The following is a 55,551-nucleotide window of genomic DNA, read 5'->3' on the forward strand; positions in this document are numbered from 1 at the left end:
GCCCGACCGGGAAGGTCATGCTGATGGGCCAGTCGCCGGTCTCGCTCGCGGCGACCCACGGCACGACCTGGCGCTCGCCCCGGTCGTACTCGCCGACCCAGGCGAACTTGTAGCGCCCGCCCAGGGTGAGCTGGTCGCAGACGGCCTCCTCGATGTCCATCGGGGAGGACGCGTCGACGAGCGAGCGTTTCACGTCGCGGACGACGTCTTCGGGGCGGTTGCCACCCGGTGGAGCGGCGGTGCCGTGGTTCCTGACGACGGAGTTCGCGACCCAGCCGGCGAACGCGTCGTCCGAGCCCGGCGTCCCGATGGAGTCGAGGAAGTCGACGACCTCCATGACGGCGACACCGTCGCCCCGCTCGGCGTTGTACTCCGAGAGGACGAGCAGCGGGAGGTCGGGATGGCGCTCGCGGGTCGCCTGGAAGATGGCCGGGGAGTCGAGGGCGGTCGCATCGTCGGCGACGATGCAGTCGAGGGAGCCGTCGTCGAGATGGTCGATGATACCGTCGAACCCCGCCGCGGTCAGCACGTCGACGTTCGGGTAGGACCACTCCAGGGGTGCCGCCAGCCGTTCGCGTAGCTCGGCGTCGTTGCTGATGACGAGTACGGTGCTGGTGGCGCTCATTCGGAGAGGTACACCTCGGTGTCGACCAACGACAGTTCAGCCCGGCCCCACGCGAACATCGAGTCTGTTATCGATGCTGTTCGCCGGTTCCGATAAAGACGCTTGTGGTTACCTAGCCACACACCGTGGGTGTGGGTCGGTCTGTCGCCAGCGACATTTGAACGTTCGCGGCTCAGGCTTGCCGGTAGACGAGGTTGCGCTGGATGGCGTTCGCGCCCTCGTAGATGACCGGGATGCGCACGTCGCGGTAGACCCGGGCGATGCGGCGCTCGTCGAGCACGGACCGACCGCCGTGGAGTTGCATGCCCTTCTCGGCGTTGTGGGTGGCAGTCTCGGTGGCCTTCGTCTTGGCCATGGCCGCCCAGTAGCCGGCGTTCTGTCCCGACGCGACCTTCTCGCAGGCCCGCCAGGTGAGCGACCGGGCAGACTCGAACTCGATGAGCATGTCGGCGAGGTCGTGCTGGACCGACTGGAAGTCGCTGACCTTGCGGCCGAACTCCTCGCGGTCGTGGACGAAGTCCCAGGCCTCCTCGATGGCGGCGGCAGCCAGACCGAGGCCGTGGCCGGCGACCACGACGCGACCGTGGTTGAAGAACTCCGCGAGCATCATGAAGCCGTTGCCCTCGTAGCCGATGATGTTCTCCTCGGGGATGCGGCAGTCGTCGAAGGTGATGTGGGCCTGCTTCGACGCCCGGAAGCCCATCTTCTCGGGGATGTGCTCGGCCTCGTACCCCTCGGTGTCGGTCGGAACGATGAACATCGAGTGGTTCCCGTACCGGTTGTCCGGGTTGTCGCCCGTTCTCGCGTAGACGGTCACCCAGTCGGCCTCGACGCCGTTGCCGATCCAGTACTTCTCGCCGTTGAGGACGTACTCGTCGCCGTCCTTCTCGGCGGTTGTTTGCATGCCGGCGAGGTCGCTCCCCGTCTCGGGTTCCGAGACCGCCAGCCCGGAGAGCTGCTCGCCCTCCGCGACCGGTCGGAGGTACTTCTCCTTCTGCTCCTCGTTTCCGTACTCGTACGTTATCTCGCAGCCGAAGCTGGCGAGCTGGAGGGTGAGCGCGATGCCGGCGTCGGCGCGGTAGAACTCCTCCGTGATGGCCAGTATCTCCGGGAGCGAGAGGCCGCGACCGCCGTACTCCTCGGGAATGTCCTGTGCGACGAGGCCCACCTCCTGCCCGGCTTCCAGGATGTCGGTCGGGTAGTCGCCGGAGCTGTAGTACTCCTGGGCGTTGGGTTCGATGTGCTCTGCCGCGAACTCGCGGGCTTCTGCTTTGATATCCAGGGCTTCCTCCGGGACGATGGAGTCCTCGAGAAGTTCCATAGGCCGGGGTTCGGACCGTGGGCCTATATAGCGTTTGGCACGGTGAATGTGTCGCCGCTTCCTCGCGCTTCCCGCGTCCGATTCTGCTGCCCCATCTCCGGGCCTCAGAGGCCACGTCGGGTTCGGCGCACCTGGTACGCCTGCCCCTCGAAGACGAACCGTCGAGTGCGGACCTGTTCGAGGCCGACCGCCCCGAGTGCGCGCCCGATGACCCGGGGTGACGTGTGGAGGTAGACTGCAGCCACCGAGTCGTCTCCGCGCAGGTACGAGAGCGTGTTCCGGAGCCCGTCGAGCTGCATCACCTGTTCGAACAGGAGCGTCTCGGCCGCGTCGTCGACCCGGATACATTCGAGGAACGGGTCGCCGCGCTGGCGGCGCGTGGACCTGACGACGACCGTCTCGTCGTGCTGTTCGGTCGCTTCGACGTGGCTCGTCGGTGCGAGCGAGACCGTCTCGCCCGACAGTTCCAGCAGGGCCGCGACACACGACGACCGAACCTCGTGGTCGACCGAGCCGAACCGAACCGCGTAGCGCCCCGTCCTGAGCCCCGGAATCGCGACCGTTCGGGCCGCCTCGTCGATATCCTCCGCCTCCTGCCCGAGTGCGAGCGAGCGCGTCACGGTCTGGCCGGGACCGAGTGCGGGGTAGCTTCGCTGAATCCGGGCGGGTGGCCGGAGTGGAACCCAGCGGCCGACGTGCCAGCGGTAGAGCTGGACCCGCGTCGGCGCGACCGGGTACGAGCCGTAGTTCGAGAGCGTCACCGATATCGACCCGGGCAGCCGCACCCGTTCCTGGGACGGCGTCAGGTACGCGGTCATCCCGGTGTCTCGGGCATTGTGGAACCACTCGGGCGAACAGTCCGGTAGGCTCGGGACGGGCCCGCCCGCGAACGGGTCCTCGTCGCCTGCGAAGACGGACTCCGCCGCCCGGACCGCCGTCGGGTCCCACACGGACAGCCCGAAAGTGAGGTTCGGGACCGCCGACTCGAAGCGATAGACACCGCGCTGAAGGCAGGTGTCGCTGCCCGGGTCTGTCAGGACCAGATACTCCCTGCCGACGGTCTCGTCGCTCTCGATGGTCACGGTGGTTCCCTCGACGTCGACCGGAATCGAGTTTGCGGCGCTCCAGCACCCCTCCGACGGCTCCGTCGGGCGAACCGACGAGAACCGTTCGTCCATCACGGGGACCAGCACCAGTTGCGGTCGCTCGACCATGGTGTCTGCATCGGAGAGGTCGTCACCCGCGGTCCGCCCGACCAGCCCCCCGAACGGGACGACCCCGGGGAAGGAGAACTCGCCCGCGCTCGGGAACGTGTTGGTCGCGCCGATCCACAGCCGTGGCGGCGTGTTCGTCGAGCCGTCGGCCGTGAACCCGACGCGCACGTCGAGGCTGTCCGGCCCGCCGTCCACATCGACGACCGCCAGCCGACGGTGGTGCTCCCCCAGATGCGAGACCGCAGTCCTCGTCGGGTCGGTCGGCGGGGCTGACGCGAACGTCGGCGCGGGGCGCTGGGTCGCCGTCCCGTCGACCTGGAACGGCTCACGGGTCTGTCGCCCGGCCACGTCGCCGAGCCCGTTGCAGCCAGCGAGCGCCGAGAGACCGCCGGTGAGCCCGGCGAGGAGGGAGCGTCGCTTCACGGTTCGTCCATCCTTCGCTGCGCGTAGACTACTGTCTTCGGGAGGCGGGTGTCGACTACGCCTCGGCGGCCGCCGGTTGAGGGCCCGTTCTCACTCCGGTACCGGGGCGGTCGCCCGGTAGACCGTGCCGTCGAACTGGAAGGTGAACGTCCGTTCCGTGTTCGGCACGGTCTCGTCGTCGGTGGCATCGTCCCCACTGTCACCGTCTCCACTGGCATCGTCGTCGGTGGCATCGTCGGTGGCCGCATCGTCGGTCGGGCCCAGGGCGGGCCCGAGGACCTGCGCCACCGCGTCGGCCGTCGTGGTGAGCCTGACGCTGTCGACGGTCTCGTCCCCGTGGAGGAACGCCAGCGTGTCCCGGAGTGCCTGGCGCTGGAACACCTGTTCGAGGACGAACGTCACCTGCGGGTCGCGCCCGGGTGCCCGGGACAGTTCGACCGTGGCGCGGTCGTTTTCGGGGAGTGACTCACTGCCCGCCGGTGTCGCCGCAACCACGAGCGTCCCGGTCTCCGGGTCCCGGGACGGCGTGCCGACGAACGGGGAGGGCGAAAGCCGCACGCGAGACCCCGCGGTCACGTCGAACAGGGCCGCGACGCAGTTCACCGTCTCCAGGTCGCGGAACGCCCCGAAGAAGACCGCGTACCGACCGGACCGGAGCCCGGGCAGGGCCGACCGGTCGACGATGGACCGGGGTTCGCTGCCGACCCGGAGCGTCCGCGTTTCGGTCTCTCCCGGGAACAGCGCGGCCGGGAGCTCGCCGGCTGGCGTCGGCAGCAGTGAGCGCCACTCGCCGTCGCGCAGTTTGAACACCCGGACCGCCGTCGGGACGACGCGCTGGTCGCTCAGGTCGTGCAGCGTGAACCGGACCGGGACGGGGGTCGTGACCGACTCGCTGGTCGGTTCGAGGAATATCTCGCCGTCGGTCTCGTGGAACCACCGGGTCGCACAGGCCGGGAGGTCCGGGACGGTCTCGCCGCTGAACCGTGACGCTGGCTTCCGGGTCGACTCCCAGACAGAGACGGTGAACGTGGTGCCACGGTCGTCGCGAAAGCGGTACACACCTGGGAGCAGGCAGTCGCCATCGTCCGGGGTGACGATGTCGTACTCCCGTTCCACCTCCTCACCCGGGTCCAGGTCGACCGACTCGGTTATGTCCGGGGGTCGGAAGGCCTTCGGGAACCGCCAGCAGCCTTCGGTCTCCCACGACCACGCCACGTCGAATCGCTCGTCGTTCGTCGGCACGAGCAGCAGTCGCGGCGGCTCGCTCGCGTTCCGAGCCGCGTCTGGACCGGTCGTCCGCGCCTCGTACGTGCCGACGTAGGACCCGAAGGGCTCGACGCCGTCGAACTGGAACGTGGCGGGGGTCTCGCCCGTGTTCGTCGCCGCTATCGACAGTCTAGGCGGGTGCTTCGGTGTCCCGTCCTCGGTGAAGCCGACGCGGTACCCGAGCCGGTCCGCCGCCGTTCCGACGTCTGCAACCGCGAGTTCGACGGGCGTGTCACCGAGGGTGGAGACCGCCCGCGAACGGAGCCCCGAGGCGTCCGATTCGGTGGTGCCACTCCGGGTCGTCGGCACCGAGAACGGTTCACGCGTCCCTGTCCCGGCGCTCGAACCATCCCCGAGTCCGTTACACCCGGCGAGGGCCGTCAGGCAGCCAGTGACGCTCGCGAGCAGGCTCCGTCGTCGCACGATAGACGTGCATTGGGCGCAGAGGAAATCGTTCTTCGGGTCGCGGTCACAGGTCGCGCTCGAACTCGTACGGCTGTCCCTCGTAGGTGAACCGCGCACTGGGTTCCTGCCCGAGCAGGCCGAACAGTGCGAGCCACCGCCCTGTCCACTCGACTTGCGTCGAGGATGTCGTGAGCACGACCCTGGAAACCGTCTCGTCGTCGTGGATGAACGAAAGTGTGTCACGGAGGGTCGGCACCTGCATCGCCTGCTCGCGGAGGAGGACCGCTTCGGTCTCTGTGCCGTCGAGCCGTGTCAGCACGAGCCGTTCATCCGGCGCACCCTCCTGCCGGACGGTCAGTTCGTCGCCCTCGCCGCCAGTCGCGGTGGCAGCCGCGGTCGGCACGAGTGGTGCAGGCTCACCGACGAGTTCCACGAGTGCGGCCATCGACGTGAGTCTCCCCGATTCCTCCCCGTCGACACCGTCGACGCGACCGTGTTCGACCGCGTAGACCCCCGGGCCGAGCCCCCCAGCAGCGAACGTCTCGGCCCCCTCGGTGCTGGTCTCGTCGACTGCGGCGGGGCTGGCTGTCAGTCGCCCCTGAATCACGTGTGACTCGCCAGGTCGGACGGAGCGGACGGCCTCCGGGAGCTCCCGCGGCGCGACGAATCGCCAGGTCCCATCGTGGAGTTTGTACAGACGCCAGCCGTCGGTGTGGATGGTGAACGCCCTGGCCGCGTAGTTGACGAACTCGAGGGAGAGCGTCCCGTCGGCAAGCTGGACCAGTTCGGCGCTCGGTCGTGTGTACACCCCGTCGCCTGCCCGTGTCTCGTGGTACCAGCTCGTGGCGGGGATCAGTGGCAGGTCCGGGACCACCCGCCCAGCGAACCGTGACTCGATGACCTCGAACGCCTCTACCGTGTCGAACACCGAGACGGTGAACGCTCCGAAGTCGTCGACCACGAACCGGTACTGGCCCGGAACGAGACAGCCGGGCTGCTCGGCCGGGGTGACGAGTGCGTACTCCTGCCCGAGCGTGTCGCCGGGTCCGAGGTCCCGTGTGGCTCCTTGCTGGGCGGTCGGTCGGTCGAAGTCGTCGGTCGTCCGCCAGCAGGTACCGTCGAGTACGGCGTACTCCGTCGGGTCCCCGTGCGGAACCGGACGAAGGGCGAGTCGCGCGCCGGTGTCCGGGTCGACACCCTCGAGCGAACTGATGGGTGGCTGGTCGCCGACTCGCAACCCGCGAGAGGACGACCCCTCGTTCGTGAGACCGACCCACAGCCGAACCGGCGATGCGGCCGACGACTGCCCCGTGAACCCGACGGTCAGCGAGAGTCGGTCGTCGCTCTCCGGTTCGAGCGCGACCAGACTCCGGAGGGCACCGAAATCCTTGCGTGTCGTCGGCTGTTCGCGCGCCAGTGCTGCTGGGCTCTGCGGACCCTGGTCGCTCGTCTCGGTCCGACTCCGGGGCGCGACGTCGAACGGTTCCCGGGTCTGGCTGCTATCGGTACCGAACCCGTTACAGCCGGCCAGCACGCTCGTGGCGAGGGCTCCCAGAATGGCGCGCCGGCGCATACGTCGGCCAGGGCCGGACACGACAAGTAGCTTTCAGTTGCTGCAATCCCACCAGCCGCAAAAAATTCGAGTTCCCGGAGTCAGTCGTCGTCGCCTTCGGGCGCGGCCTCCTCGGGAGCCTTCCCCTCCACGAGGTCGGTGTCCTCGCCGTACTGGTCGCGCAGGACCTTCTTGTTGAACTTCCCGGTCGCGGTCTTCGGCACCTCCTCGATGTAGACCACGTCGTCGGGCACCCACCACTTGGGGTACTCGGACTTGATGGCGTCGAGCAGGTCTTCCCGGAGCGTCTCCGTGTCGGCTCCACCGGCGGGGACGACGAAGGCGACGGGCCGCTCCTGCCAGCGCTCGTGCGGGATGCCGATGACGGTCGCCTCGGCCACGTCGTCGTTGGCCATCAGCGCGTTCTCGAGCTCGACGCTGGAGATCCACTCGCCACCGGACTTGATGACGTCCTTGGCGCGGTCGACGATCTGGACGTAGCCGTCCTCGTCGACGTTCACCACGTCTCCGGTCTTCAGCCACGTGCCGTCGTCGTCCTCGACGAAGTCCTCCTCGTTGGCCTCGGGGCGCTCGAAGTACTCGGTCGTCACCCACGGCCCACGGACCCAGAGTTCACCGAAGTCCTCGCCGTTGTGTGGGACCTCCTCGCCGTTCTCGTCGATGACCTTCATCTCGAGGCCAGGGACCAGCAGCCCCTGCTTGGCCTGCTTCTCGTAGCGCTTCTCCGCGGGCCAGTCCTGCATCTCGGGTTTGAGGTGGGCGACGGTGCCGATGGGTGCCATCTCGGTCATCCCCCAGGCGTGGACGACCTCGACGTCGTACTGCTGGTCGAACGTCTTGATGAGCGACTTCGGTGCCGCGGAGCCGCCGATGATGATGCGTTCGAGCGAGGAGAGGTCGACCTCGTTCTCCTTGGCGTACTCCAGGAGACCCAGCCAGACCGTCGGGACGCCTGCGGTGAGGGTCACGCCCTCTTCGGCGATGAGGTTCGCGAGGTCGGCGGGCTCCGGGGACGGGCCCGGATAGACGTGTTTCGCACCTGCCGCGGTGGTCGAGAACGGCATGCCCCAGGCGTTGACGTGGAACATCGGAACGACCGGCATGACGACCTCGTCCGAGCCGATACCGATGCCGGACTCGGGAAGCGTCGCCATCGTGTGCGCCCACAGCATCTGCTGGGTGTACTCGACGCCCTTCGGGTCACCCGTCGTCCCGGAGGTGTAGCACATCCCGGCGGGAGCCTCCTCGTCCACGTCGGGCCAGTCGTACTCCGTGGAATGGTCCTCGATGAACGATTCGTAGTCTACGACGGGATCCAGCGAGGTCTCCGGTACCTCACTGCCCATGACCACGAACTGTTTCACGCCGTCGAAGGCGTCGGACTGTGCCGGTCCCTCGAGTTTGGGGAGGAGCGACTGGTCGACGAAGAGGACCCGGTCGTCGGCGTTCTCGACGATGTACTCGATGTGATGGTCGGGGAGGAGCGGGTTGATGGTGTGCAGTTGCGCACCCATGTTCGGAATCCCGAAGTACGTCTCGAAGTGCCGGTGATGGTTCCAGCAGAAGGTGCCGACGCGGTCGCCCTCCTCGACCCCGACCTCGTCGAGAGCGCTGGCAAGCTGTGCGACACGGTCGGCGTACTCCTCGTAGTCGTACCGGACGATTCCCTCGTGGGTTCTGGAGACGATCTCCCGGTCCGAGAACAGTTGTTCTGCACGCCACAGGAACGGTCGAAGCGTCTGGGCTGTTGCGCCAGGCATACCCCACACTTTGGAGGGAATGATAATGATATTTGCTCACAGGCAACATCACCCGGTTGGCAGCCTGCCGGACGAAGGTATTTTATCCCGGCGTGCTTACGTGTCGAAAATAGATGGTACCGGAGGGTGGGCACAATTCGGCCGGTTCACCGACCTGTGACGACTGTGGAGCGACGGTCGGTCGTGACGACAACTTCTGTACGACCTGTGGAGCCGCACTCGGGGGTGCGGATAGCGACGAGGCCGCCAGCGAGTGGCAATGGGGGCTGGGCTCCGAGTCCGACCAGTCTGTACGACAAGGAGACACCGACGCCGCCAACCCCACCGCGCCCGCGGCCCCCGCCGACCCGGCACCGCCCAGCGACGACGATCTCCCGGACTGGCAGAAACGCTGTCCGGCCTGCGAGGCGGTGCTGGTCGCGCAGGCCGTCCGGTGTACGAACTGTGGTGCCACCCAGCCCGACGCGTCCGGACCGGCGGGGACGACAGGTGACCCGGATATCAGCGTCCCCGGAGCCGGCGTTCGAGACGGTTCTCGACCGGATGCGGAGGCATCGACCGAGAGCTGGCCTCACGCCGACTCGCGTGCCGACCCGACCCGAACCACGACCGACGCGGGCAAGGGCGAGGTCCAGTACGAGCGCGAACGAGCACGAGACAGGACCGTCGAACACCGGCGTCCCGGGCGACCCGGGGACGACCCACCACGTGCTCCCGGGGCCGACCACGAGGTCTCGGCCGCTCCCGAAGCCACGCGTCGGCGTCGGCGAACCCAGCGTTCCGCCCACTGGATTGAGGACATCGGCCGGGAGCCCCCCGAAGGAGGCTGGGGCGGCAAGTTCGCGGAACCGAAGACGCGTGGGAAGACGGTCGAGCCGGGGGCACGACCCTTCGACCCGGAGCCACCCAACGAGAACTGGTGGCTCGGCGTCCTGCTCCCCGCGGGGCTCACCCTGCTGGGGGCGTTCGTGGGTGTCTCGCAGCAGCCGGACCTGCTCGCACAGGGATTCCTGCCCTGGACCGGGGACGCCTACGGCGTGTTCGAGGTCGCGGCTGCGCTCACGCCGACGCTCGCGCCCCTCGCGCTCTACCTGGACCGCAAGTTCGTCCACCAGACGTCGGGGTGGCTGCCCTCGAAGGCGTTCTTCCTCGTCGTGGTGCCGTACCTCAACATCCTCGTGACGGCGCTCTACCTCTGGAAACGGGACCAGTACGTCGACACGCTCTGAGTGCGCTCCCGTCCAGTCGACCGGTGTCCGAACCGTTACGTCGCCGGGTCCCGCAGGTCCGCGCATGTACCTCGCAGACCAGACGTGGCCGGACCTCGGTGACTACGTCGCGGAGGAGTCGGTGGCCATCGTCCCGCTCGGTTCGACCGAACAGCACGGCCCACACCTCCCGTTGAGTACCGACCACAAGATTGCAGAAGCGCTCGCCCGCGAGGCCGCCGATAGGACGGGCTTCCTCTGTACGCCCACCGTCGATATCGGCGTGAGCACCCACCACATGCAGTTCCACGGGACGATGTCGGTCGACCCGCCCGCGTTCCGTGACTACGTCGAGAGCTTCTCGCGGAACCTCACCCGCCACGGTATCGACCGCATCGTCTACGTCAACGCCCACGGCGGGAACATGCAACACCTGCGCGAGGTCGGTCGTCGGCTCCGCGAGGACCGCGCCGCCTACGCCGTCGAGTGGATGTGGGACGAGTCCATCCCGGACCTCATCGACGAGTTCTTCCCGAACAAGGGCCCCCACGGCGGGCCGAAGGAGACCTCGATGCTGCTCCACATCGACCCCGAGAACGTGAAGACGGACAAACTCGAAGCGGCCAGGGATGGCGGCCGCGTGAACCTCGAAGACGGGAACCCGACGATCCACGGCGCGCGGAACTACTACGACGCCATCGACAACTCGCCCAACGGGGTCTTCGGCGACCAGACCGAAGCCAGCGCCGAGAAGGGGGCGAAACTGCTCGACGCCGCGAGCGAGCAACTCGCCTTCCTGCTGGAGTGGCTCGACGACAAACCGTTCGACGACCTCATGGCCAAACCACACGTCGACCCACAGCCCGGCAGTCGGCGCGAGTGAGTCCGGTAAATTTCGCCACTGTTTCGAAACGAATATTGGGCTGTTGTCGTATCCATGGCTATGGACGAACGAGTGCGCGAGCACGCACGAATCCTGGTCGAACAGTGTACCGACATCCAGAAGGGGGACTGCGTCGCCATCAGCGCGCCGGCAGAAGCAGAGGACCTCGCCGTTGCCATCGCTGAGCAGCTCGGTGAGAAGGGGGCCCACCCGACGACGAACGTGGGGCTCCCCCGCGTGAACCGGGCGTACATGCTCGCCATGGACCCCGAGGACTTCGAGACGCCCGCCCACATCAAGGCGATGGCGGAGAACACGGACGCGTTCATCTCGGTGAAGGGCTCGGAGAACATGTTCGAGACGAGTGACGTGCCGCCGGAGAAGAACCAGGCTCGCGCCAAGCACTTCAAGCCCATCCAGGAGGCCTACATGGACTCGAAGTGGTGTGTCACGCAGTACCCCTGCGCCGGTGACGCCCAGAAGGCCGAGATGAGTACGCCCGCCTACGAGGAGTTCGTCTGGGGAGCCATCAACAAGGACTGGGACGAACAGCGCGAATTCCAGGAGAACATGGTCGAGATCCTCGACCCCGCTGACGAGGTCCGCATCGTCTCCGGCGAGACGACCGACATCACCATGTCCATCTCCGGGAACATCGCCATCAACGACACCGCCGAGCACAACCTGCCCGGTGGCGAGGTGTTCACCGCACCGGTCCCCGATTCGGTCGAGGGCGAGGTGCTGTTCGACAAGCCACTGATGGCCCAGGGCCGCGAGGTCACTGGTGTCTGGCTGAAGTTCGAAGAGGGCGAAGTCGTCGACCACTCCGCAGAGAAGAACGAGGAGGTCCTGACGGCACAGCTCAACACCGACGAGGGCTCGAAGCGCCTCGGCGAGCTCGGCATCGGGATGAACCGCGACATCGACCGGTTCACGTACAACATGCTGTTCGACGAGAAGATGGGCGACACCGTCCACATGGCCATCGGGCGCGCCTACGAGGAGAACGTCGGCGAGGACAACGAGCAGAACCAGTCCGTCGTCCACACCGACATGATCGTCGATATGAGCGAGGACTCGTTCATCGAGGTCGACGGCGAGGTCGTCCAGCGCAACGGGACCTTCAGGTTCGAAGACGGGTTCGAACAGTAAGCCCCGCGTCTACAGGTCGTTTCTTACTCCCGCCGGTAGCTCACCGCGATGCCCTCCCCGACCGGCAACACGACCGTCTCGAACGCCGCATCGTTTCTGACCGCCTCCAGGTAGTCGTAGATGCCCTGCGTGTGCTCGTTGACCTCGCCGGGGTCGTCGCCCTCGACCAGTTCGAGCAGCTTGTCGAACTCGATGGGGCCGGCGGTCATCGCGTTGTCCGCGACGACGACGGCCCCGGGCGCGAGCTTGGGTTTCACGGCCTCGAACGCCTCTTTGTACCGGTGTTTCTGGTGGTCGATGAGGACGCAGTCGAAGGGGCCGTCGTACTCCTCGATGGCGTCGAGGGCGTCGCCGTGTTCGTAGCTGGCGAGGTGGTCGACGCCCCCGCGCGAGAGAAACTCGCGCGCCTGGTCGAGTTCGTCCGCGTCGAACTCCGTGAGGACGACCTGCCCGTCCCCGGGGAGCGCCTGTGCCCACCAGTACGCCGAGTAGCCGAAGCCGGAGCCGAACTCGAAGACGCGCTCGGCGTCGACCATCCGGGCGAGCATCCGCAGGAGGCCGCCGACCTCGGGGCCGACGTGCGGGAAGTCGTGGGATCGGGCGTACTCGTCCATCTCGCGGGCGAGGTCGTCCGGTTCCGGCGCGGTGGCGGCGACGAATCGGGCGATATCGTCGGCAGGGATGTCCATACCGGACGTGCGGTCGAGAGCCTGTTAAAACTGCGCGGCGACCCTACCGGAACCGGCCGACCGGGTAGCCGACCTTCTCGGGCTCGGCGTGGAACCGGGTGACGATCTCGTCGTAGAGCTCGTTCCGGGTCGCCTGCATCCGCTTGGGGTGGACGAGGTACCGGAGCCGGAGGACGACCCACGTCTGCTCCATCCGGACGTTCACCGTCGGGCGGTCGCTGACGTCCAGTTCGACCGGGGTCTCGTCGAGCTTGCGCCGGTAGCGTTCGGTCCGGGCGGCCATCTCGTCGCCGAGGTACTCGTCGGCGACCTCGCGCATGGTCTCCTTCGCGAAGTCGAGGTCGGTCTCGTAGGACACCTGGACCTCCAGTTCGTTCCAGACGAACGGGAAGTCGTCGATGGCGTAGTTGAACACCTGCGCGGAGAGCACCATGCTGTTCGGGACGGTGACGGCCCGCCCGGAGGGCTGGTGCGAGGAGACGAGGTCGCCGTCGACCTCCCAGAGCGTCGTGACGAGGAAGTCCACATCGATGACGTCCCCGCGAGCGTCCTCGATACGGATGCGGTCGCCGACCTGGTACGGCCGTTTGGCCATGATATACACCCAGCCCAGGAGCGAGGAGAGCGGTTGCTGGAGGGCGAAGGTGATGGCGAAGCCGACGATACCCAGCGAGAACAGCACTCCCACCCACTGGCCGGTGAACACGCCCGCGACGGCGATGGCGGCCGCGACGATGAACGCGAGCCGGAGCACGTTCCGAACGTCGTGGCGGCGGCGTTTGTCGCGGACGATGCGGGCGAGGCCGATGCTCGCGAGCAGGTAGATACCGTACGCTGCACCGGCGATGGTGACCGAGAGCAGCCCCTTCCGGACCCACGGCTTCAGGGCCGCTGGTTCGACACCCAGAACGCTTCCCTGCCCGCCCACGACCAGATTCCAGAGCGGGTCGAAGAACGTCACGCTGACGAACGAAAGCGCGGCGATGGCGAGCACCGTGTAACCGAGACGACGTTTCACGCCGAAGCAATCGGAACCCCGTGGGAAAACCGTTGTGCCACGTCGCCTTTTTTTGAGTGGGCCTCCAAGTCGGCGGTATGCCACAGGACATCGTCGAGCGTGTGGACGGACTCGTCCACCCCGAGACGCAGGTTCGTGACCACGGTATCGACCTGACGGTGAGTGCCATCCACGAGGTCGTCGGTCCCGGTCGCATCGACTTCGGCGAGGACGAACTGCAGGAGGCCGAGTTCGAGCCACACGAGCTGACGACCCGGAACCCGGGCGACGAGTACCAGTGGTGGGAACTCGACGCGGGCCAGTACGTCGTCCAGTACAACGAGTTCATGGTCGGCGAGGGTGCGGCACGCCTGCTCCTCCAGCCCCGCAACAAGCTCATGGCGCGGGGGGCGTCTCACCCCACCGTCACGGTCGGCGATCACCTTCCCCTGATGCCGCTCTCGGTCGGCGGCGCTGGCCTGAACGTCAAGGAGAACGCCCGCATCTCGACGCTGGTTCCGGTTCACGCCGGTCCCGACGCTGTCGACGACGGCCCGCTCGACAGCGAGACGACCGTCGTCGAGGACTGAGAGCCGACCGACCGCGTTCTTTTTTCGACCCCCATTGGGAAGTGGTACCAACCATTAAGCCCTCCTCGGCCGAACTATCACGTGGGTGTTACTCCCAATGAGCGAAAAGAAAATCCTGCTGCTGGCCGGTGACTTCGTCGAAGACTACGAGATAATGGTGCCGTTCCAGGCGCTCCAGGCGGTGGGCCACGAGGTCCACGCGGTCTGTCCGGAGAAGGAGACAGGCGAGACGGTCAAGACCGCCGTCCACGACTTCCGGGGGGACCAGACGTACCTGGAGACACGCGGACACGACTTCGCCCTGAACGCGACGTTCGCCGACATCGACCCCGCGGACTACGATGCGCTGGTCGTCCCCGGCGGCCGCGCCCCCGAGTACCTCCGCAACTACGACGAGGTCATCTCGGCGGTGCAACACTTCTTCGAGGCCGACAAGCCGGTCGCGTGTATCTGCCACGGCGCGCAGATTCTGGCGGCCGCGGGGGTCATCGACGGGTACGGCTGCACCGCCTATCCCGCACTGAAGTACGACGTGGAGGCGGCTGGTGGTGAATGGCACGACAGCGTCACGACCGACGGGAACCTCGTGACCGCACAGGCGTGGCCCGACCACCCCGAATGGCTCGCACAGTTCCTCGACGTACTGGGAACCGAGATCGCCCACGAAGAACCTGTCACTGCAGACGACTGAGACGCGGCGTACTGATATATTCGCCCGGCGTACTTGTCTCATGAAGACGGGTCCCCGGGCTCCTGCTGTCGGCGTCCTCAGTCTGCACAGCAGCAAGGAGACGAAAGCCATCTGCAACGCCCTCGTGGCGCTCGGCGCGCACGCCGAGTGGCTGCGCGAGGAGAACACGACCATCCGGATACGCGACGGCGAGGTCGAACTCGACCCGCCGGTCGACGTCGTGGTGAACCGATTGTTGCTCTCGAAGGCGGACGCACCACTCGAAGAGCTGTGTCTCGCGAACCGGTTCGCGGCCCTCCGACCGACGCTGAACCACCCCGAACACGTGCTGACCGCGCTCGACAAGTACGCGACCGCCATCGCCCTCGTCGAGAACGATATCCCGGTGCCCGACGCCGTACTGGCGCTCGATTATCACCAGTTCAACGAGGAACTCCAGACGTTCGGCGAGAAAGCCGTGTACAAGACGGCCATCGGCACGAACGGGGCCGGAACCTGGCTGGTCGAGACGGACGAACAGAAGACGCCGAGCGTCGGGATGAAACAGGCGTTCCTCCAGGAGTACGTCGAGACCGAGGGGGACCGCCACCGTGACATGCGGGTGTACGTGGTCGGCAACGAGGTCATCGGCTCGATGTTCCGGTACGCGCCGCCGGGGGACTGGCGGACCAACGTCGCACTGGGCGGCGAAGTCGAAGACGCGGGCGACGCACTGACCGACGAGGTAGCCGACCTCGCGCTGCGGGCGACCGAGGTGCTCCAGCTGGACTACGCGGGCGTCGACGTGGTCGAGGGACCCGACGGGTGGTGCGTCCTCGAAGTCAACCCCACGGCCGGATTCAAGGGGCTGTACGAGGCGACCGGGGTCTCTCCCGCGCCGTACATCGCGAAACTCGCCATCGAGCGCGCCGGTGGGGCTGTCGACATGGCGCGCGTCACCGAACTCGCCGCAAGGCTCGACGACTCCATCCCGGCGTGTGCGCCGCTGGCGGTCACCGACGGTGCTGACCCGGCGACCGTCGGCTACATCGAGGAGGTGACGGTCATCGGGACCAGCGGGGCCAAGACGGTGTTCGCGAAGTCCGACACCGGTGCGGGTCGGACCAGCATCGACACGCGGCTGGCGGCCGCCATCGGTGCCGGGCCCGTCACGAACAGCATCAGGATCAAGTCCGGCAGCCTGAAAGGTGGCCGGGTGCGGCCGATGGTCGACGTGGTCGTCGACCTCGGCGGCGAGCGCCACACCGTCCAGGCGAGCGTCGAGGACCGCAGCCACATGGAACACCCCGTGTTGCTCGGGCGCGACGTGCTCCAGTACTATCACGTGAACATCAACACCCGGGCCGACGGGAGCGCGTGAGTGGCGGTTTCTGCCAGGTTCCCCCCTGCGGGCAGGTGATTACGGTACCAACATATCGTTACCTGGTGGTGACGACGTGACAGAGTGTTGTTTTCGTCACCCCGGACCGCGCAAGCTATACCATGTCACGGCCTATCTAGGAGCATGGATACCGGCGGGAGGGACGACATGGATCCCTTCTTCGAAGAGTTCGAGAGGTTGTTCAGCGACGCACTGGGGGGTCGCTTCGATAGCAGCGGTTGGCTATCAGACAGGATTCTCTGGAGCGTATACCAGGAGCAGGACGAGGTGTTCGTCGTCGCGGACGTCCCAGGCGGGGTCGACCGAGAGGACATCGCGATCCGCTGTACGGGTCGAACCGCGTCGTTGCGGGTGAGCCACCCGTACGCAGGGGAGTGGTCGGTGTCGCTCCCGACGACCGTCGAGACGAGCCCGGCCAGTACCCGGTACACCAACGGCGTGCTGGAGCTCGTCTTCGAGAGGGCACCGACCGTCACGGTCGAGTAGCCGCTGTTCCCCCGTTCTGCAGGGTCACACGCCTAGCCGGCGCTGTGCCCGTTTTTCGACAGACGGTATCGATTCCACCGAGATATCGACTCCACCGAGAGACCGTCTCGCGCAGTTAGCGCCGCCGGTCGGCCGCAGCCACGAGGTCGCCGACGCGCCCGGCGTCGACCGGGTTCGTGGTCTCTCCCTCGGTCTTGAGCGCGGTCCCGACGATGACACCGTCGGCCAGTTCGAGCGTCTGTGCGACGCTGGTCTGGGTGACGCCACTCCCCACGAACAGCGGGGTCTGGGGGAATCGCTCGTCGAGCAGGACCCGCGCGTCTTCGAGCACGTCGTGCGAGGTCGGGTCCCCGGTCCCGCTCCCGGAGACGATGATGCCGTCGGCGAGGCCGCGCTCGCAGGCGTCGGCGAGTTCGGCCTTCAGCGACCGGTCACCGAGCGGTGCGGCGTGTTTGACGCCAACGTCGACGAGGACGGCTACGTCGGCGTCGAGGCGGTCACGCAGGCGCATCGTCTCGTGGGCCTGGCCCTGGAGGAGCCCCTGGTCGGTGACGGTCGCGCCGACGTGGACGTTGACCCGGACGTAGTCCGCATCGACCGCGGCCGCGATGGAGAGGGCGGCCTCGGCGTCGTTCCGCAGGACGTTCACGCCGACGGGGACCTCGACGCTGTCGACGAGGTCCTGGCAGAACGCGGTCATGGATGCGACCACGTGTTTGGGCACGTCGTCGGGGTAGAACGGGGCGTCACCGAAGTTCTCGACCATGATGCCGTCGACGCCGCCGGCTTCGAGTGCCCGGGCGTCGGCCAGCATGCGCTCGCGGATGGCCTCGCGGTCGCCCTCGAACCGGGGTGCACCCGGCAGGGGCGGAAGGTGGACCATCCCGATGACCGGCTTCGCGGTGCCGAAGAGGGTCTCGCAGTTCATACTGCCGCGTTGCTCGGCCAGCGCGATAAACGACCCCTTCTGGGCTGGCGGGCGGTGACGGCTACCGGCAAAGCCGACAGCCTCCGGCACGGGTTTCAAACCCGGTAGCCAACCCCGACCCATGAGCGACCTCTTCAGTTCTCTCACCATACGCGAGACCACGCTCTCGAACCGGGTGATGGTCTCCCCGATGTGCCAGTACTCCTGCGAGTTCGACGGGCTGGCGACGGCCTGGCACCAGCAACACCTCGGTAGCCGCGCCGTCGGCGGAGCCGGCCTCGTCATGTCCGAGGCCACCGCGGTCACCCCCGAGGGCCGTATCTCGCCGCGAGACCTCGGTATCTGGAGCCAGGAGCACGCCGACGCCCTCGCGCCGGTCACCCAGTTCATCCGGACGCAGGGGTCGGTCCCGGCCATCCAGCTCGCCCACGCGGGCCACAAGGGGACGAAGTCGCCCCCGTGGGACGGCTCCGAACCTGTCTCGCCCGACGAGGGCGGCTGGGTCGCCCCCTCGCCGTCGGCCGAGGCGTACCCCTACGACGACGACAAGCAGGTCGAGACGATGTCGACCGAGGATGTCGAACAACTCGTCGACGACTTCGCACAGGCCGCCAGCTACGCGCTGGACGCCGGCTTCGAGGTCGCCGAGGTCCACGCGGCTCACGGCTACCTGCTCCACGAGTTCCTGTCGCCGGTGACCAACAGGCGCGAGGACCGCTACGGCGGCGACTTCGAGGCGAGAACGAGGATCGTCCGCGAGGTCACCGAGGCGGTCCGACAGGTGTGGCCCGACGAGAAGCCGGTGTTCGTGCGCGTGTCGGCCACGGACTGGCTCCCGGACCGCGAGTCGTGGGACCTCGACCAGACGGCCCGGCTCGCGGGCGACCTCACCGACCTCGGCGTCGACCTCGTCGACGTGTCTGCGGGTGGGCTACACCCGGACCAGCAGCTGCCCGACACCGGCCCGAACTACCAGGTCCCGTTCGCCGAGCGCGTCGCCGCGGAGACCGAGGCACTCGTCGGGGCTGTCGGTGGCATCACGACCGGCCAGCAGGCCGACGCCCTCATCCGGAACGGGCGCGCGGACCTCGCCATCGTCGGCCGGGAACACCTCCGGGACCCCTACTTCACGCTCCACGCCGCCGAGGAACTCGGCCGTGAAGACGCGGTGGAGTGGCCGGTCCAGTACCGGCGCGCGGTGTAGGGCGGGCTGGCAGTGTCGGCACATAGTTCGCGGGGGACGTTCCGGACCCGTGATAATCCGGGTCAACTATCATTACCTTCTCGGGAGAAGTTCGAGAACGCATGCCTGCACACGGTCACAACCTCACGGACTACGAGGCACTGCGCGAGAACTTCTCCTGGGACGATATCTACGCCGAGGCCGACTGGGACGCCCCGGACCGGCTGAACATCGGCCACGAGGTGTGCGACCGCCACGCCGAGGACCGCTCCCGGGTCGCACTCTACTACGTGGGGACCGACGGCGAGACGGAGACGGTCCCGTTCTGGGAGCTGCGGGACCGCTCGAACCGGTTCGCGAACGTCCTCGACGACCTCGTCGACGAGGGTGACCGCGTCTTCTCGTACATGCCGCGAGTGCCCGAACACTACGTCGCGCTCGTCGGGACACTCAAGACCGGCGCAGTGTGGGGCTCGGTGAACGAGCGCTTCGGTCCCGACGGCATCTCTTACCGGCTCGACGACTGCGACGCGAAGGTGGTCGTCACGACCGCGAAGAACCGCGACACCATCGACCGGGCGCTCGAAGACGCTCCTTCCGTCGAGCACGTCATCGTCCTCTCGCGGGACGGCCGTGGCATCCGCCAGGGCGACATCAGCTTCCGGGCGGCCGTGGAAGACGCGAGCCGCGAGTACGAGCCTGCCGAGACCGGCGGCGAAGACGACGCGCTGCTCTACTACACCAGCGGGACGACCGGGTTGGCCAAAGGTGTCCAGCACAAGCATCGCTGGGTCGCGGGCGTCGCGGCCACCCAGCGATTCGCGGTCGACCTCCAGCCGGAGGACTGCTACTGGTCGACGGGCGACCTCGGCTGGCTCACCGGCCCCATCAACACCCTCGGGGCGTGGTTCTGGGGGGCGACCCTGTTCACCTACGAGGGCGAGTTCGACCCCGAGACCTGGGCCGACCTGCTCGACGAGTACCCCATCTCCGTCCTCTTCTCGGTCCCGACCGCCTATCGCATGCTCCGCGCGAACGAGGAGGTCCTCGACGGGAAATCGCTTGACCTGCGCCACGCGCTCTCCATCGGTGAACCGCTCTCGGGCGGCGTCGTGGAGTGGGCAGAGGACCGCCTCGGCGTGACCGTCCACGACACCTACGGCCAGACCGAGACGGGCAACATGATAATCAACAACTACCCGACGATGGATGTCAAGCCCGGCAGCATGGGCCGGCCCCTCCCCGGTATCGAGGCGGCAGTCGTGGACCCCGAGACCGGCGAGGAGCTGGAGCCGGGCGAGACCGGAGAGATCGCCCAGCGCGGGGACTACCCCTGCTTCTTCGCGGGCTACTGGCAGAAGCCAGAGAAGACCGAGGACTGCTTTGTCAATGATTGGTACCTCTCGGGCGACCTCGCACACGTGGACGAGGACGGCTACTTCTGGTTCGAGGGCCGGGCCGACGACGTCATCCTCTCCTCGGGCTACCGCATCGGTCCGTTCGAGGTCGAGTCCTCGCTGGGTGAACACCCCGCCGTCGCCGAGGCCGCCGTGGTTCCTAAGCCCCACGAAGAACGCGGCAACATCGTGAAGGCGTACGTCGTCTGCACCGACGAGTACGAGGGGTCGGATGCCCTCGTGACCGAACTGCAGAACCACGTCAAGGACGAGCTCTCGGCCCACGAGTACCCGCGCGAGATAGAGTTCGTCGAGGAGCTCCCGAAGACCGTCACCGGGAAGATCCGGCGCACCGAGTTGCGGGACCGGACCGACGACCCGACAGCCTGAGGGCTAGGCCACGAAATCCGGAAAACAGCGACTCGACGTTCTCTCCGATTCTATTCTTCCGTGCGTTCGATGTGGTCGACCTGTTTCTTCTGGACCGTCATCGCGCCGACCGTCCCGCCGAGGACGAACAGCAACAGGGCTGCCAGGAGCGCGAGTGGCGGGAACAGCACCATCACGAGAATCACCGACCCGAAGCCGACGAGAATCACTGCCTGGACGAGCCTCGATGTCCTCGCGCGGGCGAGATACAGCGGGAACAGCAGGATCCCTACGATAACCGAACCGAACTCGGCGAGCCCCCCAAGAACTCGTCGTACGCCTATGGTGCGCGACCCCCCAAATTGTCGCATACATTAAGCTAAGCCAGCCCAGTTTATCTCGTTTTCCCGGGGATGTGCGGGTAGTTTCCCGGTAAGTGAGTGATGGGGAGGAGAGTACCGCTCGGTAACCTGGAAATTCAACCAGGGCGGTATAAATCGGGTCCCGTACGACGGTTTAGTCGTCCTTCCACTTGATGGAACAGCCCTGCGACGGCTGCCACTCCAGGTCGACTTCCTCACCGGCCAGCAATGCGTCGATGGCCTCGCGGATGTGGAACCGCGTCGGCTCGGCGTCGGGGTTCATCGCGTCGTCGAGGCGGCCCTGGTAGACGAGTTCGAACTCGCCGGCATCCCGCTCGAACAGGAACGGGTCCGGGGTGCAGACCGCACCGTAGGCACGGGCGACCTCCTGGCTCTCGTCGCGGAGATAGGCGTCGTACTGGATGCGCCCGTCCTCGGCCCACTCCTGCATGGCCTCGAAGGAGTCGTCGGGGTACTCCTCGGCGTCGTTCGGGTTGATGCCGACGACGGCCACGTCGTCGTACTCGTCGGCGAGCTCGTTCAGGAGGTCGAACTTGGCCTGCGCGTACGGGCAGTGGTTGCAGGTGAACACGACCAGCAGCCCCTCGTAGTCGCTGAAATCGTCGAGGGAGTAGGTGTTCCCGTCGACGCCGGGGAGTTCGAAGTCCGGTGCGGCGTCGCCTTTCTGCATGTCGGTGTCGGAGTCGAGCAGAACCATGTGCGGGAGTAGTCGCGCGCGGTGTTAGTGGTTTTCGCTCGGGGACACCGGGGAAAGGGTTTTGCCCGGTCGCTCTGCACGAGGTCACAGAGGGTAGAACACATGGCACTCTCACCCACCGCACTCGGCGCGGGTCTGGTCTGCTTCCTCGTCGCGGCCATCGCGGTCAGGAACCCCAGGGTCAATGGTCTCCGGGGCGACCTCCCAGACGAGGCGACGACCGTCGAACGGCTCGCCGCCTACTTCGTCGCAGGCATCCTGTTCCTGTTCGGACTCGTGCTGTTCTATCTCGGCCTCGGGCTCTGAGGGCTGGGGTCGGGCGCGGGTGACTCACCGCACGGTCCCGCACAGCCTCGCACCTGCCCGCACCTCCGGTTGCTGAAACGACGGGTCCACCACCATATCAGGAGAAAGATACTTCGTGCCGAGGGACACGTGTTAGTGTATGACAGTGCGCGCGTCGTGGTTCTCGCCGAAGCGGTTCGCCGTCGCCCTGGTCACGGTCGGCATCGGGGCGGTGGCCGGGATGGAGTACGTCCCGCTGGTCGGCACGTACGTCGGCACCCTTCTCGGCGCGTTCGTCGTCGGCCTCGCGTTCGACGAGAAGCCGACGCTGGAGGCCGGGGTCGCCGCGGTCATCGCGGTCTTCGGCGTCAGTCTGGTGGCGAAGGTCATCGGCGACGGCCTCATCGCGGCCATCATCGGCCTCATCACGCTGAACCCACAGGCGCTCGCCATCTCGGCCGGGCTGAGCTTCGCGACTGGCACCTTCGGGGCCCACTTCGGCAACGACCTTCGCGACGGGCTCACCAGACCCGTCGACGAGTCTGGCCGGCTGCCCGACGACCGGTAGGTGCTTACCCGACATGACACACCACTCCGAAACAGCACGCGACCGGAACACTTCACGACCATGAACGAGAGAGACACCGAGGGATGGTCACGCCGCGACCTGCTCAAGAGCGCCGCGACGGGTGGCGTCCTCGTCGGACTGGGTGCCGTCGTCCTCGACCGGATGGACCGCTACATCGTCGGGGCGCGGGAGGCCGACGCTGCCACTGCCGCCGCGTCTGTCTCGGACGTGCACCACGAGCGCATCGAACTCGGTGGGGACTCCCCGCTGACGCTCATCGTGGGAGCCTACTCGGAGACCAGCAGCCAGTCACTGCGCACCCGCGAGGACGTGGCGTTCGTCCAGCGCGACCGCAGGCTGACGCTCTACTCGACACCCGGCGACGCCACCAGCGACCGCGCCACGGCTGGCGACCAGATTCTCCCGTGGGGCATCGACCGCGTCGACGCCGACGTGGCCCACGACGAGGGCGCGAAGGGTGAGGGGGTCCACGTGGGTATCATCGACAGCGGCATCGACGCGAGCCATCCCGACATCGAGGCGAACCTCGCGGACCCCTCGGACGATGGGAACCACCGTGCGTGGGCGGAGTGCCGGGGTGAGGACTGCACCCACCCGTGGTCGGACGATGGTGGCCACGGAACCCACGTCGCGGGCACCGTCGCTGCCCGGGCCGGTGACGGCGGTATCGTCGGCGTCGCCCCGGACGCGACCCTGCACGCGCTGAAGGTGTGCGGGGCCGGTGGTGGCTGCCGAACCTCCGACATCGTCGCGGCTATCCGATACGCGGCCGACCAGGGCTGGGACGTGGTGAACCTGAGTCTCGGGTCGGCACAGCCGTCGCCGGCGCTGCAGGCCGCCGGGCAGTACGCCCGTGGCGCAGGGACTCTCCTCGTCGCGGCCGCCGGCAACCGGGGCCAGCCGGACTCGGTGGGCTACCCCGCGGCCTACGACGAGTTCGTCGCCGTCTCCGCGACCGACATCGACGACGAGATCGCCTCGTTCTCCTCGACCGGTCCGGAGGTGGACATCGCGGCTCCCGGCAAGGGCGTCTGCTCGGCCCTCGTGGACGGGTACGGCGTCCGCGACGGCACGTCGATGGCGTCGCCCCATGTGACCGGGGCTGTCGCACAGCTCCTTGCCGCCGGGTACTCCCCGGAAGCGGCCCTCGAGGAGCTCGCCGCGACAGCCGAGGACCTCGGACTGACGAGCGACGAACAGGGAGCCGGCCTCCTCGACGTGGCGGCGTCGCTGGGCTACGACTCCGGCGACGACGGCACCGGCGACGGGACGAGCTGTCCACCCGGGGCGTGAGCCCGGCCTGCCGTCGCTGGAGGTCCACGCTTATTACCCACCATCCCGAGGGTTCGCCTATGCCCGAACTCACCATCTCTCCGGAACAGCAGGAGTTCCTCGAATCGGTCCGAAGCGAGATACAGGCCGAGGTTCGGTACGGCCACGTCAGACCCCAGGACGCGCTCCAGTACCTCATCGACCACTACGACGGCGACGACATCGACCTCGAGGTCGACGGTGCCGCGGCGTCGCCCGCCCAGACCGAGGCGGTCGACTGGTCGAGTGACGAAGTAGACGCCGACGAGGAGCAGGAGGCCGCCGAAGCGGTCTCGGCCGCGGACTCTGACGAGGACGCGACCGCCGAAGCCGACGGCGGCGCGACCACCGACTCGACCCCTGACAGTGGCGAGGACCGCCTCAACGCCATGATGAACCTCATGGACACCCACGAGGACAAGTGGCGCGAGGCGAGCAAGGAGGACGCCCGGTACGAGGTGGACATGCCCGACGGGACGACCGAGTACGTCCAGACGAAAGACGACGTGCGAGCACACCTGTTCAAGAACTACTGAGGCCGTCTTGGCCTGACCGACAGGGTCGACACACCGGCGAAGCGCGACGGTGAAGAAACGCTTTTGAGGCACCCACGTGGTGTTGGGTAGTATGAGCGCACGGGACGACCTGCTCGAACTGCTGCTGGAGAACGCTCGTCACACGACGGCGGACCTCGCCCGGATGACCGACATGACCGAGGAGGAGGTAGCAGCAGCGGTCGCGGCGCTCGAAGACGAGGGCGTCGTCCGTGGCTACCAGGCCATCGTCGACTGGGACGAGACCGACCGCGAACTCGTTCGCGCGACGGTCGAACTCAACGTCACGCTCGACCGCGAGACGAGCTACCAGGACATCGCAGAGCGCATCGCGCGCTTCCCGCAGGTGAAGACCCTGCGGCTCGTCAGCGGCGACTACGACTTCCTGATGGAGGTCGAAGACGAGTCGATGCACGACGTCTCCATCTTCATCTCGGAGAAGGTCGCACCCGTGCCAGAGGTCACCCAGACGGTCACCCACTACGTCATGACGACGTACAAGGACCGGGGTGTCACCTTCGGTGACGGCGACGACGACGACCGCCTCTCCGTCTCACCGTGACAATGAAGGTCTCAGACAGGGTGTCCTCGGTCCCGCCGTCGGGCATCCGCAAGTTCTTCGAACTCGCCGAGGAGCGCGACGACGTCATCTCGCTGGGTGTCGGTGAACCCGACTTCTCCGCGCCGTGGGCGGCCCGCGACGCGGCCATCGACGCCCTCGAACGCGGGAAGACGAGCTACACCGCCAACCGGGGCAAGCGCGAGCTCCGCGAGGAGATCTCCCGACACGTCGACGACCTGTACGACCAGCAGTACGACCCGGACGAGGAGATTCTCGTCACCACGGGCGTCAGCGAGGGCGTCGACGTGGCCCTGCGGGCGCTGGTCGACCCCGGTGACACGGTCGCGGTCGTCGAACCGGCGTACATCTCGTACGTCCCCGGTGTCATCTTCGCCGGCGGGGAACCACTCCGCATCCAGACCAAAGAGGAGGACGAGTTCAAGCTGACCCGCGAGGCGCTGGAGTCGGCAGGAGCCGCCGACGCGGACCTGCTGATGCTGTGCTACCCGAACAACCCGACCGGGGCCGTGATGACCGAGTCCGACCTCGAACCAATCGCCGACTTCGCCCGGGAGCACGATTTGACGGTCATCTCCGACGAGATATACGCCGACCTCCAGTACGAGAACGACCACACCTCCATCGCGACCCTGGAGGGCATGCGCGAGCGCACCGTCGTCTTCAACGGCTTCTCGAAGGCCTACGCGATGACCGGGCTCCGGCTCGGCTACGCGATGGCCCCGCCCGAGGCCATCGCGGCGATGAACCGGATTCACCAGTACATCATGCTGTCCGCACCGACGACCGCCCAGCACGCCGCGCTGGAAGCACTCCGGAGCTGTGACGACGAGGTGGAGTACATGGTGAGCCAGTACGACCGCCGCCGGCGGTTCGTCCTCTCCCGCTTCGAGGAGATGGGCATCGACTGCTTCCGGGCTCGCGGGGCGTTCTACGTCTTCCCGGAGGTGCCCGGCGGCTACACGTCCGAGGAGTTCGCCGAGGCCCTGCTGAAGGAGCAGGGCGTCGCTGCGGTCCCGGGTAGCGCCTTCGGCGAGAGCGGTGAGGGCCACCTGCGCGTCTCCTACGCGACCGGCCTCGACGAGTTGCGCGAGGCGATGGACCGCATCGAGACGTTCGTCTCGGAGTGAGGCCGCGGCGGGGGTCCGGGTTCTCCGGCCCCCATGACACCTCCTGTCACACTCCGGGAACGTTCTTCACGCTGGGGAGCGACTTCTCTCTCATGTCCGACTACCGCCCACTCCCCGACGAGGACCGGGAGACGTTCCACGCGTACACGAGCTACGCGTTCAGTCCCCACCAGGAGCCGGACGAGTTCGACCCCGAGGCGGACCACTGGAAGCTCGGGGCGGACCGCGGCCTCTACGACGGCGACGACGTACTCTGTGTCTGCCGACACTACTGGTTCGAGACGACCTGGCGCGGCGTCCCCATCGAGATGCCGGGCCTCTCGGCGGTCGCCTCCCCGCCGGAACACCGCCACGGTGGGAACGTCCGCGAGATGCTGCTGGCGTCCCTGAAGGAGTACCGCGAGCGGGGCGCACCGCTCTCCGCGCTGTGGCCGTTCAAGTACAGCTTCTACCGAAAGTACGGCTGGGACACGACCAACCACCGGGGCGAGCTGGAGTTCGACCCAGAGGTGCTCGCGGACGTCGTCGCCGACGTCGGTGACGAGGGTCGGTTCCGCAAACTCGACGGCGACGACTGGGAAGCCGTCGACGCGGTCTACCGCGAGCAGACCGCAGGTGAGGACCTCTCCATCGACCGCACCGAGGACTGGTGGCGTCACCACTGGTTCGAGGGCTGGGACTCGGACCCCTACGTCTACGGCTGGGAGCGCGACGGCGAGGTCGCGGGCTACGTCAACTACAAGATCGAATCCGACGACGGCGACAAGACGTTCGCCGGCTGGGAACTCGGCGCGGTCGACCACCAGGCCTTCCTGCACTGTCTTCGCTTCATCTACTCCCACGACTCGCAGGTCTCCACGGTGACCCTGCACACCGGCCCCGACCCGGTCTTCCTCGACCTGGTCGACGACCCGCAGAACGTCACTTTGAGACGCAAGACTGGCCCGATGGTTCGCGTCGTGGACGTGGTCGACGCACTGGAGACCATCCCGTACCCGTCGGGCATCGAGACGAGCCTCGTCTTCGACGTCGACGACCCGCTCGCGGACTGGAACGACGGCCGGTTCGAACTCGTCGTCGAGGATGGCACGGGAACCTGCACCTCGACGGATGCAGCCCCCGACGTGACCCTCGACATCGCGGCACTCTCACAGCTCGTCATCGGGTACAGGCCCGTCTCTCGACTGGTGAAGACGGCCGATATCGAGGCTGCCCGCCCTGCCCGCGAAGACCTCGGCGCACTGTTCCCGCCACGGAACGTCTTCTGCCGGGACTCCTTCTGAGGCGGCCGCGTCAAAGACGCACTTTGCCGCGTCACTGACGCGCTATGCCACGTTCTGCTCGTCGTGCAACTCGCCAGCGTCGAACCGGTCGCTCGACAGGGGTTCGATGTCGACCAGCGAGGCGTCCCCATCGAGAACGAGTTCGGTGACTATCTGGCCGACTGCGGGGGCGTGCTGGAAGCCGTGGCCCGAGAAGCCGATGGCGTTGACGAACCCCGGTATCGTCTCCTCGACGATGGGATGGTGGTCGGGCGTGACGGCGTACAGGCCCGCCCAGCCGCGCTTGATTCTGGTCTCCGGGCCGAAGTAGCCGGCGTAGTCCGCGGCGTGTTCGACCGCGTCGATCATCCAGTCGAGGTCGGCATTCCCGTCGAAGCCATCGGGGTCCACGTCGGGGTCCTCCGCCGCGAAGTGCCCGCCGACGATGGCACTCCCCTCGCGTTCGGGCCGGAAGTACGAGCCCGTGTCGAGGTCGATGGTGAGCGGCACGTCGTCCGGGACCGGCGTCTCCGGGTCGACGACCGCGACCTGCCGCCGCCGTGGGGCAACGGGGAGGTCGAGGCCGGCCATCTCGGCCACGCGCCCCGCCCACGGCCCGGCCGCGTTCACGACGAAGTCCGCATCGAGACTATCTTCTTCCGTCTCCACGCCGACCACCTCGCCGTCTTCCGTGTTGATGGCCGTGACCGCCGTCTTGGTGCGTATCTCCGCGCCTGCCTCGGTCGCGGCCTGTGAGAACCCCTGGAGGGCGAGGTGCGGGTCCGCGAAGCCGTCCGTGGGGCAGTACGTCGCGGCGCAGAACTTCTCGGCGTCGAGCTCCGGGCAGACCGCCGCGGCGTCCTCTGGCGAGAGGAGTCGGCTGTCGACGCCCTCCTCGTTCTGCATCTCGACGTTCGTCTCGAATGCATCGGCCGTCGCCTCCTCGCGTGCGAGCAGGAGGTACCCCGCGCGCCGGTAGGCGATGTCGATGCCGAACTCCTCCTCGAACGACTCCCAGACGCGGACGCTCTCGCGGGAGAGCTGGACGTTGACCCGCGTCGAGAACTGGTGTCTGATACCGCCTGCCGAGCGTTCGGTGCTGCCCGAGCCGATACTGCCCTTCTCGCAGACGACCACGTCGGTGCCACGGTCGGCGAGCGAGTAGGCGGTGGCGAGGCCCACGATTCCGCCGCCGATGACGACTACGTTCATAACCCACCCACGAGGTGTCGGGTGTTAACCGTTCCCGCCTGCCCGTCGTCCGCGCGACTGCCCAGTCGGGGGCGACGAGGGTGCAACGGACGCCTCGCTCTGCATCGGGGGCATGTGACATCGGCCACGAAAGGTAAATAGGGTTATTGCGTAGTACGGCACAGTCGCTCAGCCATGCATTCGCCACCATCGACAGGTTGCTCTCTATTTTCGGCACCGTGGGTGATTGCATGAGCGAGCAAAGCGAGTTCCTGCGAGGCCGCCGGACGGCGGGTCCGGAGGTCGGTACATGAACGACCGGACACGGACCACGGAGCGCTCGCTTCCCATCCTCGACCGCGTCGGTGACGCGTTCTTCGCACTCGACACCGGGTGGCGGTTCACCTACATCAACGACCGCGCCGAGTCGATGCTGAAGCGCTCTCGCAACGACCTCATCGGCCGGGTCATGTGGGACGAGTTCCCCGAGACGGTCGAGACGCAGTTCCCCGAGGGGTTCCACCAGGCCATGGAGACGCAAGAGCCGGTCTCCTTCGAGGTGTACCACCACCCGCTCGACACCTGGTTCGAGGCGCGGGCGTATCCCGCGCCGTCCGGACTCTCCGTCTACCTCCGGGACATCACCGACCGCAAGGACCGCGAGAACGAACTCGCCCAGCACGCCCGGGTCGTCGAGGCGGTCCACGACGGCGTCATCACGGTCGACGACGAGAACCGCATCGCCAGCGTGAACGAGGCCATCGAGACCACGATGGGCGCGACCCGGGACGAGCTGGTGGGCGAACCCATCCGCCGCCTCCCCGAACTCGCCTCCATCAACGCGGAGGGCGCGATGGCCATGGGCGAAGCTATCGGGAAGATACAGTCCGGCAACGCCCGGCACTCACGGTTCGAACTCGAGTTCACCAACGCCGACGGCGAGCAACGCGTCGGTGAGATGCGGATGGTCGCCCTCGGTGAGGGGCAAGCCAGCGTCGCCGGCGTCATCCGGGACGTGACCGAGCAGCGCGAGTACGAGCGCATGGTCGGGTCGCTCCACGAGGTCACGCGCTGGCTGTTCCAGGCCGAGGACGCCGCCGAGATCTGTTCCGTGGCGGTCCACGCCGCCGGCGAGATGCTCGACCTGCCAATCAGCGGGGTCTGGCTCATCAACGACGAACAGGGCGTCCTCGACCCCATGGCGGCCACGATGGACGCCCACACCGAACTCGGCGGTCTCCCGCAGTTCTACGAGGGCGAAGGGCTGGTGTGGGACGTCTACCGCGAGGGCGAGGCCCGGGTGTTCGACGACCTCTCCACGGTCGACGGGGTCTACAATCCCAATACGCCACTCAACAGCGAGATAATCGTCCCTATCGGGCCACACGGGGTCATGATGACCGGGTCGACCCAGGTCGACGGCTTCGACGAGACCGACCTCGAACTCATGTCGCTGCTGGCCTCGAACACCGAGGCTGCCCTCGACCGCTCCGAACGCGAGAAACTGCTCCAGGACAGGAAGCAGAGCCTCGCCCGGCAGTCCGAACGTCTGCGGGCGGTCGCGAACATCCTCTCCGACGACCTGCAATCGCACCTCGACACGGTGGCGAGCGAGTTCCAGGGCGAGGAAGAGGCCGACGCGGCCGAGACGCTGACCCGCGCCGAGGAGCTGGTCGACGACATCCTCGAGTTCGCCCGCGACCAGACCTCCATCGGCTCGCGCTCCTCGGTCGACTTCGAGAGCGCCCTCGCCGACGCCCTCGACGCCTCCATCGCAGAGGACATGACGGTCTACCTCGAGTTCGAGGGTCGCCTGCGGGCCGAGCGCGACCGGTTCGTCCACATGCTCGAGACCGTCTTCAACGACATCTGCGCCCGGGCCGGCGACGAGACGGCGACGGTCCGCATCGGCCCCATCGAGGACGACGCGACGGGCCGACCGACCGGGTTCTACATCCTCGACGACGCCGAGAAGATCCCCGAGACGGAGTTCGACAGGGTGTTCGAACCCGCGACGACAGCGGAGTCCGACGACGTGGGGCTCGGGCTGGCCGTCGCCCGCGAGATCGCCGAGGCCCACGGCTGGGAGGTCGACGTCTCGACCGGTCAGGCCGGCGGCACGCAGTTCTCTCTGACTGGGCTGGTGACGTTCGAAGTCACGCGGCAGTGATTGTGTGTTCACATATTCTTGGATCTAAATCACTCTGAGTCTGTACATCTTAAATGAAAAACTACAGTAGAAGGGGATTGAAATACCAATGGAGCAGCCGAACATTGGAACAGGTATGATGTTGGCCTTCGATTACGTATATCAATATTAGACTTCGTTCCCGTCGTCATCAATCCATACAATCTCATGCGTCCTTTCAACTGCGTCCTTCGGGTCTAGTCTATCAGGTAAATTGAACTCATCTATACCTTTGAGATCGCCAAAATCAAAATTTTGAGGGACATGAATCTCTGAAATATCATACCTCTCGTACACAACAGCGTAATGTTCAAAATTTGATTTAATACTTTTTACAGCATCCCACTCATTGGCTCCTTTGATTAATTGTTCGATTTTGATGCATTCTTCTGGTCCTTCCATCGAAACGATTCTTTCAGGAGTGTTCTTTGAACGGAAGACAACGTCGAATTTTATTGGTTGTTTTGAAATTTCCCACCGACGAATCCGTTCGTAATCTCCTGGTGGATACTGAGATTCGTCGTTGTCCTCGGAGATGTCTGGGGTTGGTAATTCAATGTCTTCATTTTCTAAATCAATCCACATTAGATGAACAGTCTGACGTTCTCCTGGGGCAATATCTCGATAAACTTCATTTTCATCAGCCCATCGAGTATAGTATTGAGAATTTTCAAGACTTCCCATTCTGGTTCGAATTGTTGCTTCTTCTGCTGTCTCACGGCCTTGATTGCATATTACTGCATGGATACAGACCGCATTCTCTGCTTCAACCATGTCTATCGGGTCTAGAATATGAAACCTATCTGGATATTTTACAATGTGGTTGCTTGTAATCGTGAGGTACGGGCGCTGGAAGTGCCTGTTGGCCTCAAATATAACGATTGGAAACGCGCCGATGAGAGAACCGATAAGAATGGGTTGCAATTCGAAAGATTCAATAATTAAAGCAATTATAAGCATATATAAAACACCAGTCAGTAATACAATAATTTGCTGATATCGGGCATGGGTTCCACCTAGGAATTCAACGGTACGCCAGAGAAATTTCGCAGGGCTTGTCACATCCGATTCGGAGTAGGGAGACCGTTTGGCCAATCGATTAGTTTGGGTTGGAATTGTGAGCATTAATCCATTAAGGACTAAAGCTGTAGAAAAAATAACTGAATCAAATCCTTTGACCACAATATGTCACCATAGAATCCCCCTCCAATTGAAACTTTGTGAGACTGGGCTCTTACGACGCAACGTTTATTCTAATGTTAGCCGTACCCCCAAGCAGTGTCAAACGCTGATCCCTTGTACAAGCAGGTTGGCGAATTTATTGAGGATTACCTAAGGGAGGAGCTGAGCGTTTCTGGAATGCAGCGACTGCATGAAGAGTACTTTTCTGAGACTGTGGACTTTTTAAAGTGGAAGGACGTGATTCAAGAGTACACTCTCAAAAAAGAGTGGTCAAATAAGGAATTCCAGAGGTTTGTCCAGTACGCAAAACAATTTGTAGCGCAAGATCAACGGACGGTTTCAGAAGTATATTTAACATCTCCTGAGGTTGGCGGAGTGTTACACGCAAATCCGGATAGATTGGCTGACCAGCATCCATATTCTCCGGATGATGATGATGATGATGGAAGCGGTTTCGTACCTCTGCATAACTCCAATAGGCAGAATCGGGGCTTATACATTCATGTCCAAAATCAGATTTCAGTTCGATACTCAGGAGATATCGAGCGATATACTCAAGAATCGGTAATCCCATTCAAATATGATTCAAAACTTGACATTTTAATTGCTGAAAGTACATATCCCCCTGACGTTCAACGATTGAAGTCCGCTTTCGACAGAAATACTCAGTATGGTGTTGAAACGTTCTGTGCGAATCTAAGAAAGCCTCAATTCGGCCCAGTAGAGGTTTGTCAACGTATGAATGACATCTCAATAGTATCTGATGTCGAATTGACTCATATTGACGTTGAATTTATTGGTCAGACAGTTATTCAGGAGTTCTCTTCAGACTATAATCCACCAAATTCGCCCGAACTCCTACGTGAGAGCGATTTCTCAACAGAAAATTTCGGCGGCAAAACAAAAATCCGGTCAGCCGAAGCCAAAGTTATCATTGAGGACGAAGTATACGATTTTAAAATTTCTTCAGGTGACCGTATGTTTTACACTCAATTCATGAACCCTCCAAAGCGGAAAACTGCAAAACAACTACTAAATCAGATTCGATATGAAGTTATACAAATATTTGAAGAGGGCAGAAAATAAAATTGTCTTTGCTGCGTCTACATCCCCTAGTGTGAAACAGATTCGATTTGGTAGAGTGATGCGTGCTTTCAATTATCAGTCCGCGCCAGATCCTGACACACGCGCCGGTAGGCGTCGTGGTCCGACAGTTCGGTGATAGTCTCGTCTATCTGGGCGCGCATCACGTGCAATCGGTCCTCCAGTCGCGAGTACTTCTCCGACGCCCGGAGCTCGGCTTCGGTCTTCTGGGAGTCGAGCAGCGCCTTCTTCGAGGCGAGCGCGAAGAACTCCTGAATCTGCTCGTCGTAGGTCGAGCGCAACAACAGTTGGTCGATGATCTCGAGCAAGTCGTCCTTCGAGACGGGTTTGACGAGGTAGTCGTCGAAGCCCATCTGGATGATGTCGAAGTCGGGTTCGACCGCCGTGACCATCGCGATGCGGGTGTCGAGTTCGCGGTCGCGGATGGTCGAGAGGACCTCGTCGCCGGAGAGGCCGGGCATCCGCCGGTCGAGCAGGACGATGTCGACCTCTTCCGAGATGGCTTCGAGCGCCTGCTGGCCGTTGTACGCCGTCTTGACGGTACACGCGTCTCTCAGCCACGCCGCGTACAGGTTGGCGAGGTCGGGTTCGTCCTCGACGATGAGTGCGACTGGACCCTCAGCCATCGCCCAGACCACCCACGTAGGTCTGCATGATAGGGTCATTGATACTTGGTGTATAAGTAGATGACGGGGGTGCAATCGGTGATAACCACACGAATCTGACCTGACAGGCAACGTGCCCGTCGTGGCGAGAAACAGCCGCGGGGGCGGACCTACGCGAGTTCGTTCTCGATGACAGCGCGGAGGGTCGCGATCTCGTCTGCGTCGTACCTGAGGTCGGTCCACGAGACGGAGAGTTCGAGGGCTCCGTCGCGAATGCCCGACCCGATGTGTTCGACCGGGGCGACGCCGTCGAAGGTCTCGCGGACCGCGTCGGGTTCGGTCGTCTGGACGAGGGCGCGGCCGGGCTGTTCGTGGAACAGCAGGCCGGTCTGCTCGTCACGCGGCGTGAGCCCACCGTTCTCCGGAAGCTCGACCGAGAGCCCGGCGTCGGCGTGGACCATCTCCGCCAGCGCGACGGCGAGGCCGCCGTGGCTCACGTCGTGGACCGCCTCGACGTGCTCGGCGTCGGCCACGTCCGCGAGTGCGGCGACGAAGTCCGCGGGGTTCTCCGGGAGTTCCGGGAACTGGTCGCTGCCGCCAGCCTGTGCGAGGTACTCGGAGCCGCCGAGACGGAACTCGTCGCCCTCCGAGAGCGTCCGGTCGCCGACGAGCAGCAGTTCACCCTCGGGGGCAGCGTGCATCGGCGGCGCGTCGTAGCCCTCCTTGGTGCCGACCATCATGAGCGTCGGCGTCGGCGGGATGGGCCCGGACGGCGAGTCGTTGTAGAGGGAGACGTTCCCGCCGACCACGGGCACGGAGAGGTCGGCACACATCTCCGCGAGTCCGTCGACGATTCCCTTGAAGCCGCCGTACACGTCGGGCTTCTCCGGGTTGCCGCCGTTGAGACAGTCGACCGCGGCGAGCGGGGTCGCGCCCTTCGCCGCGATATTGGTTGCGTTCTCCAGGGCGACCGCGCGAGCCCCGTCGAAGGGTGCACACTCGGTCCACAGCGGGTCCGAGCCAGCCGACAGGGCGAGACCCTGACCGGCCTCGCGGACCGCGACCAGCGCCGAATCGTCGCCCGGCAGCACGCTGGTCCGGTTACCGACCTCGTGGTCGTACTGGCGGTACACCCAGCGCTTGGACGCCGTGGTCGGGCTGCCGACGACTGCCTCGAACGCCTCGGGCAGGTCGACGTCGGGCAGGTCGGTCTCGGGGACCGGCGGCTCCTCGTGGGGCAGGTCGTTCATCGGCGCACCGTCGCCGAGGTACTCGGCATCGACCGAGACGACCTCCTCGCCGTCGAAGGTGCAGACGTAGTCGCCGTCGGTCACCTCGCCGATGACCGAGCAGCCGAGGTCGAACCGTTCTGCGACCTCGCGCACGCGCTCGACGTTCTCTTCCGTGACCTCGTACACCATCCGCTCCTGGGACTCCGCCAGGAGGATCTCCAGCGCGTTCATGTTCGGCTCGCGCTGGTGGACGCGTTCGAGCTCGATTCGTGCCCCGAGCCCGCCCTTGGCGACGAGTTCGCTGGAGGCACCGCCGAGGCCGGCCGCGCCGAGGTCGCGAGCCGATTCGACGAGATGCTCCTCGACGAGGACCTCGTTGGCCTCGATGAGCAGTTTCTCGGTGTAGGGGTCACCGACCTGGACCGCAGGGCGGTCCTCGGTCTCGGCGTCCTCGCTCAGGTCCTCGCTCGCGAAGGAGGCACCTCCGAGGCCGTCGCGACCCGTCCCGTTCCCGACGAGGACGAGTTTGTTGCCCGGCTCCTGTGCCTCGGCCGTGATGAGGCGGTCCGCGTCGAGCAGGCCGACGCAGGCCACGTTCACCAGCGGGTTGCCCTCGTAGTCGGGGTGGAAGTCGACGCTTCCGCCCACCGTCGGGACCCCGATACAGTTCCCGTAGTGACTGATGCCCTCGACGACGCCCTCGAACAGGTAGCGCGAGTGCTCGCGGTCGAAGTCGCCGAAGTACAGCGAGTCGGTCAGTGCGATGGGGTACGCGCCCATCGACAGCGTGTCGCGGACGATGCCGCCGACGCCGGTCGCCGCGCCGTCGAACGGGTCGACGTAGGAGGGGTGGTTGTGGGACTCGATACCCATCGTGATGTACGTCGAGTCGTCCAGTGCGACGACGGCAGCGTCGTCGCCCGGCCCGACGACGACCTGGTCGCCCTCGCTCTCGAAGGCGGACAGCAGTGGTCGAGAGGACCGGTACGCGCAGTGCTCACTCCAGAGGTTCTCGAAGAGCGTGGCCTCCGCCGGTGTCAGGGCACGCCCGAGTTCGTCCTCGATGAGTTCGCGGTCGGAATCGGCGAGGCTCATTCATCCTCATGTCGATACCCACCCGACTAATGCGTTTCCATGTGCACGTTTGTGGATACTCTCGGGTGGTGCCGTCTCGCCGTGGCTTTCGTCCGTCACCCTCGACGGTCGTCGTGGCTCTCGCGCGTATGACACCCGCCGAAGCGTCGCGACGAACGTTCCCAGCTACGGAGAATGACACATCGAATCACGCGGGTTGGTAGCATGGTCTCTGTCTCAGTAGGTCGACGCTATCTATTGATTATTGCCAAATTTGGGCTCCGTTTCTCAGTTCTGTAGAACCGAGAATTACGCTCTCTTTATATGTTGTCATCGGTCGTCTCTTGAGATGTAAGAGGACGATTACGATGGCAACCAACGATTACACGACCGGAAGCAACACCTTCGAGAGCAAACTGGGCGGCATCACCGTCACGGGGAAGGCGCACAGCCTGAGCGCGTGGTTCGTGCTCTCGCTGCGCCTCATGATGGGGTATGCGTTCCTGCACGCTGGCTGGGATAAAGTCTTCGCCGCTGAAGGGTTCAACTCGAGCGGCTACCTCGTGCACGCTGCTGGGGCGAACGGGAACCCGCTGCAGGGGATGTTCCTGTGGATGGGCCAGACTGCCTGGTTCGTCGAGTTCGCGAACATCGCCGTGCCGTGGGGTGAGCTGTTCATCGGTCTTGGACTGCTCGTCGGCGCGATGGTCCGCCTCGCAGCGTTCTTCGGAGCGCTCATGATGGCGATGTTCTACTTCGGGAACTGGAGCATCGAACACGGCATCATCAACGGCGACTTCGCGTACATGCTCGTGTTCCTGGCCGTCGCCGCCTTCGGTGCAGGGCGCATCCTCGGCCTGGACACCCTCATCGAGAACTACGAGATCGGTGGCGAGAAACTCATCGAGAAGTACCCCCGCCTCGACTACATCCTCGGCTGAAACCAGGGGAAGCGGTTCTCCTGTCTTTTCCTGTCGTCTGTTTCCTGTTCTGACACTCGCTGTTCGGGCGTTACTGTGCCCGGATGTCCCGAGAAGCGAGGATACCGAGTTGCTTTTGACCCACCCACCATTACCACCACCCGTGCTATCGGTCGAGTTGCACTGCCACTCTGCGCTCTCGTACGACGGTCACGACCCTGTAGACCTGCTCTTGCAGCAGGCCGCAGCGGTCGGCCTCGACGCACTGGCAGTGACCGACCACGACGAGATCGACGCGAGCCTGGAGGCTGTTCGGAAGGCCCCGGAGTACGGGCTCATCGGGATTCCCGGGATGGAGGTGACGACTGGCGCAGGGCACGTACTCGCCCTGGGTGTCGAGGAGAAGGTGCCGATGGGCATGCCCTTCGACGAGTCGCTCGACTACATCCGTGAGCGAGGGGGCATCGCGGTGGTCCCCCATCCGTTCCAGGAGTCACGGAGTGGGGTCATGGAGAACATCACTCGCGAGGAGCTGGCGACCGCCGACGCCATCGAGGTGTACAACTCGCGGTTGCTGACCGGCCGGTCGAACCGGCAGGCGAAACGATTCGCCGAGGATTACGGGCTCCCGATGACGGCCGGGAGCGACGCCCACATCAGCGAGATGGTGGGCCAGGCGGTGACCCGGGTGGGCGCGAACGAGGAGAGTTCTGACGCCATCCTCGAGGCGATTCGTGACGGGCGCACGTCCGTCGAAGGCAAGCGGACGCCGTGGCGCATCAGCTTCCAGCAGGCGGCAAGCGGCGCGAAACGGCGCGTGAAGAACCGGCTGCAGGAGTTCCTCCTGTGACGCTCCAGGGGGCGGACCCCACGGTCGTCCGCCGCGCCATCGAGACTCGTGACCCACTCCCCGGGACCGCCGGGTTCGCCGGTGCCGTCGACGGCGAGTTCGTACGGGACGTGCTCGGGCGGTATCCGCTGTTCTCCGATTCCGAGACGGATGACTTGGCGTTCGACCCGGGCGAACTGGCCTCGCCAGAGCGGGTCGAGCCAGGGGTCCATGTGACAGCAGACGGCGAGCAACGGCGGTGGACGCTCCCTACTCCTGCTCCGGTGACAGACAGACGTACAGCCGTCGCCGGGGTCCGGGATGCGGTTGCAGAGAGTGCCGAGACACTCCCGGACGACGGTCGGACGGCGGTCGCCTTCTCCGGTGGTGTCGACTCCGCGTTGGTCGCCACACTGGTCGACGGACCGTGTTACGTGGTTGGCTTCCCGGAGAGCCACGACGTGACCCAGGCGCGACGCGCCGCGGCTGCGATGGACGTCGACCTGACCGTCGTCGAGGTGACGCCCGAGCGGCTGGAAGCGGCAGTTCCGACCGTCGCCCGGGCGATCGGCCGGACGAACGCGATGGACGTCGGCATCGCCCTGCCGCTGTATCTGGTCGCCGAGCGCGTCGCTGCCGACGGGTTCGACCGACTGGCGGTCGGGCAGGGCGCGGACGAACTGTTCGGCGGGTACGCGAAGGTCGCCAGGGCACCGGACGACCCACGGGTCGACGCGACGACCGTCCGTGGGGCGGCCCGCGAGATGATGGGAACGCTGCCGACCCAGCTCGAACGCGACGTGCTCGGGCTGCGAGCCGCGGGCGTCGAACCGGTCGCACCGCTGTTGCACGACTCGGTGGTGTCGGCCGCGCTCGCCCTGCCTGGTGAGTTGCTCGTCGACGACCGGGGCGAGCGCAAGAAGGCGCTTCGGCTGGCGGCGCGGGAATGGCTTCCGGATACGGTCGCGTTCCAGGAGAAGAAGGCCGTGCAGTACGGGAGCCTCGTGGCGCGAGAACTCGACCGGCTCGCCAGACAGGCCGGGTTCAAGCGCCGGATGGACGACCACGTGACGAAGTACGTCGAATCGCGGGTGTGAGGGCGAGACGGGGACGAGCACGGGTGTGCCCGAGTTTCACGTCGAAATCACGTTACGTCGAGCAACTCGGTGGTGTACGAGTTACGACCCGCCAGCGCGGCGTTTTGCTCGCTCGACGGCTACGTTTACGTAGAGAGGAGAAACCATGCTAGCAGCCCACCAGAAACTGACCCGTCGGCTACTGCTCCGGGCGCTCGGGGTCGGACTCGCCGGGAGTTCGGTCGGTGTCGGCACCGTCGCCGCACAGGACGACCCGACGTGGCCGTACCCCGGTAGGGGCCGGGATTCGGACGACGAAACGCCGATTCGGTACCCGTATCCGACCGGTGGTGAGTACCCGATTCCGTACCCCCGGCCGCGGCCGTCGCCACGGCCCGACCCGTCTCCGTGGCCCGGCAGGCCGGTAGAGTACCCGTTCCCCCGGCCGGAGAGACCCGTCTGGGGACGGAAGAAGTACGGCTGGAAGTACTACCGGTGCCTCGACGCGAATCGGGGCAAGCACATGCACCGCCGGCGGGGACGCGGCAGGTACCCCTGGGATTACCTGTCACATACCCACGAACCCGGGTGCGAGAAACACACCCACTGAGGCAGGGTCCGGAGATAGGATGCGGAGGTGGTCCTCGCATCCCTCACAGTGCACCCCCTGTATGCCCTTCTGTACCAGGTTCAGGTCCACTGGTCGAGACAGTCCGCAGAGCAGAACGCGAGTTCGACTGTCTGCCTGTCGTCCGCGTGCGCTTTCAGCGTGAATGCAGCCGGTGCGTCGGTCGAACAGTTATCACACCGCATGGTTATTGGTTGGATAGACGACTAGTAAGCTGAACCGGCTATGTGCCTAGGTAACACAGCCTTCGGAGGTTGGTCAAGGTTCGGTTTGGCGTTCCCCGACCGTCTCGATGGCTCGCTGGCCAATCTCGACCACGTCGGGTTCCAGCCAGTCGGACGCCTCGTGGAGTCGCGCCGGCGTGAACCACTCCCAGGCGTCGACAGCGGTCTCGCCGGGTGCCGGGTCGAGCTCTCGTGACGGGGCCGCGCCGTAGTAGATGTGGTCGACGTGCTGGTGGCCGACCTGCCCGTCACAGACGTTGATATCTTCGAGGAGCAGGTGCTGTGGGCGGGGAATCGACCGGACGGTGTCGGATTCGATGTCGCCCTCGGGGGCCACGAGGTCCACGTCGAGCCCGGTCTCTTCGCGGGTCTCTCGCAGCGCGGCCTCGTGGGGCGTCTCGGCCCGGTCGACGTGGCCACCCGGCGGGAGCCACATATCGAGTTTCTCGTGTTCGTGGAGCAGCGTCGCGCCGTCGTGGACCACGTAGACGGTCGCGACGAAGTGGCGGGTCGTCTCCATGGCGGAACGGTCCGACCGGGTGGACATGTAGGCGTCGGTCCCGGGTCCCGGTGTCCCGTGACGGAACGCCTTTATCGCCGTAGCCCGGCGATTCGAACGTGCGATTTCGGTACCTCTACGCGGTCGGGGCGGCAGTCCTCCTCCTCGGTGTGGTCATCGTCGGGGTCGGGCTGACGACGCCCGAGGAGTGCGACGTGGACTACGCTATCGACGTCAACCGGAGCGTCGCCGACGACCGGCCCGTCGTCGAAGCCGGGAACCTGTCCGGGCCGGTCCAGCAGGCAGTCCGGACGGTCGTCGAAGAGAACCGGACCGCGTTCGTCGAACCCGAGCAGTACCGGGAGGAGCTGGCGAACCGAACCGTGCAGTACGAGGGCGAACTGTACCCCATCGACGGAACGCCGGTCGAGAACTGCGCCGGGGGGCGCGACGACCTGTTCATCCTCGTGGGGTTCTGGGTCGCGGTGTTCGGGACGGTAGTGCTGTCGCTGGTCGGGTTGTACGATTACGGAAAAGACCGGCTCCGGACTGACGCCGACTACCGGTGACAACCGTCCGTTCGAGTTAGACGGGCTGTTCGGCCTCGAGCAGTTCGTGGTACCGGTTGCGGATGGTGACCTCGGAGATGTTCGCCACGTCGCTGACCTCGTTCTGTGTGACCTTCTCGTTGGCCAGCAGCGAGGCCGCGTACACTGCGGCGGCGGCGAGCCCGACGGGTGACTTGCCCGAGTGCAGCCCCTGCTGTTTCGCCGTCTCGAGGAGCTGGCGGGCCCGCCGCTCAGCCTCGTCGGAGATACCGAGTTCGCTGGCGAAGCGCGGTACGTAGCTCACGGGGTCTGCGGGCTGTATCTCCAGGTTGAGCTCGCGAACGACGTAGCGGTAGGTCCGGGCGATCTCGTCGCGTTCGACGCGGGAGACGTTGGTCACCTCGTCGAGCGAGCGCGGGGTGCCGGCCTGGCGGGCGGCCGCGTACAGCGAAGCCGTGGAGACGCCCTCGATGGAGCGGCCGGGGAGGAGGTCCTCGGCGAGGGCGCGACGGTAGATGACCGAGGCGGTCTCGCGGACGTTCTTCGGAAGGCCCAGCGCACTGGCCATGCGGTCGATCTCGCCGAGGGCCTGCTTCAGGTTGCGTTCCTTGGAATCACGGGTTCGGAACCGCTCGTTCCAGGTGCGAAGCCGCTGCATCTTCTGGCGCTGGCTGGAGCTGAGCTGGCGGCCGTAAGCGTCCTTGTTCTGCCAGCCGATGTTGGTCGAGAGGCCCTGGTCGTGCATCATGTTGGTCGTCGGGGCACCGACCCGGGACTTCTCGTCTTTCTCCTTCGAATCGAATGCCCGCCACTCCGGGCCGCGGTCGACGTTGTCCTCTTCGACGACCAGCCCGCAGTCGGTACAGACGGTCTCGCCGTGTTCACTGTCGGCGACGAGGTTCCCGCTGCACTCCGGGCAGACCGTTCCGGTCTCCTCCGTCTCTGTCGTCTCTGTTCGGCTCGCTCGGCTCTCGTCTGTCTGTTGGCGTCGGATACTCGTGTCAGTCATGGTGGGGGATGTCAGCGAATGGGGTCGAGAACGGGCGCTTGTAATATCTGTTGTGTGCTCGGCGACTTAAGTTCTTGGGCCAAAACAGTTAGGGGAAATGCACTATTTTTCTGCGAATTAGAAACCAAGATTCGCGAAAGCGGTAACCACGGGGGGATTTCATGGAATGGGGAACTGGTTGTTTGTTCTTTCCGGGGTCGCTCGTGGCGGCCGAACCGTCGTCTCCGCCCCCGTATCGAAACCCTTACTCGGGCGAACCCAGTCTGGTCGACCATGAGCGACACGTCCGCCAGTCCAGAGGATGTCCGGCACGTCGCGGACCTGGCACGCGTCGACCTCGAAGCCGACGAGGTCGACGAGTTCGCCGAGCAGTTCGCGGACATCCTCGAGTACTTCGACGCACTCGACGAGGTACCCGAGGTCGAGCACGAGGCCGACCTGGTCAACGTCATGCGTCCCGACGAGGAACGCGAGTGCCTCAGCCGCGAGGACGCGCTTCGTAACGCCGAGGAGACCGAAGACGGCTTCTTCAAAGGACCCAACGTCTCATGAGCCAGATCTTCATCACCGAGGAGACCATCGAGGGCGCGGACGAGGGCCCCCTCGCCGACCGTACCGTCGCCGTCAAGGACAACATCTCGACCGAGGGCGTCCGGACCACCTGTGGCTCCGCGATGCTCGACGACTACGTCCCGCCGTACGACGCGACCGTCGTCTCCCGACTGAAGGAGTCGGGCGCGACCATCGTCGGGAAGGCCAACATGGACGAGTTCGGGATGGGCACGACCACGGAGACCTCCGCGTTCGGCCCGACCGAGAACCCCGCCGCCGAGGGCCACGTCCCCGGCGGTTCCTCGGGTGGTTCCGCGGCCGCCGTCGCCGCCGGCGAAGCCGACCTCGCACTCGGTTCCGACACCGGCGGTTCAATCCGCTGTCCCGCCGCGTTCTGTGGCGTCGTCGGTATCAAGCCCACCTACGGGCTGGTCTCGCGCTACGGCCTCGTCGCCTACGCGAACTCCCTGGAACAGATCGGTCCCATCGCCCCCGACGTGGAATCCGCCGCCGAACTCCTCGACGTCATCTCGGGTCCCGACGACCGCGACGCGACGACCCGTGACGAGGGCGCGGACTCGGACTACGCCGCCGCGGCCGACGGCGACGTCGACGGCCTCCGCATCGGCGTCCCGACCGAACTCGTCGAGGGTGCCGACGAGGGCGTCAAAGCGCAGTTCTACGCCGCCCTCGACGAACTCGAAGCTCAGGGAGCCAAGTACCACGAGGTCTCCCTGGAGTCCGTCGAGTACGCCGTGCAGGCGTACTACGTCATCGCGATGTCCGAGGCGTCCTCGAACCTCGCCCGGTTCGACGGCGTCCGCTACGGGCATTCGGGTGGCTACGACGGCAACTGGAACGAGGTCTTCGGGAAGGCCCGCGAGGAGGGCTTCGGCCCGGAGGTCAAGCGCCGTATCCTGCTGGGCACGTACGCCCTCTCGGCCGGCTACCACGACAAGTACTACAAGAAGGCACAGGACGCGCGTGCCTGGGTCGAACAGGACTTCGACGCGGCGTTCGAGGACGCCGACGTGCTCGCCTCGCCCACGATGCCCGTCCCGCCGATGAAACTCGGCGAGTCCCTCTCGGACCCGCTGAAGATGTACCTCGCCGACGCCAACACGGTGCCGGTGAACCTCGCCAACCTGCCCGCCATCTCCGTCCCGGCGGGCGAGACCGACGGCCTCCCCGTCGGCCTCCAGCTCGTCGGCAAGCAGTTCGACGAAGAGACCATCATCCGGGCCGGCAGCGCGCTGGCCTGAGTCGGTCTCGACTCACGTTCGACAGGTGGTGAGGCCGAGTACTTCGAGGCCCGACCCCGATGCGGTTCACGTTCTTCCATTCCTGCCTGGATACGAAAGTAACCACAACAGTTATGCGGATATTTGCCATACAATCGATAACTACTGGTCGACGACGGGTGACCGGGGGAATCTATCGATGCGAATAGCCAAAGACACCGAGGTCGAGTTCGACGAGTTCTCCAGAGCCTGTGACCTCGTTGAGGACTACTACGGCGACCTCATCGACGAGGTGGCCCTACACGCGCCGATCTCGCGCCGCCAACTGGTCGCGGTCCTCGCACGGGCACAGTTATCGGGGCGCGGGCTCGGCCCGGACACACTCACCGAACAGGGAGAAGAAGTGTTCCAGTCGAACGACGAGACGCTGTTCTGGCTCGACGGGTCGTTCTGGCGACGGCTCCGCGAGAACCACAATCTCAGCCCCGACGAGGGTCGGGCCGCACGCGAGGTCCACCGCCGAATAATCGAAGCGATCGACGGTGACGTCGGGTACTACAACCGGGAACGCGACCCGTTCGTACTCATCGAACGAGCGCACCCGACTGGCTGACGGAACGGGAATCGGAAAACTGGTTCTGCTGTCTTCGCTACTGGTAGGCGAGGTTCATTATCCACTGCGTGAAGGCGTCGCTCTGCGGGTCAGCCTCCTCCTCACCGATGAACGGCGAGAGCATGTCACCGGCCATGAGCAGTGAGAACTCGAGGTCCGCGGCGACCGGCTGGATGAAGTACGTGTTGTGACCGTTGTAGACGGTCTCCTCACGGTCGACGAGCTCCTTCGCGACGAGGGATTCGACGATGCGCGATCCCTTGCGCGAGGAGACGTCGAGCTGTTTCCAGAAGTCGCTCTGGTGGATACCGCCGGTCTCGCGGACGAGTTCGAGGCCAGCCAGCTCCTCCTCTGTGAGGTCCTCCTCGGCGACGCTCACTGCGAACACCCCCGTGTCGTCGTAGGCATGGCTATCACGTCCGTAACACGTGTGTCTACTCGCTTAAAACTGCCCTTCGAGGTCCACGGGTTCGTGTGCCGTTTCGCACGGGGGGCCGTCGGCCCAGCGGTAGTCGATGGTGTCGCCGAGCACGATGAGCGAGGACGAGCGAGTGCCGAACCGGCCGTCGGGGTCGTGGACGCAGACACCGAAGTCGTGGTCGCCGAGGACGGCCGCGGCACGCTCGCGCCACTCGAACGCCGTCTCGCCGTCGCGGGGGTGGAGTTCCGCACGGACGGCCCGGGCGTTGTCTGCCTGCTGGCGTGCGATATCGGCCCGGTGCGTCGGAATCTCGAAGCTGTCGTCGGCACCGGTGTTGACGACGACGTGGACACCGGGGTCCAGCGCCGTGGTGGTAAGCTCGCCATCCCACTCGAACAGGAAGGCGTCGTCGGGGTCAGCGACGACGAGGTTGAAGCCCTGGTACTCGTGGTCGGCGACGGCGGCCTCGACGAGGTCCCTGACGGCGGTGGCACCCGGTTGGCGAAGGGCGTCACGGACGAGTAGCCCGCGAGAGCGCTCACCGGCGAGGTCGGCGTCGACCCAGCGATTCGTCACGCCGACGAACAGGTCCTGGTCGGTGCAGCCGATCCAGGTACCACCGGCCTGCTCGTCGCGGGGAGCGACGACGACGGGGTCCGTCTCGACGACGCTCGGGGGGCGTGCCGGCCGGGACAGCAGTTCGTCACGGTTCGCCGCCACGACGACGGGTTCGTCGAACACACGCCAGGCGATAGTGAGGGTACACACGGCCCCTGCTACGGCGGGAGACGACAAAAACGCCCGGTAGCTGTATGTCGTTGCACTCCCTACAGAACGTGTTATGCGAGTTGCCGTCGCGGGTACGTTCGGACCGGTTCACGATGGCCACCGACGACTCTTCGAGACCGCACTCGAACTGGGGACCGATGGCGTCGTGGTCGGACTGACGAGTGACGCGTTCGCGTCGGAGTCCCGGGACCGGGACGTCCCGTCGTTCGAGACACGCGAGCGAGTGCTCAAGCGAGAACTCACCGATATGAACCTGTGGGGCCGCCCGATAGAGATACGGAAGATCGCGTCCGAGGACGCCTTCGCCGCGACCGAACAGGACCTCGATGCCCTGGTCGTGTCGCCGGAGACGTACCCCGAGACCGAGGAGATAAACGAGACTCGCCGCGAGAACGACCTGAACCAGCTCCTCGTGGTCGTCTCCCCGTTCGTCCGCGACGCCGACGGTGAACGGCTCTCGTCGACCAGAATCGTCGAAGGCGAGGTCGACGAACACGGCGCAGCCGCGCCATCATAGGGCCCGTTTCTGGAGGCCCGTTTCTGGAGCGCGTCAGTCACCGAGGAGCTCGCGGACCGCGTCGCGGTCGACGGTTCCGGACGCGGTTCGCGGCAGCTCGTCGGCGAAGCCCACCGTTTTCGGCACCTCGTGGGGCGCGAGTCGGCCCTTGCAGTGTGCGTCGATGTCCTCGCTGGTTACGGTCTCGGCCGCACCCGTGACGACCAGCGCGGCGACCCGTTCGCCCCACTCCTCGTCGGGGAGCCCGACGACAGCGACGGCGGTGACGCCGGGATGGGACCGAATCGCCTCCGCGACAACCGAGGGGTCGACGTTCTCGCCCCCGGTGACGATGCGGTCGTCGACGCGCCCGGTGACCCACAGGCGTCCCGCGTCGTCCTTGTAGCCCACGTCGCCGGTGTGGAAGCCGTGCTGGGAGAACGCCGCATCGGTCTGTTCGTCGTCGAGGTAGCCCGGCGTCACGGTCGGGCCGTCGACCACGATCTCGCCCACCTCGCCCGTCATCACGGAATCACCCGCGTCGTCGAGGACACTGACGGTGGTCGTGACGAGCGGTTGGCCGACGGTACCCGGGTGCTCGCGGGCCTGCTCGGGGGTGGCAGTCGCTATCTGCGAGGCGGCTTCCGTCATGCCGTAGGTGGGGTATACCGGCACGTCGTGGTCGGCACACCGGTCGAGCAGGGCCTGGGAGGCAGCCGCCCCGCCGAGCAGCACGAACCTGAGGTGTGCCGGCGGCGACCAGCCGTCGTCGAGCAGTCGCCGGAGCATCGTCGGGACGAGCGAGACGCCCGTCACGTCGTGTGTCTCGATGATCGCGGCGGTCTTCGCGGGGTCGAACTCGCGCTGGAGGACGGTGCCCGTGCCATAGAGCGTCGCCCGGACGAACGGGGCGAGCCCGCCCATGTGGTACGTCGGGAGACAGACCAGCCAGCGGTCGCTCCGGTCGATGCCCAGTCGGAAGGCCGACCCGACGGCGCTGTCGACCAGGTTCCCGACCGTCAGGCGGACGCCCTTCGGCCGGCCGGTCGTCCCCGACGTGAACAGGAGCGCCTGCTCGTTCGTCTTCGAGAGCGGATAGGGAATCGCGACGGCCGAACTCCCGTCGTCGAGGGGGTCGACCGCCGCCAGCGTCGGCTCGTCCACGCTAACAGTCGGGACGTCGTCTGTCGATTTCGCGACGGTCTCGAAGGCCTGTCGCTCCGTCTCGCGCCCACAGACGAGTACCCGGCAGTCGGCGCGTTCGAGTTGCGCCGCGAGTTCGTCAGCCGGCCGATTCGGGTCGAACAACACCACGGAACTCGCCCGGCGCATCGCCGCGAAGAACACCAGCGGAACCGCGACGCGGCGGTCGAGCAGGAGACCGACCCGACCGTCGCCGGGGTAGTCGTCGAGCCGGGCGGCCAGGTCGTGAACGCGGTGATGCATCTCGCGGAACGTCCACGACTCGCCCGTGTCTGCGTCGACCAGGGCGGTCCGTTCGGGTGTGGTGCCGGCGCGTACCGTCAGCAGGTCCTGTGTCGGCCAGTCGACCGGGACGCCACTCACTCGTCCCACACCCCGCGGACGCCGAGGCCCGGGCCGTCGGGCACCCGGATGGTGCCGTACTCGACCGGACAGGGGTCCGGCCCGAGGTCGGTCGAGAGCCACTCCGCGGTCGCCAGCCCGCTCGGGAGGACACCGGGGAGCGAGGCCGCGAGATGAACCGCGGCGGTGCGTGCCACGACCGCGTCGATGGTGGTCGTGACGACCGTCGCGACCTGTGCCTCCTGCGCGGCGAGTGCGGCCTGTCTGGCCTGTTCGACGCCGCCGAGGGCCATCGGTTTGAGGACGACCACGTCGGTCGCGTCGGCGTCGAGGACGGCCTCGACGGAGTGGCTCGCGAGGGATTCGTCGAGTGCCACCCCGACCGACCCGGGTCGGTCCCGCAACGCGGCGTGCCCGGCGAGGTCGTCGGGGTCGAGGGGCTGTTCCACGAACTGGACACCGGCGTCGGCGAAGGCGTCGAAGGCGTCCTCGGCCTGCTCGCGGGACCACGCCCCGTTCGCGTCGGCACGGATGGTTACCGCCTGTCCCACAGCGTCGCGGACCGCCTCGACGCGCTCGATGTCGGTCGCGAGGTCCCGTGCGCCGACCTTGAGCTTCACGCAGTCGAAGCCCTGGTCGGTGGCCGATTCGGCCGCAGCGGCGGTATCCTCGGGCGCGGCGTCACCGACCGTCGCGTTCACGGGCACCACGTCGCGGGTCGCACGCCGGCCCAGAATCTTGTACAGCGGGCGGTCGTGCTGTTTCGCCCGGAGGTCGGCCAGGGCGAGCGAGATGCCGTGTCTGGCGGCCGGGTTCGCGGCGAGGTCCTCGCGAAGGGCGGCCTCCTCGTTGCGGATGCGTTCCGTGGCGTCGGCCAGGGCGGCGCGACACTCCGCCAGCGACTCGGTCCAGCCCGGCAGGGGCATCGCCTCGCCCAGTCCGACGTGGTCGCCATCGCTCACCCGGACGAGGATGCCCTCGCGCTCGGTCATCTCGCCGTTCGCGGTGGCGAGGGGGCGCGACAGCGAGACCGAGAACTCGCGCGTGTCTGCCTCCATCAGACCACCCCTCCGAGGAGGCCGGGCAGTGCGAAGCCGATTCCGAACAGGAGGGCGTAGAGCGCGAGGAGCTGGCCGACCTGTTCGAGCGCCGGGTTCAGGGTCGCGCCGTCGGTCCGGGTGAGGACGGTCTGGGTGACCGTGGCCGCGAGCGGGAGCGAGAGGAGCGGCGCGAGCACCGTCGCGGGCGTGTCGAACCCGAGGACGAGGACGACGGGCGTGAGGTACGCGATGGCCAGCATCGCGAGGAACTCGGCGCGGGCGAACCGGTAGCCGAAGGCGACCGCGAGCGTCGTCTTCCCCGTTCTCGAATCCTCCTCCCTGTCGCGGACGTTGTTCACGACGAGGATGTTCGTCGAGATGGCCGCGATGGGGAGGCTGGCGAGGAGTGCGAGATTCAGGTCGGGCAGGGGCGGGAGCCCGGTCGCCAGCGGCCCGTAGCCGGGGGTCGCGGCCGCGGCCTGCACGTAGTAGGTCCCCGTGACGGCGACCAGCCCGAAAAAGACGAACACGAACAGGTCACCGAGGCCGTTGTACCCCAGCGGGTACGGCCCGCCGGTGTAGGCGACGCCCGAGGCCACGCTCACGAGGCCGACGACGAGGATGGGAATCCCGCCGACCCACACCAGGTAACTGCCGGTGACGATGGCGACCGCGAAGGTCACGGCCATCGCCCGTTTCACCTCGTCGGCGTCGATGAGCCCCGACTGGGTGACCCGGGTGAACCCCTGTCTTTCCTCGGTGTCCGCCCCCTGTTTCGCGTCGTAGTAGTCGTTTGCGAAGTTCGTCCCCACCTGGATGAGCGCCGCACCCACGAACGCCATCACCGCCGGGAGGGCCGCGAACACGCCGCTGTAGTAGGCGACGGCCGTGCCGACGATGACGGGGGCTGCAGCCGCCGGCAGCGTCTGGGGCCGGGCGGCCATCACCCACGCCTTCGTCTTCGAGATGTCCGCAGTCGCCGTGTCAGTCATTACCGGCAGTTAGGGCGACGATGAAAAAGCCGCTGTGGTTCGGGAGGGCGGGGTTCGGGGGTCGGTCGCGGGGCCAGTCCGGGAGGGCGGTTCAGGCCCCGGTCTTCGTGCCGTCGTCGTCCGCGGGCTGGCCGACGGGGAAGTCGAACCGAACCCAGTCGGTCCAGACGAGGTCGCCGTCCTCGTTCTGGCAGGGGCGGTCGATGTCGGGGTCGTACTCGCCGTTCTCGTTCGTGTCCAGCACGGCGACGACCGCGACCTCGTGCTCGCCGGAGCGGTCACCGATGGGGACGGCGGCTCCGTCTGCCGTGACGGCGCTGCCCTCGAACCGGACGTGGTCCGCCCCGAGGACGGTCCCCTCCTCGAAGGCGACGAAGAGCATGCTCGTGTCCGCGGGGACCGTCCAGCCGACGTGGACGTTCCCCTGCGTCCAGAGTTCGGCTTTGTTACTGGTCCCCCAGTAGCTCACCCAGACCTGCTCGCAGGTGGTCGGCTCCGCGAGCGTCTGGTTCAGGGTCGGGCCGTCACCGGGTCCGGTGGTGTCGGTCGTCGTCGTCGGGTCTGTGGCGGGTGGGTCGGTCGTGTCGCCGGGGGCGCCAGTACTCCCGAGCTGGCCGACGCAGCCGGCGGAGAGCACGAGCAGACAGCAACACAGGGCGGCGAGTCGCGTCTTCATGCCAGGTAGACAGACGCGCCACCTCCCGAAAAGAACACGTCAAGGTGAAAGAACGATTGCAGCGAGGTGCGGGGCCAGGGCCGTCGTCAGACGGCGTCCTCGAGTGCGGCGTAGACGCCTCCGAGGACGAGGCCGTAGACGACGTGCCAGAGCAGCGACGGGATGGCGAAGTTGGGCAGCGGCGGGTTCGCGGGCGAACCGACCGCGTCGAGCCAGACCGGCATGAGCAGCGCGGCCAGGCCGACCCAGGTCACGACGCCCCAGCCGAGGCCGAGCCCGAGGCGCTGCCCGAGCGACTCGGCGTCCAGGACGCCTGCGAGGCCAGCGAACGCGACCCCGAGAACCGCCCCATGTGAGATGTGGACGACGAGGCCGAGTCCCGGACTCGCGGGCGGGGCCAGGGTGTACATCGAGGGGATGGCGACCGCGAGCGTCGCCGTGTTCATCGCGAGCACGAGCGCGCCCATGACGACGCTACCGACGATACCGCCGAGGACGCCAGCCTTCCAGTTTCCGTTCGCGACACCGGTCGAATACGAGGTTTCTGTCGTTGTCGACATGCAGTCGGCTCTGCTCGGTGTGGGATAAAGCGAATTTGGGGCCCGTGTATCGCGAACACACCCCGCCCAAACCATTATATTCGAGCCGCGAATCGTGGTCGGGGTCGTCGCGAGACAGGGGGAACCGAACTGGCGTCGACCGGCCGGGTCAGCGAGAGACGCTGGTCCGGTTCCAGCCCGGGTCCTGCCCGGTCTGCTCGATGAGGTCGGCCCGGCAGGCCGGGCAGTAGTCGGGGGTCCCAGATTCGGTTCTGGGGACGTAGACCGCGCCGCCACACTCAACGCACGCATCCGTGACGATGGTTACACAGTCAGCGCAGAGGTTGAAATCGTCGACTGTGAGGTCGCGCAGGGGTTCGAGTTGTTTATCGAGGATGTACTCGTCGATGACCGCCTGACAGCTGTGGCACGGTTTCATAGCGATGCAGGCTGTGCAATGTGACCGTGTCACAAATACTTGTCCCCCGTGACAACGGGTCGTGGTACCTCGACCCTCGCAAGTGTTATCCGCGTCTCGCTACTGTGTGTGCTTACAATGGCAAAAGGTAAGGTTGATTTCTTCAACGACACAGGCGGCTACGGTTTCATTTCGACTGACGACGACGCTGTCGACGACGACGAGGACGTCTTCTTCCACATGGAGGACGTCGGCGGTCCGGACCTCGAAGAGGGTCAGGAAGTAGAGTTCGACATCGAGTCCTCCCCCAAGGGCCCGCGCGCGTCGAACGTCACCCGACTGTAATATCGGCTCGTACCCGTCGCCTCGCGCGACGGCCCTCGACTCGATTCCGTTCTTTCGAAGCACTATACCAGCGAGCGAGCGCTCGGCCTGTCGCTACCCCGCAGTTCGGACGGCCGGGTCAGGCACTCAGTAGTGCCACTCGTAGTCGTCGAAGTCCGGGTCGCGCTTCTCGACGAACGCGTCCCGTCCTTCCTGGGCCTCGTCGGTCATGTAGCCGAGGCGCGTCGCCTCGCCCGCGAAGACCTGCTGGCCGATCATGCCGTCGTCGGTCATGTTGAACGCGTACTTGAGCATCCGCATCGCGGTCGGTGACTTGTTGTTGATGGTCTCGGCCCACTCCAGCGCCGTCTCCTCCAGCTCCTCGTGGGGAACTGCCTCGTTCACCATCCCCATGTCGGCGGCCTCCTCGGCGTCGTAGGTCTTCCCGAGGAAGAATATCTCGCGAGCCTTCTTCTGCCCGACCTGCTTCGCGAGGTAGGCCGACCCGAAGCCGGCGTCGAAGCTCGCCACGTCGGGGTCCGTCTGGAGGAACTTCGCGTGCTCCGCGGAGGCGATGGTCATGTCACAGACGACGTGGAGGGAGTGGCCACCACCGACCGCCCAGCCCGGGACCACACAGATGACCGGCTTGGGGATGTGGCGGATGAGGCGCTGGACCTCGAGGATGTGCAGGCGGCCCGACTTCGAGGCGGACTCCTTCTCGGCGTCGTCGCCCTGGTACTCGTAGCCTGCACCACCCCGCACGCGCTGGTCGCCGCCGGAACAGAACGCCCAGCCGCCGTCCTTGGGCGAGGGGCCGTTTCCGGTGAGGAGCACGCAGCCCACGTCGGTCTGGCGCTTGGCGTGGTCGAGCGCCTGGTACAGTTCGTCGACGGTTCCGGGCCGGAACGCGTTCCGGACCGCGGGGCGGTCGAAGGCGATGCGGACCGTCCCCGAGTCGACGGCGCGATGGTAGGTGATGTCGTCGAAATCGAGGTCGATCTCGTCCCAGGCCTCGGGGTCGAAGAGTTCGGAAACCATTGTCCGAGATTCGGAAGGGCGCGCAAAAATAGGTTCCCGTCCCGGCGTGACCCACGGCTCGCCCTCCGCGGGCCTCAGCCGTGTTGCCCGTCGAGCACCAGCAGCGCCGCGAACCCGACGAGAACGGTGCCACTGACGGCACGAAGGACCCGGGGAAGCCGCTCCGACCGGGCGACCACGCGCCGGGCCTGGCTGGCGAAGACGGCCAGTAGCCCGAGGTAGACGAGCCCGAGCGCCGCGTAGACGATGCCGAGCAGGAGCATCTCGCCGGGCGCGTCGGTGCCGGCGGGCACGAACTGCGGGAGGAACGCGAGCACGAACACGGCGACCTTCGGGTTCGAGACGTTCACCGCGAGCGCCTGCCTGAAAGCACCGAACGGTGAGTCGTCGGCCGGGACGGTCTCTGCGGACACCGCGAACTCCTCGTCGTCGCGCAGGGTCTGCACCCCGAGATAGACCAGGTACGCCGCCCCCACGTAGGTGACCAGCCGGTACGCGAACGCGGACGTCTGGAGCACCACGGAAAGCCCGGCGACCGCGGCGAGCGTGTGTAACAGCACGCCCGTCGCCGTGCCACAGGCTGCAGCCAGTCCGGCGCGGCGACCACCACCGAGCCCGCGGGCCAGCACGACCATGGTGTCCGGGCCGGGCGCGAGGACGATGGCGAGGGCGGCCGGGACGAACGCGAGGAGTGTCGAGACAGCGAGCACGGGTGCTCGATTCGTGGGCAGGCCCTTCAGTCTGCTGTCGCGTTACCGCCCTCGACATTCCACCCGCACGGCAGTAGGGTTTTTATCAGGGAATCGCAAATGTCAGGGCAAGATAGTTGACCGCATGACGGAGACGTTCTACGATGTCCTCGGTGTTGCACACGACGCGGACCAGGACGCGATCCGCGACGCCTATCGCGAACGCGTCAAGGAGACACATCCAGACCTGAACGACGCCGAGGACGCCGCCGAATCGTTCCAGCGCGTCGCCGAAGCCGAGGAGGTCATCGGCGACCCCGACGAACGCGCTCGCTACGACCGCCTCGGTCACGCCGCCTACGTCTCCAGCTTCGGCGGTCCGGGCGGCCTCGGCAGACAGGCTCGTGACCGCGCCACCGAGGACCCGGCCGACGACGAGCAGAACGACGGCTACCAGAGCCGCAACCGCCGACAGGAGTACCCCGGCTCCGACCGGCGAGCCTCCCACTCCGGCAACGAGACCAACCGCAGCTACTACGTCGGCGACGACGGCAAGGAGGCGAGCGCCGACGGCGGGTCGACGGGAAGCGCCGCCGAGTGGTTCGTCGGCGAGAAGGGCAACCAGAGCACCCGGACCGACACGAACACCAGACGCGAACACGTCGCCGCGGACGAGGAAGACGACGAGTGGGACGGGTTCTCGGTCCACGACTGGGACGACGACGACCTCGACCCCGACGCCGGTCGGGTCACCCTCTCACAGAACACGCTCGTCATCGTCGCGGCGACCTTCTTCATGTACCCCTTCATGGCGTACACCACGGTCGCGCCCAACGTCGGCCTGGTCGTCAACGTCACCATCGGTGCCTGCATGCTGTTGCTCCTGCTGTACCTGCTGACCATCCCCCGCGTCTCCGTCTTCGGGTTCGCCGCCCTCAGCGTCGTGGTCCCGCTCGGCCTGATGAGCATCGGCGTCTCGCTGGCGTCCCTCCAGAGCCTGTTCGTGGTCGGGTCGGTGTGGATTCCATTCGGCTACGCGATGCTGTTCGCGAAGGTCCTCAGTTCCCCGTCGTGAAGGCGTGCAGCGTCCCATCGCCGTCGCCGACGAAGATCCAGTCGTTCGTGACGAGCGGGCCACTACGCGTTCGGGAGCGGGTGAGGCCGAGTTTGTATCTGACACCGCCGTTGCTTCGGTCGTAGGCGACCAGCAGTCCTGAATCGTCGACGGCGAAGACGCTCTTCTGGGTGGCGACGACGTTGGAGACGACCGAGCCGGTTCCTTCTCGAGCCTCCCACTGCACTTCGCCGGTGGTACGGTCGAGCGCGAGAACCTGACCGCCGTCATTCCCAACGTAGACATACTCCTCGGTGACGGCTGGCGCGGGGTTCATCCCACCGGTCGTCGTCGTCTGCCAGATCTCCTCCCCAGTCTCGGCGTCAACTGCGTAGGCGACCCGGTTCTCGCAGGCGAGATAGACCGTCCCGTTACGGAACACCGGTTCCCCGATGACGTAGTAGTACGACCCGCTCCCGTCCTGCTCACCGACCTGGTAGGTCCACTGCCGCGTCCCGCTCGCAAGGTCCAGCGCGTACAGCTTGCTCGGTCGGTCCCGCGGCCGGTCAGCGACGTAGACTGTGCCGTTTGCGATAGCCGGGGCTGTGTCGACCGAGACCCCAGAGAGTGCCGACCACTGGCCGTCCCCGGATTCCGCCTCGAGCGCGATGACCCCGTCGTCGGTCCCCGCGACGACAGTGCCCCCGGCAACCGTCACCCCGTTCGGGCGTCCGCTCGATGCCGACCAGTCCAGCCCCCCGGAATCGGCGTCGAAGGCCTTCACGCTCCCGTAGTCCGCTCCGTAGACGAGTCCATCCTCGACGCTCGGTGAGACCCGGCCGGCACTGGACGTGGACCATAGCTCCTTCCCCTTCCGGGCATCGAACGTGGTGAGTCCATCTGCCGCAACGTACAGTATCCCATCGATAAGCGCTGGAACGGTCCTGATCGCATCCGAAAACGAGTGTGTCCACACCTCTTCGGGCTTCTCGGTCGGTCCAGAAACACCGTAGAACCCGGTATTTGCTGCATCGTACGCGAAGGAGCGGCTGAGCCCGGTGACCGGCGGGCCTTTGTCGGGTGTTTCGGTCGCTGTCTCGGTTGCAGTCTCAGTCTGTGTCTCGGTCGCTGTCTCGGTTGCAGTCCCCGTTTGCGTCACGGTCTCGGTTCGCGACTGTGTCGGCCGCAACGTCCGCGTCTGCTGCGAACCCGCCTCCTGCAGCCGCAGACAGCCAGCGCCAGTCAGCGCACTCGCCATCGCAGCGAGTGCTTCTCGTCGTTGCATGACATCGACATACGAATCGGTCCTAATAGTTCGTCTGGCAGGATTATTGACAGCAACGCGTCACAGCTGGTCCACGACGGCCTCCCGCACCCGCTCGCGCTCCCGATGATTCGCCTCGGAATCGAAGCCTACCTCGACGACGGTCGTGCCGTCGCTGCCGAGAGCGTCCTTGTACGCCGACTCGAACTTGCCGGG

The 55,551-nt window shown here is 66.0% G+C and carries 58 protein-coding genes (2 of these 58 cut by a window edge); 29 read left to right on the forward strand and 29 right to left on the reverse strand.

Annotation, left to right across the window (positions count from 1 at the left end; translation table 11 throughout):
* The 6 genes from N6C22_RS09775 to N6C22_RS09800 all read right to left on the reverse strand — a co-directional run.
* Positions 1 to 625: the start of a PAS domain S-box protein gene (locus tag N6C22_RS09775; protein ID WP_261650914.1), read on the reverse strand. 1,415 nt of this gene lie to the left of the window's left edge; 625 of the gene's 2,040 nt are visible here — the first part of the coding sequence; it begins with the start codon at positions 623 to 625; the stop codon falls past the left edge of the window.
* Positions 626 to 797: 172 nt separating this feature from the next.
* Positions 798 to 1,946: an acyl-CoA dehydrogenase family protein gene (locus N6C22_RS09780; protein WP_261650915.1), complete on the reverse strand. Its 1,149-nt coding sequence runs from the start codon at positions 1,944 to 1,946 to the stop codon at positions 798 to 800.
* A gap of 104 nt (positions 1,947 to 2,050) precedes the next feature.
* Positions 2,051 to 3,583, reverse strand: a complete 1,533-nt coding sequence (locus N6C22_RS09785; protein ID WP_261650916.1) for a hypothetical protein — start codon at positions 3,581 to 3,583, stop codon at positions 2,051 to 2,053.
* A 90-nt stretch (positions 3,584 to 3,673) separates the two neighbouring features.
* A complete protein-coding gene (locus tag N6C22_RS09790; RefSeq protein WP_261650917.1) occupies positions 3,674 to 5,272 on the reverse strand; it encodes a hypothetical protein in 1,599 nt (532 codons plus the stop codon).
* A 46-nt stretch (positions 5,273 to 5,318) separates the two neighbouring features.
* A complete protein-coding gene (locus tag N6C22_RS09795; protein WP_261650918.1) occupies positions 5,319 to 6,827 on the reverse strand; it encodes a hypothetical protein in 1,509 nt (502 codons plus the stop codon).
* Positions 6,828 to 6,907: 80 nt separating this feature from the next.
* Positions 6,908 to 8,587, reverse strand: coding sequence for a long-chain fatty acid--CoA ligase (locus N6C22_RS09800; protein WP_261650919.1), 1,680 nt, complete (start codon positions 8,585 to 8,587; stop codon positions 6,908 to 6,910).
* A 113-nt stretch (positions 8,588 to 8,700) separates the two neighbouring features.
* On the opposite strand from N6C22_RS09800, the gene N6C22_RS09805 reads away from it, so the two are divergent.
* The 3 genes from N6C22_RS09805 to N6C22_RS09815 all read left to right on the forward strand — a co-directional run bounded on the left by N6C22_RS09805 (position 8,701) and on the right by N6C22_RS09815 (position 11,830).
* The gene (locus N6C22_RS09805; RefSeq protein ID WP_261650920.1) at positions 8,701 to 9,816 is read left to right on the forward strand and encodes a hypothetical protein; all 1,116 of its coding nucleotides are present in this window, start codon (positions 8,701 to 8,703) and stop codon (positions 9,814 to 9,816) included.
* Between the two features lie 64 nt (positions 9,817 to 9,880).
* Entirely contained in the window at positions 9,881 to 10,678 is a 798-nt protein-coding gene (locus tag N6C22_RS09810) for a creatininase family protein (RefSeq protein WP_261650921.1), read from the forward strand.
* 60 nt (positions 10,679 to 10,738) lie between these two features.
* Complete coding sequence (locus N6C22_RS09815; protein WP_261650922.1) at positions 10,739 to 11,830, forward strand: aminopeptidase; 1,092 nt, start codon at positions 10,739 to 10,741, stop codon at positions 11,828 to 11,830.
* 23 nt (positions 11,831 to 11,853) lie between these two features.
* On the opposite strand, the gene N6C22_RS09820 is transcribed toward N6C22_RS09815, so the two are convergent.
* Positions 11,854 to 12,519 (reverse strand): O-methyltransferase, encoded by a 666-nt coding sequence (locus N6C22_RS09820; RefSeq protein WP_261650923.1) that lies wholly within the window; start codon positions 12,517 to 12,519, stop codon positions 11,854 to 11,856.
* Positions 12,520 to 12,562: 43 nt separating this feature from the next.
* On the reverse strand, positions 12,563 to 13,537 hold the full coding sequence (locus tag N6C22_RS09825) for a mechanosensitive ion channel family protein (protein WP_261650924.1): 975 nt from the start codon (positions 13,535 to 13,537) through the stop codon (positions 12,563 to 12,565).
* A 77-nt stretch (positions 13,538 to 13,614) separates the two neighbouring features.
* On the opposite strand from N6C22_RS09825, the gene N6C22_RS09830 reads away from it, so the two are divergent.
* The 4 genes from N6C22_RS09830 to N6C22_RS09845 all read left to right on the forward strand — a co-directional run bounded on the left by N6C22_RS09830 (position 13,615) and on the right by N6C22_RS09845 (position 16,664).
* Positions 13,615 to 14,106, forward strand: coding sequence for a dCTP deaminase (locus N6C22_RS09830; protein WP_261650925.1), 492 nt, complete (start codon positions 13,615 to 13,617; stop codon positions 14,104 to 14,106).
* Between the two features lie 97 nt (positions 14,107 to 14,203).
* Positions 14,204 to 14,797: a DJ-1/PfpI family protein gene (locus N6C22_RS09835; protein WP_261650926.1), complete on the forward strand. Its 594-nt coding sequence runs from the start codon at positions 14,204 to 14,206 to the stop codon at positions 14,795 to 14,797.
* Positions 14,798 to 14,837: 40 nt separating this feature from the next.
* Positions 14,838 to 16,157, forward strand: coding sequence for a RimK family alpha-L-glutamate ligase (locus N6C22_RS09840; protein WP_261650927.1), 1,320 nt, complete (start codon positions 14,838 to 14,840; stop codon positions 16,155 to 16,157).
* A gap of 168 nt (positions 16,158 to 16,325) precedes the next feature.
* Positions 16,326 to 16,664: an Hsp20/alpha crystallin family protein gene (locus tag N6C22_RS09845; RefSeq protein ID WP_261650928.1), complete on the forward strand. Its 339-nt coding sequence runs from the start codon at positions 16,326 to 16,328 to the stop codon at positions 16,662 to 16,664.
* A 115-nt stretch (positions 16,665 to 16,779) separates the two neighbouring features.
* Here N6C22_RS09845 and N6C22_RS09850 read toward each other — a convergent pair whose 3' ends face one another.
* Complete coding sequence (locus N6C22_RS09850) at positions 16,780 to 17,592, reverse strand: BtpA/SgcQ family protein (protein ID WP_261650929.1); 813 nt, start codon at positions 17,590 to 17,592, stop codon at positions 16,780 to 16,782.
* Positions 17,593 to 17,713: 121 nt separating this feature from the next.
* Between N6C22_RS09850 and N6C22_RS09855 the strand changes: the two genes are divergently transcribed.
* On the forward strand, positions 17,714 to 18,796 hold the full coding sequence (locus N6C22_RS09855) for an NADH:flavin oxidoreductase/NADH oxidase (protein WP_261650930.1): 1,083 nt from the start codon (positions 17,714 to 17,716) through the stop codon (positions 18,794 to 18,796).
* A gap of 101 nt (positions 18,797 to 18,897) precedes the next feature.
* Positions 18,898 to 20,562, forward strand: coding sequence for an acyl-CoA synthetase (locus N6C22_RS09860; RefSeq protein ID WP_261650931.1), 1,665 nt, complete (start codon positions 18,898 to 18,900; stop codon positions 20,560 to 20,562).
* A 50-nt stretch (positions 20,563 to 20,612) separates the two neighbouring features.
* Here the strand turns inward: N6C22_RS09860 and N6C22_RS09865 are convergent, their stop codons facing one another.
* Together N6C22_RS09865 and N6C22_RS09870 are read right to left on the reverse strand one after the other, a co-directional pair.
* Positions 20,613 to 20,771, reverse strand: a complete 159-nt coding sequence (locus N6C22_RS09865) for a hypothetical protein (protein WP_261650932.1) — start codon at positions 20,769 to 20,771, stop codon at positions 20,613 to 20,615.
* 286 nt (positions 20,772 to 21,057) lie between these two features.
* On the reverse strand, positions 21,058 to 21,621 hold the full coding sequence (locus N6C22_RS09870) for a thioredoxin family protein (RefSeq protein ID WP_261650933.1): 564 nt from the start codon (positions 21,619 to 21,621) through the stop codon (positions 21,058 to 21,060).
* 102 nt (positions 21,622 to 21,723) lie between these two features.
* Between N6C22_RS09870 and N6C22_RS09875 the strand changes: the two genes are divergently transcribed.
* The 7 genes from N6C22_RS09875 to eis all read left to right on the forward strand — a co-directional run bounded on the left by N6C22_RS09875 (position 21,724) and on the right by eis (position 27,353).
* Complete coding sequence (locus N6C22_RS09875) at positions 21,724 to 21,927, forward strand: hypothetical protein (RefSeq protein ID WP_261650934.1); 204 nt, start codon at positions 21,724 to 21,726, stop codon at positions 21,925 to 21,927.
* Positions 21,928 to 22,066: 139 nt separating this feature from the next.
* A complete protein-coding gene (locus N6C22_RS09880; RefSeq protein WP_261650935.1) occupies positions 22,067 to 22,474 on the forward strand; it encodes a hypothetical protein in 408 nt (135 codons plus the stop codon).
* A 60-nt stretch (positions 22,475 to 22,534) separates the two neighbouring features.
* The gene (locus N6C22_RS09885) at positions 22,535 to 23,788 is read left to right on the forward strand and encodes a S8 family peptidase (RefSeq protein WP_261650936.1); all 1,254 of its coding nucleotides are present in this window, start codon (positions 22,535 to 22,537) and stop codon (positions 23,786 to 23,788) included.
* Positions 23,789 to 23,847: 59 nt separating this feature from the next.
* A complete protein-coding gene (locus N6C22_RS09890) occupies positions 23,848 to 24,342 on the forward strand; it encodes a hypothetical protein (RefSeq protein ID WP_261650937.1) in 495 nt (164 codons plus the stop codon).
* A gap of 91 nt (positions 24,343 to 24,433) precedes the next feature.
* Positions 24,434 to 24,922: an Lrp/AsnC family transcriptional regulator gene (locus N6C22_RS09895; RefSeq protein ID WP_261650938.1), complete on the forward strand. Its 489-nt coding sequence runs from the start codon at positions 24,434 to 24,436 to the stop codon at positions 24,920 to 24,922.
* Complete coding sequence (locus tag N6C22_RS09900; RefSeq protein WP_369684405.1) at positions 24,919 to 26,070, forward strand: pyridoxal phosphate-dependent aminotransferase; 1,152 nt, start codon at positions 24,919 to 24,921, stop codon at positions 26,068 to 26,070. Before N6C22_RS09895 ends, N6C22_RS09900 begins: the two co-directional genes overlap by 4 nt.
* A gap of 92 nt (positions 26,071 to 26,162) precedes the next feature.
* On the forward strand, positions 26,163 to 27,353 hold the full coding sequence (eis, locus tag N6C22_RS09905; protein WP_261650940.1) for an enhanced intracellular survival protein Eis: 1,191 nt from the start codon (positions 26,163 to 26,165) through the stop codon (positions 27,351 to 27,353).
* A gap of 42 nt (positions 27,354 to 27,395) precedes the next feature.
* Here eis and N6C22_RS09910 read toward each other — a convergent pair whose 3' ends face one another.
* On the reverse strand, positions 27,396 to 28,544 hold the full coding sequence (locus tag N6C22_RS09910) for an FAD-binding oxidoreductase (RefSeq protein WP_261650941.1): 1,149 nt from the start codon (positions 28,542 to 28,544) through the stop codon (positions 27,396 to 27,398).
* A 289-nt stretch (positions 28,545 to 28,833) separates the two neighbouring features.
* Between N6C22_RS09910 and N6C22_RS09915 the strand changes: the two genes are divergently transcribed.
* A complete protein-coding gene (locus N6C22_RS09915) occupies positions 28,834 to 30,693 on the forward strand; it encodes a PAS domain-containing protein (RefSeq protein ID WP_261650942.1) in 1,860 nt (619 codons plus the stop codon).
* Positions 30,694 to 30,840: 147 nt separating this feature from the next.
* Here the strand turns inward: N6C22_RS09915 and N6C22_RS09920 are convergent, their stop codons facing one another.
* On the reverse strand, positions 30,841 to 31,773 hold the full coding sequence (locus tag N6C22_RS09920; protein ID WP_261650943.1) for a hypothetical protein: 933 nt from the start codon (positions 31,771 to 31,773) through the stop codon (positions 30,841 to 30,843).
* Between the two features lie 216 nt (positions 31,774 to 31,989).
* Here N6C22_RS09920 and N6C22_RS09925 point away from each other — a divergent pair, with 216 nt between their 5' ends.
* Positions 31,990 to 32,979, forward strand: a complete 990-nt coding sequence (locus N6C22_RS09925; RefSeq protein ID WP_261650944.1) for a hypothetical protein — start codon at positions 31,990 to 31,992, stop codon at positions 32,977 to 32,979.
* A gap of 68 nt (positions 32,980 to 33,047) precedes the next feature.
* Here N6C22_RS09925 and N6C22_RS09930 read toward each other — a convergent pair whose 3' ends face one another.
* Together N6C22_RS09930 and purL are read right to left on the reverse strand one after the other, a co-directional pair.
* Positions 33,048 to 33,623: a HalX domain-containing protein gene (locus tag N6C22_RS09930; RefSeq protein WP_261650946.1), complete on the reverse strand. Its 576-nt coding sequence runs from the start codon at positions 33,621 to 33,623 to the stop codon at positions 33,048 to 33,050.
* 149 nt (positions 33,624 to 33,772) lie between these two features.
* On the reverse strand, positions 33,773 to 35,929 hold the full coding sequence (gene purL, locus N6C22_RS09935) for a phosphoribosylformylglycinamidine synthase subunit PurL (RefSeq protein WP_261650947.1): 2,157 nt from the start codon (positions 35,927 to 35,929) through the stop codon (positions 33,773 to 33,775).
* A gap of 347 nt (positions 35,930 to 36,276) precedes the next feature.
* Here purL and N6C22_RS09940 point away from each other — a divergent pair, with 347 nt between their 5' ends.
* The 4 genes from N6C22_RS09940 to N6C22_RS09955 all read left to right on the forward strand — a co-directional run bounded on the left by N6C22_RS09940 (position 36,277) and on the right by N6C22_RS09955 (position 39,343).
* Positions 36,277 to 36,849 carry a DoxX family protein gene (locus N6C22_RS09940; RefSeq protein WP_261650893.1) on the forward strand — a complete coding sequence of 191 codons (573 nt, stop codon included), beginning with the start codon at positions 36,277 to 36,279 and terminating at the stop codon, positions 36,847 to 36,849.
* A 142-nt stretch (positions 36,850 to 36,991) separates the two neighbouring features.
* Positions 36,992 to 37,678, forward strand: coding sequence for a PHP domain-containing protein (locus tag N6C22_RS09945; protein ID WP_261650948.1), 687 nt, complete (start codon positions 36,992 to 36,994; stop codon positions 37,676 to 37,678).
* Complete coding sequence (locus N6C22_RS09950) at positions 37,675 to 38,754, forward strand: asparagine synthetase B (RefSeq protein WP_261650949.1); 1,080 nt, start codon at positions 37,675 to 37,677, stop codon at positions 38,752 to 38,754. Before N6C22_RS09945 ends, N6C22_RS09950 begins: the two co-directional genes overlap by 4 nt.
* A 145-nt stretch (positions 38,755 to 38,899) precedes the next feature.
* Positions 38,900 to 39,343: a hypothetical protein gene (locus N6C22_RS09955; protein WP_261650950.1), complete on the forward strand. Its 444-nt coding sequence runs from the start codon at positions 38,900 to 38,902 to the stop codon at positions 39,341 to 39,343.
* A 276-nt stretch (positions 39,344 to 39,619) separates the two neighbouring features.
* Here N6C22_RS09955 and N6C22_RS09960 read toward each other — a convergent pair whose 3' ends face one another.
* Positions 39,620 to 40,105 (reverse strand): NUDIX hydrolase, encoded by a 486-nt coding sequence (locus N6C22_RS09960; RefSeq protein ID WP_261650951.1) that lies wholly within the window; start codon positions 40,103 to 40,105, stop codon positions 39,620 to 39,622.
* Between the two features lie 98 nt (positions 40,106 to 40,203).
* Between N6C22_RS09960 and N6C22_RS09965 the strand changes: the two genes are divergently transcribed.
* The gene (locus N6C22_RS09965) at positions 40,204 to 40,653 is read left to right on the forward strand and encodes a hypothetical protein (protein WP_261650952.1); all 450 of its coding nucleotides are present in this window, start codon (positions 40,204 to 40,206) and stop codon (positions 40,651 to 40,653) included.
* A gap of 16 nt (positions 40,654 to 40,669) precedes the next feature.
* On the opposite strand, the gene N6C22_RS09970 is transcribed toward N6C22_RS09965, so the two are convergent.
* Positions 40,670 to 41,641 (reverse strand): transcription initiation factor IIB family protein, encoded by a 972-nt coding sequence (locus N6C22_RS09970; RefSeq protein WP_261650953.1) that lies wholly within the window; start codon positions 41,639 to 41,641, stop codon positions 40,670 to 40,672.
* Between the two features lie 273 nt (positions 41,642 to 41,914).
* On the opposite strand from N6C22_RS09970, the gene gatC reads away from it, so the two are divergent.
* The 3 genes from gatC to N6C22_RS09985 all read left to right on the forward strand — a co-directional run bounded on the left by gatC (position 41,915) and on the right by N6C22_RS09985 (position 44,047).
* Positions 41,915 to 42,193 (forward strand): Asp-tRNA(Asn)/Glu-tRNA(Gln) amidotransferase subunit GatC, encoded by a 279-nt coding sequence (gene gatC / locus N6C22_RS09975; RefSeq protein ID WP_261650954.1) that lies wholly within the window; start codon positions 41,915 to 41,917, stop codon positions 42,191 to 42,193.
* The gene (gene gatA / locus N6C22_RS09980) at positions 42,190 to 43,455 is read left to right on the forward strand and encodes an Asp-tRNA(Asn)/Glu-tRNA(Gln) amidotransferase subunit GatA (protein ID WP_261650955.1); all 1,266 of its coding nucleotides are present in this window, start codon (positions 42,190 to 42,192) and stop codon (positions 43,453 to 43,455) included. The genes gatC and gatA overlap by 4 nt, the downstream gene beginning before the upstream one ends.
* Positions 43,456 to 43,633: 178 nt before the next feature.
* A complete protein-coding gene (locus tag N6C22_RS09985; RefSeq protein ID WP_261650956.1) occupies positions 43,634 to 44,047 on the forward strand; it encodes a hypothetical protein in 414 nt (137 codons plus the stop codon).
* A 37-nt stretch (positions 44,048 to 44,084) separates the two neighbouring features.
* On the opposite strand, the gene N6C22_RS09990 is transcribed toward N6C22_RS09985, so the two are convergent.
* Positions 44,085 to 44,435 carry a helix-turn-helix transcriptional regulator gene (locus tag N6C22_RS09990; protein ID WP_369684406.1) on the reverse strand — a complete coding sequence of 117 codons (351 nt, stop codon included), beginning with the start codon at positions 44,433 to 44,435 and terminating at the stop codon, positions 44,085 to 44,087.
* 54 nt (positions 44,436 to 44,489) lie between these two features.
* Positions 44,490 to 45,236 carry an NRDE family protein gene (locus N6C22_RS09995; protein WP_261650958.1) on the reverse strand — a complete coding sequence of 249 codons (747 nt, stop codon included), beginning with the start codon at positions 45,234 to 45,236 and terminating at the stop codon, positions 44,490 to 44,492.
* 73 nt (positions 45,237 to 45,309) lie between these two features.
* Here N6C22_RS09995 and N6C22_RS10000 point away from each other — a divergent pair, with 73 nt between their 5' ends.
* Positions 45,310 to 45,774, forward strand: coding sequence for a phosphopantetheine adenylyltransferase (locus tag N6C22_RS10000; protein ID WP_261650959.1), 465 nt, complete (start codon positions 45,310 to 45,312; stop codon positions 45,772 to 45,774).
* A 33-nt stretch (positions 45,775 to 45,807) separates the two neighbouring features.
* Here the strand turns inward: N6C22_RS10000 and N6C22_RS10005 are convergent, their stop codons facing one another.
* The 6 genes from N6C22_RS10005 to N6C22_RS10030 form a co-directional block, all read right to left on the reverse strand.
* Entirely contained in the window at positions 45,808 to 47,319 is a 1,512-nt protein-coding gene (locus tag N6C22_RS10005) for an AMP-binding protein (protein ID WP_261650960.1), read from the reverse strand.
* Positions 47,316 to 48,356, reverse strand: coding sequence for an o-succinylbenzoate synthase (menC, locus tag N6C22_RS10010; RefSeq protein WP_261650961.1), 1,041 nt, complete (start codon positions 48,354 to 48,356; stop codon positions 47,316 to 47,318). The genes N6C22_RS10005 and menC overlap by 4 nt, the downstream gene beginning before the upstream one ends.
* Complete coding sequence (locus N6C22_RS10015; protein WP_261650962.1) at positions 48,356 to 49,330, reverse strand: 1,4-dihydroxy-2-naphthoate polyprenyltransferase; 975 nt, start codon at positions 49,328 to 49,330, stop codon at positions 48,356 to 48,358. The genes menC and N6C22_RS10015 overlap by 1 nt, the downstream gene beginning before the upstream one ends.
* Before the next feature lie 91 nt (positions 49,331 to 49,421).
* Positions 49,422 to 50,006, reverse strand: a complete 585-nt coding sequence (locus N6C22_RS10020; protein ID WP_261650963.1) for a hypothetical protein — start codon at positions 50,004 to 50,006, stop codon at positions 49,422 to 49,424.
* An 86-nt stretch (positions 50,007 to 50,092) separates the two neighbouring features.
* Positions 50,093 to 50,566 carry a DUF6789 family protein gene (locus N6C22_RS10025; RefSeq protein ID WP_261650964.1) on the reverse strand — a complete coding sequence of 158 codons (474 nt, stop codon included), beginning with the start codon at positions 50,564 to 50,566 and terminating at the stop codon, positions 50,093 to 50,095.
* A 148-nt stretch (positions 50,567 to 50,714) separates the two neighbouring features.
* Positions 50,715 to 50,984 (reverse strand): hypothetical protein, encoded by a 270-nt coding sequence (locus N6C22_RS10030; protein WP_261650965.1) that lies wholly within the window; start codon positions 50,982 to 50,984, stop codon positions 50,715 to 50,717.
* Positions 50,985 to 51,101: 117 nt separating this feature from the next.
* On the opposite strand from N6C22_RS10030, the gene N6C22_RS10035 reads away from it, so the two are divergent.
* Complete coding sequence (locus tag N6C22_RS10035) at positions 51,102 to 51,308, forward strand: cold-shock protein (RefSeq protein WP_261650966.1); 207 nt, start codon at positions 51,102 to 51,104, stop codon at positions 51,306 to 51,308.
* Positions 51,309 to 51,434: 126 nt separating this feature from the next.
* Here N6C22_RS10035 and N6C22_RS10040 read toward each other — a convergent pair whose 3' ends face one another.
* Both N6C22_RS10040 and N6C22_RS10045 read right to left on the reverse strand, forming a co-directional pair.
* Positions 51,435 to 52,328, reverse strand: coding sequence for a 1,4-dihydroxy-2-naphthoyl-CoA synthase (locus N6C22_RS10040; RefSeq protein WP_261650967.1), 894 nt, complete (start codon positions 52,326 to 52,328; stop codon positions 51,435 to 51,437).
* Positions 52,329 to 52,402: 74 nt separating this feature from the next.
* Positions 52,403 to 53,038: a LysE family translocator gene (locus tag N6C22_RS10045; protein WP_261650968.1), complete on the reverse strand. Its 636-nt coding sequence runs from the start codon at positions 53,036 to 53,038 to the stop codon at positions 52,403 to 52,405.
* Positions 53,039 to 53,162: 124 nt separating this feature from the next.
* On the opposite strand from N6C22_RS10045, the gene N6C22_RS10050 reads away from it, so the two are divergent.
* Entirely contained in the window at positions 53,163 to 54,092 is a 930-nt protein-coding gene (locus N6C22_RS10050) for a J domain-containing protein (protein WP_261650969.1), read from the forward strand.
* Here N6C22_RS10050 and N6C22_RS10055 read toward each other — a convergent pair.
* Both N6C22_RS10055 and menD read right to left on the reverse strand, forming a co-directional pair.
* Positions 54,076 to 55,356 (reverse strand): PQQ-binding-like beta-propeller repeat protein, encoded by a 1,281-nt coding sequence (locus N6C22_RS10055; RefSeq protein ID WP_261650970.1) that lies wholly within the window; start codon positions 55,354 to 55,356, stop codon positions 54,076 to 54,078. The two genes, N6C22_RS10050 and N6C22_RS10055, sit on opposite strands and share 17 nt — an antisense overlap.
* A gap of 60 nt (positions 55,357 to 55,416) precedes the next feature.
* Positions 55,417 to 55,551 carry the 3' end of a 2-succinyl-5-enolpyruvyl-6-hydroxy-3-cyclohexene-1-carboxylic-acid synthase gene (gene menD / locus N6C22_RS10060; protein ID WP_261650971.1) on the reverse strand. The gene runs 1,638 nt beyond the window's last position, so only the last 135 of its 1,773 coding nucleotides appear in the window; the start codon falls outside the window, past its right edge; the stop codon is at positions 55,417 to 55,419.

This window comes from Haloarchaeobius sp. HME9146 (assembly GCF_025399835.1).
Lineage (GTDB): Archaea > Halobacteriota > Halobacteria > Halobacteriales > Natrialbaceae > Haloarchaeobius.

Excerpts from the sequence above, each read along its gene's own strand:
- N6C22_RS09855 (WP_261650930.1), top strand. The coding sequence starts at position 17,714 with ATGAGCGACCTCTTCAGTTCTCTCACCATACGCGAGACCACGCTCTCG.
- N6C22_RS10055 (WP_261650970.1), bottom strand. The coding sequence starts at position 55,356 with ATGCAACGACGAGAAGCACTCGCTGCGATGGCGAGTGCGCTGACTGGC.
- N6C22_RS09815 (WP_261650922.1), top strand. The coding sequence starts at position 10,739 with ATGGACGAACGAGTGCGCGAGCACGCACGAATCCTGGTCGAACAGTGT.
- N6C22_RS09845 (WP_261650928.1), top strand. The coding sequence starts at position 16,326 with ATGGATCCCTTCTTCGAAGAGTTCGAGAGGTTGTTCAGCGACGCACTG.
- N6C22_RS10000 (WP_261650959.1), top strand. The coding sequence starts at position 45,310 with ATGCGAGTTGCCGTCGCGGGTACGTTCGGACCGGTTCACGATGGCCAC.
- N6C22_RS10050 (WP_261650969.1), top strand. The coding sequence starts at position 53,163 with ATGACGGAGACGTTCTACGATGTCCTCGGTGTTGCACACGACGCGGAC.
- N6C22_RS10040 (WP_261650967.1), bottom strand. The coding sequence starts at position 52,328 with ATGGTTTCCGAACTCTTCGACCCCGAGGCCTGGGACGAGATCGACCTC.
- N6C22_RS10015 (WP_261650962.1), bottom strand. The coding sequence starts at position 49,330 with ATGACTGACACGGCGACTGCGGACATCTCGAAGACGAAGGCGTGGGTG.
- N6C22_RS09930 (WP_261650946.1), bottom strand. The coding sequence starts at position 33,623 with ATGGCTGAGGGTCCAGTCGCACTCATCGTCGAGGACGAACCCGACCTC.
- N6C22_RS09870 (WP_261650933.1), bottom strand. The coding sequence starts at position 21,621 with ATGGTTCTGCTCGACTCCGACACCGACATGCAGAAAGGCGACGCCGCA.
- N6C22_RS09780 (WP_261650915.1), bottom strand. The coding sequence starts at position 1,946 with ATGGAACTTCTCGAGGACTCCATCGTCCCGGAGGAAGCCCTGGATATC.
- N6C22_RS09805 (WP_261650920.1), top strand. The coding sequence starts at position 8,701 with ATGGTACCGGAGGGTGGGCACAATTCGGCCGGTTCACCGACCTGTGAC.
- gatA (WP_261650955.1), top strand. The coding sequence starts at position 42,190 with ATGAGCCAGATCTTCATCACCGAGGAGACCATCGAGGGCGCGGACGAG.
- N6C22_RS09960 (WP_261650951.1), bottom strand. The coding sequence starts at position 40,105 with ATGGAGACGACCCGCCACTTCGTCGCGACCGTCTACGTGGTCCACGAC.
- N6C22_RS09800 (WP_261650919.1), bottom strand. The coding sequence starts at position 8,587 with ATGCCTGGCGCAACAGCCCAGACGCTTCGACCGTTCCTGTGGCGTGCA.
- N6C22_RS09915 (WP_261650942.1), top strand. The coding sequence starts at position 28,834 with ATGAACGACCGGACACGGACCACGGAGCGCTCGCTTCCCATCCTCGAC.
- N6C22_RS09940 (WP_261650893.1), top strand. The coding sequence starts at position 36,277 with ATGGCAACCAACGATTACACGACCGGAAGCAACACCTTCGAGAGCAAA.
- N6C22_RS09820 (WP_261650923.1), bottom strand. The coding sequence starts at position 12,519 with ATGGACATCCCTGCCGACGATATCGCCCGATTCGTCGCCGCCACCGCG.
- N6C22_RS09860 (WP_261650931.1), top strand. The coding sequence starts at position 18,898 with ATGCCTGCACACGGTCACAACCTCACGGACTACGAGGCACTGCGCGAG.
- menC (WP_261650961.1), bottom strand. The coding sequence starts at position 48,356 with ATGGAGGCAGACACGCGCGAGTTCTCGGTCTCGCTGTCGCGCCCCCTC.
- N6C22_RS10030 (WP_261650965.1), bottom strand. The coding sequence starts at position 50,984 with ATGAAACCGTGCCACAGCTGTCAGGCGGTCATCGACGAGTACATCCTC.
- eis (WP_261650940.1), top strand. The coding sequence starts at position 26,163 with ATGTCCGACTACCGCCCACTCCCCGACGAGGACCGGGAGACGTTCCAC.
- N6C22_RS09835 (WP_261650926.1), top strand. The coding sequence starts at position 14,204 with ATGAGCGAAAAGAAAATCCTGCTGCTGGCCGGTGACTTCGTCGAAGAC.
- N6C22_RS09880 (WP_261650935.1), top strand. The coding sequence starts at position 22,067 with ATGACAGTGCGCGCGTCGTGGTTCTCGCCGAAGCGGTTCGCCGTCGCC.
- N6C22_RS09840 (WP_261650927.1), top strand. The coding sequence starts at position 14,838 with ATGAAGACGGGTCCCCGGGCTCCTGCTGTCGGCGTCCTCAGTCTGCAC.
- N6C22_RS09895 (WP_261650938.1), top strand. The coding sequence starts at position 24,434 with ATGAGCGCACGGGACGACCTGCTCGAACTGCTGCTGGAGAACGCTCGT.
- gatC (WP_261650954.1), top strand. The coding sequence starts at position 41,915 with ATGAGCGACACGTCCGCCAGTCCAGAGGATGTCCGGCACGTCGCGGAC.
- N6C22_RS09850 (WP_261650929.1), bottom strand. The coding sequence starts at position 17,592 with ATGAACTGCGAGACCCTCTTCGGCACCGCGAAGCCGGTCATCGGGATG.
- N6C22_RS09795 (WP_261650918.1), bottom strand. The coding sequence starts at position 6,827 with ATGCGCCGGCGCGCCATTCTGGGAGCCCTCGCCACGAGCGTGCTGGCC.
- N6C22_RS09810 (WP_261650921.1), top strand. The coding sequence starts at position 9,881 with ATGTACCTCGCAGACCAGACGTGGCCGGACCTCGGTGACTACGTCGCG.
- N6C22_RS09885 (WP_261650936.1), top strand. The coding sequence starts at position 22,535 with ATGAACGAGAGAGACACCGAGGGATGGTCACGCCGCGACCTGCTCAAG.
- N6C22_RS10020 (WP_261650963.1), bottom strand. The coding sequence starts at position 50,006 with ATGAAGACGCGACTCGCCGCCCTGTGTTGCTGTCTGCTCGTGCTCTCC.
- N6C22_RS09875 (WP_261650934.1), top strand. The coding sequence starts at position 21,724 with ATGGCACTCTCACCCACCGCACTCGGCGCGGGTCTGGTCTGCTTCCTC.
- N6C22_RS09985 (WP_261650956.1), top strand. The coding sequence starts at position 43,634 with ATGCGAATAGCCAAAGACACCGAGGTCGAGTTCGACGAGTTCTCCAGA.
- N6C22_RS10025 (WP_261650964.1), bottom strand. The coding sequence starts at position 50,566 with ATGTCGACAACGACAGAAACCTCGTATTCGACCGGTGTCGCGAACGGA.
- N6C22_RS09970 (WP_261650953.1), bottom strand. The coding sequence starts at position 41,641 with ATGACTGACACGAGTATCCGACGCCAACAGACAGACGAGAGCCGAGCG.
- N6C22_RS10035 (WP_261650966.1), top strand. The coding sequence starts at position 51,102 with ATGGCAAAAGGTAAGGTTGATTTCTTCAACGACACAGGCGGCTACGGT.
- N6C22_RS09830 (WP_261650925.1), top strand. The coding sequence starts at position 13,615 with ATGCCACAGGACATCGTCGAGCGTGTGGACGGACTCGTCCACCCCGAG.
- N6C22_RS09890 (WP_261650937.1), top strand. The coding sequence starts at position 23,848 with ATGCCCGAACTCACCATCTCTCCGGAACAGCAGGAGTTCCTCGAATCG.
- N6C22_RS09910 (WP_261650941.1), bottom strand. The coding sequence starts at position 28,544 with ATGAACGTAGTCGTCATCGGCGGCGGAATCGTGGGCCTCGCCACCGCC.
- N6C22_RS09955 (WP_261650950.1), top strand. The coding sequence starts at position 38,900 with ATGCTAGCAGCCCACCAGAAACTGACCCGTCGGCTACTGCTCCGGGCG.
- purL (WP_261650947.1), bottom strand. The coding sequence starts at position 35,929 with ATGAGCCTCGCCGATTCCGACCGCGAACTCATCGAGGACGAACTCGGG.